57 protein-coding genes (1 of these 57 running past the window's edge) are annotated in these 57,462 nt (G+C 73.3%); 18 read left to right on the top strand and 39 right to left on the bottom strand.

Features of this window, described 5'->3' with window-relative positions:
- Both SM450_RS04045 and SM450_RS04040 read left to right on the top strand, forming a co-directional pair.
- Positions 1–154, top strand: the 3' end of a protein-coding gene (locus SM450_RS04045; protein WP_474618262.1) for an SAM-dependent methyltransferase. The gene continues 497 nt to the left of window position 1, outside the view; the window shows 154 of its 651 coding nt (coding positions 498–651); its start codon lies beyond the left edge, outside the window; its stop codon occupies positions 152–154.
- Entirely contained in the window at positions 151–1,257 is a 1,107-nt protein-coding gene (locus SM450_RS04040; protein ID WP_474618261.1) for a sulfite oxidase, read from the top strand. The genes SM450_RS04045 and SM450_RS04040 overlap by 4 nt, the downstream gene beginning before the upstream one ends.
- A gap of 36 nt (positions 1,258–1,293) precedes the next feature.
- Here the strand turns inward: SM450_RS04040 and SM450_RS04035 are convergent, their stop codons facing one another.
- From SM450_RS04035 to proS, 12 genes are all read right to left on the bottom strand, one after another.
- Positions 1,294–1,617, bottom strand: a complete 324-nt coding sequence (locus tag SM450_RS04035; RefSeq protein ID WP_007075222.1) for a DUF2469 domain-containing protein — start codon at positions 1,615–1,617, stop codon at positions 1,294–1,296.
- Entirely contained in the window at positions 1,614–2,462 is an 849-nt protein-coding gene (locus tag SM450_RS04030) for a ribonuclease HII (RefSeq protein ID WP_474618260.1), read from the bottom strand. The genes SM450_RS04035 and SM450_RS04030 overlap by 4 nt, the downstream gene beginning before the upstream one ends.
- Positions 2,456–2,923: an NUDIX hydrolase gene (locus SM450_RS04025; RefSeq protein ID WP_474618259.1), complete on the bottom strand. Its 468-nt coding sequence runs from the start codon at positions 2,921–2,923 to the stop codon at positions 2,456–2,458. The genes SM450_RS04030 and SM450_RS04025 overlap by 7 nt, the downstream gene beginning before the upstream one ends.
- Before the next feature lie 37 nt (positions 2,924–2,960).
- Positions 2,961–3,593: a signal peptidase I gene (gene lepB / locus SM450_RS04020; RefSeq protein WP_474618258.1), complete on the bottom strand. Its 633-nt coding sequence runs from the start codon at positions 3,591–3,593 to the stop codon at positions 2,961–2,963.
- A complete protein-coding gene (gene lepB / locus SM450_RS04015) occupies positions 3,590–4,471 on the bottom strand; it encodes a signal peptidase I (protein WP_474618257.1) in 882 nt (293 codons plus the stop codon). Before lepB (SM450_RS04015) ends, lepB (SM450_RS04020) begins: the two co-directional genes overlap by 4 nt.
- 169 nt (positions 4,472–4,640) lie before the next feature.
- Positions 4,641–5,000, bottom strand: coding sequence for a 50S ribosomal protein L19 (gene rplS, locus SM450_RS04010; RefSeq protein WP_091064199.1), 360 nt, complete (start codon positions 4,998–5,000; stop codon positions 4,641–4,643).
- Positions 5,001–5,143: 143 nt separating this feature from the next.
- Positions 5,144–5,932 (bottom strand): tRNA (guanosine(37)-N1)-methyltransferase TrmD, encoded by a 789-nt coding sequence (trmD, locus tag SM450_RS04005; RefSeq protein ID WP_474618256.1) that lies wholly within the window; start codon positions 5,930–5,932, stop codon positions 5,144–5,146.
- A gap of 13 nt (positions 5,933–5,945) precedes the next feature.
- On the bottom strand, positions 5,946–6,485 hold the full coding sequence (rimM, locus tag SM450_RS04000; protein WP_474618255.1) for a ribosome maturation factor RimM: 540 nt from the start codon (positions 6,483–6,485) through the stop codon (positions 5,946–5,948).
- Complete coding sequence (locus SM450_RS03995; RefSeq protein ID WP_176308690.1) at positions 6,485–6,745, bottom strand: RNA-binding protein; 261 nt, start codon at positions 6,743–6,745, stop codon at positions 6,485–6,487. Before SM450_RS03995 ends, rimM begins: the two co-directional genes overlap by 1 nt.
- Positions 6,720–7,196, bottom strand: coding sequence for a 30S ribosomal protein S16 (rpsP, locus tag SM450_RS03990; protein ID WP_474618254.1), 477 nt, complete (start codon positions 7,194–7,196; stop codon positions 6,720–6,722). The genes SM450_RS03995 and rpsP overlap by 26 nt, the downstream gene beginning before the upstream one ends.
- A 242-nt stretch (positions 7,197–7,438) precedes the next feature.
- The gene (locus SM450_RS03985; RefSeq protein WP_474618253.1) at positions 7,439–8,083 is read right to left on the bottom strand and encodes a ribonuclease FAU-1 family protein; all 645 of its coding nucleotides are present in this window, start codon (positions 8,081–8,083) and stop codon (positions 7,439–7,441) included.
- Between the two features lie 75 nt (positions 8,084–8,158).
- Positions 8,159–9,565 carry a proline--tRNA ligase gene (proS, locus tag SM450_RS03980; RefSeq protein WP_474618252.1) on the bottom strand — a complete coding sequence of 469 codons (1,407 nt, stop codon included), beginning with the start codon at positions 9,563–9,565 and terminating at the stop codon, positions 8,159–8,161.
- A gap of 92 nt (positions 9,566–9,657) precedes the next feature.
- On the opposite strand from proS, the gene SM450_RS03975 reads away from it, so the two are divergent.
- Positions 9,658–10,233 (top strand): TetR/AcrR family transcriptional regulator, encoded by a 576-nt coding sequence (locus tag SM450_RS03975; RefSeq protein ID WP_474618251.1) that lies wholly within the window; start codon positions 9,658–9,660, stop codon positions 10,231–10,233.
- A 6-nt stretch (positions 10,234–10,239) separates the two neighbouring features.
- On the opposite strand, the gene SM450_RS03970 is transcribed toward SM450_RS03975, so the two are convergent.
- From SM450_RS03970 to ftsY, 10 genes are all read right to left on the bottom strand, one after another.
- Complete coding sequence (locus tag SM450_RS03970) at positions 10,240–11,319, bottom strand: amidohydrolase family protein (RefSeq protein WP_474618250.1); 1,080 nt, start codon at positions 11,317–11,319, stop codon at positions 10,240–10,242.
- An 18-nt stretch (positions 11,320–11,337) separates the two neighbouring features.
- On the bottom strand, positions 11,338–11,919 hold the full coding sequence (locus tag SM450_RS03965; protein ID WP_474618249.1) for a Uma2 family endonuclease: 582 nt from the start codon (positions 11,917–11,919) through the stop codon (positions 11,338–11,340).
- A gap of 70 nt (positions 11,920–11,989) precedes the next feature.
- Entirely contained in the window at positions 11,990–13,543 is a 1,554-nt protein-coding gene (gene ffh, locus SM450_RS03960) for a signal recognition particle protein (protein WP_474618248.1), read from the bottom strand.
- 108 nt (positions 13,544–13,651) lie between these two features.
- On the bottom strand, positions 13,652–14,308 hold the full coding sequence (locus SM450_RS03955; RefSeq protein WP_474618247.1) for a response regulator transcription factor: 657 nt from the start codon (positions 14,306–14,308) through the stop codon (positions 13,652–13,654).
- A complete protein-coding gene (locus SM450_RS03950) occupies positions 14,305–15,438 on the bottom strand; it encodes a sensor histidine kinase (RefSeq protein WP_474618246.1) in 1,134 nt (377 codons plus the stop codon). Before SM450_RS03950 ends, SM450_RS03955 begins: the two co-directional genes overlap by 4 nt.
- Positions 15,439–15,668: 230 nt before the next feature.
- The gene (locus SM450_RS03945) at positions 15,669–17,933 is read right to left on the bottom strand and encodes a [protein-PII] uridylyltransferase (protein ID WP_474618245.1); all 2,265 of its coding nucleotides are present in this window, start codon (positions 17,931–17,933) and stop codon (positions 15,669–15,671) included.
- Between the two features lie 17 nt (positions 17,934–17,950).
- On the bottom strand, positions 17,951–18,289 hold the full coding sequence (locus SM450_RS03940; protein WP_174537509.1) for a P-II family nitrogen regulator: 339 nt from the start codon (positions 18,287–18,289) through the stop codon (positions 17,951–17,953).
- A gap of 25 nt (positions 18,290–18,314) precedes the next feature.
- Positions 18,315–19,715, bottom strand: a complete 1,401-nt coding sequence (locus tag SM450_RS03935) for an ammonium transporter (RefSeq protein ID WP_474618244.1) — start codon at positions 19,713–19,715, stop codon at positions 18,315–18,317.
- Positions 19,716–19,880: 165 nt separating this feature from the next.
- Positions 19,881–20,744: a phosphotransferase gene (locus SM450_RS03930; RefSeq protein WP_474618243.1), complete on the bottom strand. Its 864-nt coding sequence runs from the start codon at positions 20,742–20,744 to the stop codon at positions 19,881–19,883.
- A gap of 8 nt (positions 20,745–20,752) precedes the next feature.
- On the bottom strand, positions 20,753–21,934 hold the full coding sequence (gene ftsY, locus SM450_RS03925; protein WP_474618242.1) for a signal recognition particle-docking protein FtsY: 1,182 nt from the start codon (positions 21,932–21,934) through the stop codon (positions 20,753–20,755).
- Positions 21,935–22,082: 148 nt separating this feature from the next.
- On the opposite strand from ftsY, the gene SM450_RS03920 reads away from it, so the two are divergent.
- From SM450_RS03920 to SM450_RS03885, 8 genes are all read left to right on the top strand, one after another.
- A complete protein-coding gene (locus SM450_RS03920; RefSeq protein ID WP_474618241.1) occupies positions 22,083–23,795 on the top strand; it encodes an alkaline phosphatase D family protein in 1,713 nt (570 codons plus the stop codon).
- A gap of 13 nt (positions 23,796–23,808) precedes the next feature.
- Positions 23,809–24,234, top strand: coding sequence for a MarR family winged helix-turn-helix transcriptional regulator (locus SM450_RS03915; protein WP_474618240.1), 426 nt, complete (start codon positions 23,809–23,811; stop codon positions 24,232–24,234).
- A gap of 112 nt (positions 24,235–24,346) precedes the next feature.
- Complete coding sequence (locus tag SM450_RS03910) at positions 24,347–25,966, top strand: MDR family MFS transporter (protein ID WP_474618239.1); 1,620 nt, start codon at positions 24,347–24,349, stop codon at positions 25,964–25,966.
- Positions 25,967–25,970: 4 nt separating this feature from the next.
- Positions 25,971–26,459: a universal stress protein gene (locus SM450_RS03905; RefSeq protein WP_474618238.1), complete on the top strand. Its 489-nt coding sequence runs from the start codon at positions 25,971–25,973 to the stop codon at positions 26,457–26,459.
- Positions 26,460–26,526: 67 nt separating this feature from the next.
- On the top strand, positions 26,527–27,057 hold the full coding sequence (locus tag SM450_RS03900; protein ID WP_474618237.1) for a DinB family protein: 531 nt from the start codon (positions 26,527–26,529) through the stop codon (positions 27,055–27,057).
- Between the two features lie 60 nt (positions 27,058–27,117).
- Complete coding sequence (locus SM450_RS03895) at positions 27,118–27,501, top strand: hypothetical protein (RefSeq protein WP_474618236.1); 384 nt, start codon at positions 27,118–27,120, stop codon at positions 27,499–27,501.
- Positions 27,498–30,047: a caspase, EACC1-associated type gene (locus tag SM450_RS03890; protein WP_474618235.1), complete on the top strand. Its 2,550-nt coding sequence runs from the start codon at positions 27,498–27,500 to the stop codon at positions 30,045–30,047. The genes SM450_RS03895 and SM450_RS03890 overlap by 4 nt, the downstream gene beginning before the upstream one ends.
- Entirely contained in the window at positions 30,047–31,438 is a 1,392-nt protein-coding gene (locus SM450_RS03885) for an extracellular solute-binding protein (protein ID WP_474618234.1), read from the top strand. The genes SM450_RS03890 and SM450_RS03885 overlap by 1 nt, the downstream gene beginning before the upstream one ends.
- Positions 31,439–31,452: 14 nt before the next feature.
- On the opposite strand, the gene SM450_RS03880 is transcribed toward SM450_RS03885, so the two are convergent.
- The 3 genes from SM450_RS03880 to SM450_RS03870 all read right to left on the bottom strand — a co-directional run bounded on the left by SM450_RS03880 (position 31,453) and on the right by SM450_RS03870 (position 36,181).
- Complete coding sequence (locus SM450_RS03880; protein WP_474618233.1) at positions 31,453–32,076, bottom strand: HAD family hydrolase; 624 nt, start codon at positions 32,074–32,076, stop codon at positions 31,453–31,455.
- A complete protein-coding gene (smc, locus tag SM450_RS03875; RefSeq protein ID WP_474618232.1) occupies positions 32,073–35,672 on the bottom strand; it encodes a chromosome segregation protein SMC in 3,600 nt (1,199 codons plus the stop codon). Before smc ends, SM450_RS03880 begins: the two co-directional genes overlap by 4 nt.
- A gap of 314 nt (positions 35,673–35,986) precedes the next feature.
- Positions 35,987–36,181, bottom strand: a complete 195-nt coding sequence (locus SM450_RS03870) for a hypothetical protein (RefSeq protein WP_107156252.1) — start codon at positions 36,179–36,181, stop codon at positions 35,987–35,989.
- Positions 36,182–36,554: 373 nt separating this feature from the next.
- Between SM450_RS03870 and SM450_RS03865 the strand changes: the two genes are divergently transcribed.
- Positions 36,555–37,742 (top strand): CAP domain-containing protein, encoded by a 1,188-nt coding sequence (locus tag SM450_RS03865; RefSeq protein WP_474618231.1) that lies wholly within the window; start codon positions 36,555–36,557, stop codon positions 37,740–37,742.
- Between the two features lie 78 nt (positions 37,743–37,820).
- Positions 37,821–38,693 (top strand): endo alpha-1,4 polygalactosaminidase, encoded by an 873-nt coding sequence (locus SM450_RS03860; RefSeq protein WP_474618230.1) that lies wholly within the window; start codon positions 37,821–37,823, stop codon positions 38,691–38,693.
- A gap of 44 nt (positions 38,694–38,737) precedes the next feature.
- On the opposite strand, the gene SM450_RS03855 is transcribed toward SM450_RS03860, so the two are convergent.
- From SM450_RS03855 to rsmD, 9 genes are all read right to left on the bottom strand, one after another.
- The gene (locus SM450_RS03855; RefSeq protein ID WP_474618229.1) at positions 38,738–40,960 is read right to left on the bottom strand and encodes an MMPL family transporter; all 2,223 of its coding nucleotides are present in this window, start codon (positions 40,958–40,960) and stop codon (positions 38,738–38,740) included.
- A 236-nt stretch (positions 40,961–41,196) separates the two neighbouring features.
- Positions 41,197–42,054, bottom strand: a complete 858-nt coding sequence (gene mutM / locus SM450_RS03850; RefSeq protein ID WP_474618228.1) for a bifunctional DNA-formamidopyrimidine glycosylase/DNA-(apurinic or apyrimidinic site) lyase — start codon at positions 42,052–42,054, stop codon at positions 41,197–41,199.
- Positions 42,047–42,841, bottom strand: coding sequence for a ribonuclease III (gene rnc, locus SM450_RS03845; RefSeq protein WP_474618227.1), 795 nt, complete (start codon positions 42,839–42,841; stop codon positions 42,047–42,049). The genes mutM and rnc overlap by 8 nt, the downstream gene beginning before the upstream one ends.
- The gene (locus tag SM450_RS03840) at positions 42,838–43,875 is read right to left on the bottom strand and encodes a phosphate acyltransferase PlsX (RefSeq protein ID WP_474618367.1); all 1,038 of its coding nucleotides are present in this window, start codon (positions 43,873–43,875) and stop codon (positions 42,838–42,840) included. Before SM450_RS03840 ends, rnc begins: the two co-directional genes overlap by 4 nt.
- Positions 43,876–43,929: 54 nt before the next feature.
- The gene (rpmF, locus tag SM450_RS03835; protein WP_089156974.1) at positions 43,930–44,103 is read right to left on the bottom strand and encodes a 50S ribosomal protein L32; all 174 of its coding nucleotides are present in this window, start codon (positions 44,101–44,103) and stop codon (positions 43,930–43,932) included.
- 5 nt (positions 44,104–44,108) lie between these two features.
- A complete protein-coding gene (locus SM450_RS03830; protein WP_474618226.1) occupies positions 44,109–44,672 on the bottom strand; it encodes a YceD family protein in 564 nt (187 codons plus the stop codon).
- 127 nt (positions 44,673–44,799) lie between these two features.
- The gene (locus SM450_RS03825) at positions 44,800–45,297 is read right to left on the bottom strand and encodes an ATP synthase subunit B family protein (RefSeq protein ID WP_281584485.1); all 498 of its coding nucleotides are present in this window, start codon (positions 45,295–45,297) and stop codon (positions 44,800–44,802) included.
- Positions 45,298–45,442: 145 nt separating this feature from the next.
- Positions 45,443–45,919 carry a pantetheine-phosphate adenylyltransferase gene (gene coaD / locus SM450_RS03820; RefSeq protein WP_474618225.1) on the bottom strand — a complete coding sequence of 159 codons (477 nt, stop codon included), beginning with the start codon at positions 45,917–45,919 and terminating at the stop codon, positions 45,443–45,445.
- A complete protein-coding gene (rsmD, locus tag SM450_RS03815; RefSeq protein ID WP_474618224.1) occupies positions 45,916–46,479 on the bottom strand; it encodes a 16S rRNA (guanine(966)-N(2))-methyltransferase RsmD in 564 nt (187 codons plus the stop codon). The genes coaD and rsmD overlap by 4 nt, the downstream gene beginning before the upstream one ends.
- A 248-nt stretch (positions 46,480–46,727) precedes the next feature.
- On the opposite strand from rsmD, the gene SM450_RS03810 reads away from it, so the two are divergent.
- Positions 46,728–47,675, top strand: coding sequence for a cell wall anchor protein (locus tag SM450_RS03810; protein ID WP_474618223.1), 948 nt, complete (start codon positions 46,728–46,730; stop codon positions 47,673–47,675).
- A gap of 181 nt (positions 47,676–47,856) precedes the next feature.
- On the opposite strand, the gene recG is transcribed toward SM450_RS03810, so the two are convergent.
- Both recG and SM450_RS03800 read right to left on the bottom strand, forming a co-directional pair.
- Positions 47,857–50,058 carry an ATP-dependent DNA helicase RecG gene (gene recG / locus SM450_RS03805; protein WP_474618222.1) on the bottom strand — a complete coding sequence of 734 codons (2,202 nt, stop codon included), beginning with the start codon at positions 50,056–50,058 and terminating at the stop codon, positions 47,857–47,859.
- The gene (locus SM450_RS03800) at positions 50,055–51,656 is read right to left on the bottom strand and encodes a DAK2 domain-containing protein (RefSeq protein ID WP_474618221.1); all 1,602 of its coding nucleotides are present in this window, start codon (positions 51,654–51,656) and stop codon (positions 50,055–50,057) included. The genes recG and SM450_RS03800 overlap by 4 nt, the downstream gene beginning before the upstream one ends.
- Before the next feature lie 154 nt (positions 51,657–51,810).
- Here SM450_RS03800 and rpmB point away from each other — a divergent pair, with 154 nt between their 5' ends.
- Positions 51,811–52,002 (top strand): 50S ribosomal protein L28, encoded by a 192-nt coding sequence (gene rpmB, locus SM450_RS03795; protein WP_106316350.1) that lies wholly within the window; start codon positions 51,811–51,813, stop codon positions 52,000–52,002.
- A 216-nt stretch (positions 52,003–52,218) separates the two neighbouring features.
- Positions 52,219–53,475, top strand: a complete 1,257-nt coding sequence (locus SM450_RS03790; RefSeq protein ID WP_474618220.1) for an ATP-grasp domain-containing protein — start codon at positions 52,219–52,221, stop codon at positions 53,473–53,475.
- Between the two features lie 31 nt (positions 53,476–53,506).
- Here the strand turns inward: SM450_RS03790 and SM450_RS03785 are convergent, their stop codons facing one another.
- Entirely contained in the window at positions 53,507–53,974 is a 468-nt protein-coding gene (locus SM450_RS03785; protein ID WP_474618219.1) for a GNAT family N-acetyltransferase, read from the bottom strand.
- Between the two features lie 111 nt (positions 53,975–54,085).
- Entirely contained in the window at positions 54,086–55,033 is a 948-nt protein-coding gene (locus SM450_RS03780) for a thiamine-phosphate kinase (RefSeq protein WP_474618218.1), read from the bottom strand.
- 167 nt (positions 55,034–55,200) lie between these two features.
- On the opposite strand from SM450_RS03780, the gene SM450_RS03775 reads away from it, so the two are divergent.
- Together SM450_RS03775 and SM450_RS03770 are read left to right on the top strand one after the other, a co-directional pair.
- Positions 55,201–55,434 (top strand): Lrp/AsnC ligand binding domain-containing protein, encoded by a 234-nt coding sequence (locus tag SM450_RS03775; RefSeq protein ID WP_013284547.1) that lies wholly within the window; start codon positions 55,201–55,203, stop codon positions 55,432–55,434.
- A complete protein-coding gene (locus SM450_RS03770) occupies positions 55,435–56,070 on the top strand; it encodes a DUF3515 family protein (protein ID WP_474618217.1) in 636 nt (211 codons plus the stop codon).
- 15 nt (positions 56,071–56,085) lie between these two features.
- Here the strand turns inward: SM450_RS03770 and SM450_RS03765 are convergent, their stop codons facing one another.
- The gene (locus tag SM450_RS03765; protein WP_474618216.1) at positions 56,086–57,189 is read right to left on the bottom strand and encodes a D-alanine--D-alanine ligase family protein; all 1,104 of its coding nucleotides are present in this window, start codon (positions 57,187–57,189) and stop codon (positions 56,086–56,088) included.
- Between the last annotated feature and the right edge of the window lie 273 nt (positions 57,190–57,462).

The following is a 57,462-nucleotide window of genomic DNA, read 5'->3' as shown; positions in this document are numbered from 1 at the left end:
GTTCGCCGAGGAGGGCTTCGTTCCGGTGGCGGTGAGCAGCCCGGCCGACGACGTGGGCGTCGGCGCGCACCGCTTCACCGGCACGCCCCGCCCGCTGGCGACCGGCGCGCGGATGTTCGAGTTCGTGGGCTACGACGAGTTGGAGCGGCGATGACCACCGTGGACGACGTCAGCCGGCCCTCCCGGGTCGCCGGGCCGGACGAGGCGATCAGTGCCGAGGAGCTTCAGCTCGCCGCGCGCAACCACGGCATCCCGCTTGAGGCGTTGCGCTACGACGTGACTCCGGCGGGGCTGCACTACCTGCTCATCCACTACGACATCCCGGACGTCGACGACAGCGCGCACATGCTTACCGTGTCCGGGGCGGTGGAGCGCCCGCTCCGGCTGGACCTGGCGGCGCTGCGGGCCCGTCCCCGGGTCACCCACCAGGTCACGCTTGAGTGCGCCGGCAACGGCCGGGCGTTGCTGCACCCGCGGCCGGTCAGCCAGCCGTGGCTGGTGGAGGCCGTGGGCAACGCCGAGTGGACGGGCACCCCGCTGGCCCCCCTGCTGCGGGCGGCCGGCCTGGCCGACGACGCGGTGGATGTGGTCTTCACCGGCGCCGACCACGGGGTGGAGCGCGGCGTCGAGCAGGACTACCAGCGGGCGCTGCCGGTGGCCGACGCGCTGCGCGAGGAGGTGCTGCTGGCGTACGAGATGAACGGCGCTCCGCTGCTGCCGCAGCACGGCGCCCCGCTGCGGTTGATCGTGCCGGGCTGGTACGGCATGGCGCACGTCAAGTGGCTGCGCGACATCCAGGTGACGACCGCGCCGTTCGACGGTTACCAGAACGCGGTGGCCTACCGGCTGCGGGCCGACGCCGACGACCCGGGCGTGCCGGTGACCCGGATCGAGCCTCGCGCGCTTGTGCGTCCGCCCGGCTTCCCCGATTTCATGTCCCGCACCCGGGTGGTGCGGGCGGGCCGGTGCACGGTGGACGGTCGGGCCTGGTCGGGGCACGGGCCGGTGACGTCCGTGGAGGTGACGTTCGACGGCGGCGACACGTGGACGCCGGCGAGCCTGGACGAGCCCACCGGGGGTGGGTGGGCGTGGCGCCGGTGGTCGGTGGAGTGGGCGGCTACGCCGGGACGCTACGTGCTGGGCGCCCGGGCGACGGACGCCTCGGGGCGGACGCAGCCGGTGGAGCAGCCGTGGAACCGGGGTGGGTTCGCGAACAACCTGGTGCAGCGCGTCGCGGTGGTGGTGCCGGCGGAGTGATCCGCTCCGGCGGCGGGCCGCCGGTAGCCGCCGTGCTCAGCCGCCGAAGCCGGAATCTGCGGGAAGCGAGATGTCGGGCTTTTCGAGCTCTTCCACATTGACGTCTTTGAACGTCATTACTCGGACGTTCTTGACGAACCGGGCGGGACGGTACATGTCCCACACCCAGGCGTCATGCATCTCGACCTCGAAGTAGACCTCACCGTCGGAGTTGCGGACGTGCAGGTCCACCTGATTGGCCAGGTAGAAACGGCGCTCGGTCTCCACGACGTAGGAGAACTGGCGGACAATGTCGCGGTACTCCCGGTAGAGCTGCAGCTCCATCTCGGTCTCGTACTTCTCGAGATCTTCCGCGCTCATCGCACTCCGCCTTCCATGACCACATCTTCCCCCACCGACACCGGAGGTCGCGGCTGCTCGCCCAACGCCACGCCGACGGTACCCCCTGGCGCGCCGGAGTGCTCCATCGGCTCGTCCCGACGCCCGGCGGGCGGCCCGGGCGGCGCCGCGCCGGGCTCCGGCGAGGCCGGCCGGCGGGCGCGGGGAGGCCGCCCGTCCCGCCCGGAGACGGTGGCCACGTTCACGTACGAGAAGCGGTGCTCCCGGCACGGGCCCAGTTCCCGCAGCGCGGCGCTGTGCTCGGCGGTGATGTAGCCCTTGTGCTCGGCGAAGCCGTAGCCGGGGAACCGTCCGTCCAGGTCCACCATGATCCGGTCCCGGGTGACCTTGGCGAGCACGCTCGCCGCCGCGACGCAGGCGGCCACCCGGTCGCCCTTCCAGACCGCCAGCCCCGGCACGTCGAGCCCGTCGACGCCGAAGCCGTCGGTCAACACGTAGTCCGGGCGGGTGGCCAACGAGGCGAGCGCCCGGCGCATCGCGGCGAGGTTGCACACGTGCAGCCCACGGGCGTCGACCTCCTCGGCCGGGATGATCACCACGGCGTACGCCAGGGCCCGCGCCACCACCTCGTGGTAGACCCGTTCCCGGGCCGCCGGGGTGAGCAGCTTCGAGTCGGCCAGCTCGTCGATCTCGCCGCGCCGCCCCTCGGGCAGCACCGCGGCGGCGGCCACGAGCGGCCCCGCGCACGCCCCCCGGCCCGCCTCGTCGGCGCCCGCCACGTGCCGAAAGCCCCGTCGTTGCAGGGCCCGCTCCAGCGCGTAGAGCCCGCCGTCGCGGCGTACCACAGTGCGCGGCGGGGTCAGCACCCGCGGCTCCCGGCCAGCACGCGACCGAGCCGGTCGGGCAGATCGGTCGGGTAGTAACGCTCGGCGGTGGCGGCCAACTCGGCCACCGCCCACCAGCGGTGCCCGTGCACGCTGGCCCGCTCGATCTCGTCGAAGCCCGCGGTGTCGACCTCCCACCCGGGCACCCGGACGAGGTAGAACTCCTGCTCCTGGCGGTACCAGACGCCGTCGAACGGGAAGTCGATCGTCTCGGACCAGACCGGCGCGCCCAGTTCGGTCGGGCTCAGCCGCAGGCCGGTCTCTTCGGCCAGCTCACGCGCCGCGCCTTCGGCCGGGGTCTCCCCCGGGTCGAGCCCGCCGCCGGGGGTGAACCAGTAACGGTGCCCCGGCCGGCCCGGGTCGCTGCCGTCGAACAGCAGCACCCGGTCGGACCCGTCGACAAGCAGCACCCGGGCCGCGCGACGTGGGGTGTAGACGGTCACCGCACCAGCCTGCCAGATGTCGGGGAGGGCCGTCGCCTCAGGGATTGGGGATCCCGTCGAACGGCTTGGGCACGGTGAGCCAGGTGGCCCGGTCGACAGGCCAGAAGATGGTGAAGGCCCGACCGACGACCTCGCCCTCCGGGATGGTCGCCTCGGTGATGTCCTCGCCGGACTGCTGCCAGTGCTCCAGCGAGTCACCGGAGGCCTCCCGGTGGTCGCCCATCACCCACAGTCGACCCTTCGGCACCGTGATGTCGAAGTCCTGGTCGGCCGGCTTGTTGCCGGGGTAGACGAACGGCTCGTCGATCGGCTTGCCGTTGATGATGAGCCGTTCCTGCCCGCCGTCGCGGTCGCAGCAGACCACGTGGTCGCCGCCGACACCGATCACCCGCTTGATGAAGTCCTCACCGTCGGGGTTTCCGCTCCACTCGGTGGGCGCCTTGAAGACGATCACCTCGCCGCGGTGCGGCGAACGGAAGTCGTAGACCAGCTTGTTGACAAGCACCCGATCGTCGATCTTGAGGGTGTTCTCCATGGACGGCGACGGGATGAAGAAGGTCTGCAGCACGAAGGCACGAACCAGCACTGCGACCAGGATCGCCACACCGAGGAGGATGGGCAGCTCCTTCCAGAAGGAGCTGCGCGGCTTTTCGGTCTGCTCGTCAATCACGGGAGGAGCCTACGTCCCCGGGTACGGCGCAGTCGCCCCGAACCCGCGAGAACGGTGAGCATGGCCGTGACCGGAAGGATCAGCACGACTCCACCCACCGGGTCGGGGTCGGCCGGGGCCGGACGGGCCGCCGCGGCGTCCGGGCGGGGCAGGCCCGCGAAGGTCTCCGGTACGGGAAGACTGGTCCACCGCTGCGACGGCCACACGATCATGAAGGCGCGGCCGATGACGTTGTCGATCGGCACCGGACCCTGACACCTGGCGTCCTGCGACACCAGCCGGTGGTCGCCCATCACGAAGATCTGCCCCGGTGGCACCACCACCTCGGTGAACTGCCGGGAGCGGCACTCCTTCGGGTTGGGCGGAAGGTCGACCGGGGAGTCCTCGGTGACGTACGCCTGCTCCTCCAGCGGCACGCCGTTCACGACGACCCGGCCGTCGTCGCAACACCAGACCTTGTCGCCGGGCACCCCGATGACGCGCTTGATGAAGTCCTTCTCACCGGGGCGGCTGACGCCGATCAGGTCACCGAGGGTGCGGCCGATCTTGCCGGTGAGGTTCGTCGGCGGGGCGGGCGCCTCCTGGGCGACCCAGCGGTCGGTGCCCCGGAACACCACGACCTCACCGCGGATCGGGTCGCGCATGTCGTAGACGACCTTGTTGACAAGCACCCGGTCGCCGATGAGCAGCGTGTTCTCCATCGACCCGGAGGGAATGAAGAATGCCTGGAGCAGGAACGTGCGGATCAGCACCGCCAGGCAGAACGCCACGATCAGCAGCAGCGGCAATTCCTGCCAGAGCGGCATCTGCCGTCGGGAACGCCGGGCCCGCCGGCGCCAGGGATCGACGGTGCCGTCCTCGTCAAGCATCTGCACCATGCCACTCTCCGGTCCGCGGAAACGACACTACCGCCCGGGAGTCTCCTCGCGGAGACCCCACGGGCGGCAGTGGACCGTTTCGCGCCGTCCGGCTGCGCCCGTACCGACCAGGGTAATGCGCTCCGGTCGATACGACATCCGCGCAGCTCGGGCGGCGTGGCGAACGAGGTCAGTTCGCCGGCTGCTTCTCCCGCAGCTCCTTGATCTTGGCCTTCTTGCCACGCAGCTCGCGCAGGTAGTAGAGCTTGGCGCGCCGCACGTCACCACGGGTCACGATCTCGATGCGGTCGATGCCGGGGCTGTTCAGCGGGTAGGTCCGCTCCACGCCGACGCCGAAGCTGATCTTGCGGACCGAGAAGGTCTCGCGCAGGCCGTCACCCTGGCGACGGATCACGACGCCCTGGAAGATCTGGACCCGGGACCGGCTGCCCTCGACGACCCGCGCGTGCACCTTGACGGTGTCACCGGCGCGGAAGTCGGGCAGATCGGCACGCTTCGACTGGGCGTCAAGGGCGTCCAGGATGTTCATCGCGGTGTCCTCGGGAGGCTCACGGCGCATCGTCAATCGATGCGCGAACGGGTGATTCTGACCCCCGGGTGGCGGCCGGCGACGCCGGCCCCGGTCGAGGGTCCTCGCAGCCGCCCACGGCGTGGACGGATGCGGCAACCCCTCTACTTTGCCACACGCTCCGGCGGCACCGGAAACCCACCCCGGTCCAGGGCCGCCCGATCCCGCCGGTCCAGGCTCTCCGGCGGCAGCGCGCCGATCATGTCGGGGCGGCGGGCCGCCGTGCGACCCAGCGCCTCGTCGCGCCGCCAACGCGCGATCCGGGCGTGGTCGCCGGAGCGGAGCACCTCGGGCACGTCGAGCCCGCGCCAGGTCGCCGGCTTGGTGTAGAGCGGAGCCTCCAGCAGCCCGTGCGCGTGCGACTCCTCGTCAAGCGAGCCGGCATTGCCGAGCACCCCGGGCAGCAGCCGGGTGACCGCCTCCAGGATGACAAGCACTGCCACCTCGCCGCCGAAGAGCACGTAGTCGCCGAGGGAGACCTCGGTCACCGGCATCCGGGTCGCCGCATGGTCGAGCACCCGCTGGTCGATGCCCTCGTACCGGCCGCAGGCGAAGAGCAGGTGCGACTCGGCGGCCAGCTCGTGCGCCATGGCCTGGGTGAACGGGACACCGGCCGGCGACGGCACGAGCAGCCGGGGCAGCGTGTGCCCGTCCGGGCTCAGCTCGTCGGGGGCCAGCGCGTCGAGCGCCTCACCCCAAGGCTCCGGCCGCATGACCATGCCCGGGCCACCCCCGTAGGGCGTGTCGTCGACCGTGCGGTGCACGTCGTGGGTCCAGGTCCGCAGATCGTGTACGGCCAGCCGCAGCGCGCCGTTCGCGCGGGCCCTGCCGATCAGCGACAGGTCCAGCGGGGCGAAGTAGTCCGGGAAGATCGACACGATGTCGACGCGCATGCGGTGGCTCCAGCTACAGGTCGAGCAGACCGCCCGGCGGGTCGACGACGACCCGACCGCCGGCGAGATCCACCTCGGGCACGATCGCCTTGACGAACGGGATGAGCGCGGTGCGCCCCTCGGGACGCCGCACCACAAGCAGGTCGGAGGCGGGTGCGTGGTCGATGCGGTCCACCTCGCCGAGCCGCTCACCGTCCGGGGTGACGACGGCGAGCCCGACCAGTTGGTGGTCGTGGAACTCCTCCGGGTCCTCCGGTGCGGCGACGTCGGCGCTGTCCACGCCGACAAGCGTGTTGCGCAGCGCCTCGGCGACGTCACGGCCCAGCACGCCGGAGAACACGACGAGCAGCCGGCCCTGGTGCCAACGCGCCGACTCCACGGTCAGCTCCGGCGGCACCCGCCAGGCGCCGGGCTCGGCCGGAACCGCCCCCGGCTCGGTGACAAGCACCGAACCGGGGGCGAAGCGTGCTTCGGGCTCATCGGTCCGCACCTCCACGGTGACCTCACCGCGGATGCCGTGCGGCTTGCCGATCCGACCGACGACGAGAAGCATCAGTACGAGTCGACGATGTCGACGCGTACCCCACGCCCACCGATGGAGCCGATCACCTGGCGCAGCGCCTTGGCGGTCCGGCCGGACCGCCCGATCACCGTACCGAGATCCTCCGGGTGCACGCGGACCTCGAGCCGCTTGCCCCGACGGGAATCGACCATCCGCACCCGGACGTCGTCCGGGTGGTCGACGATTCCCTTGACCAGGTGCTCCAGGGCGGGACGCAGTGGCATGTCAGGCCTGCTCACCGGACTCGGCACCGGTCTGCTCGGCGGCCTTCGGCTCCTCGGTCTTCGGGGCCTCGGCCTCCGCCTTCGGGGCCTCCGCCTTCGGGGCCTTCTTGGCCGGCCTGGCCGGGGTCTCCGCCACGCCGGCGGCGGCCTTCGCCTCGGCCTCGTACGCCGCCTTGCGGTCGACCCGCTCCGCGGCGACCTTCAGCGGCGGCGGCGCCGGCAGGCCCTTGAACTTCTGCCAGTCACCGGTCAGCTCCAGCAGGCGCTGCACGGCCTCGCTCGGCTGAGCGCCGACGGACAGCCAGTACTGGACCCGCTCCGACCTGACCTCGATCACCGAAGGGTCTTCCTTCGGCTGGTACACACCGACGAACTCGATCGCGCGACCGTCACGCTTGGTGCGCGAGTCGGCGACGACGATGCGGTACTGCGGGTTGCGGATCTTGCCCATCCGCAGGAGCCGGATCTTTACGGCCACAGTTGTTTCGCTCCTGTTGCGATCTCACCGGCCCGTACGGGCGGTGTGGCGGGTGAGCGCCGACCGGCACAGTGGGGTTTGGGCCGGAGACTGCTCGGTGAACTGGCGACGCGCCCGGGTTAGAGGGCGCCGGACGCGCGCCGGATACCAGCGGTCCATTCTGCCAGATCCGCGCCGGAACGCTCACACCGGACCCGGCGCGTACGCCTCGGACGAGCCGGACGGTGACGAAGGACACGTGTTCAGCGCACCGGCGGTCGGTCCCAACCGGGCGGCATTTCATCCGGAATGTCCCAGTCTGGGGGCGTGAAGTCGCGCCACGTCCCGTCGAACGGGAACCCACCCGCCTCGGCCAGCCGGATCACCCGCTCCCCCTCGGCGCGGACCGCCTTCTCGTCGGCCACCCAGTAGTGCTCCGGAAAGGCGAGCCGCTCCGCGAACTCATCCTCGTCCTTCCACTCCCAGGTCAGGTCCGGGTGCACCACCACGTCGAGATCCTGGTCCACGATGTCGACGCCGGCCACCGCGCCGTCGTCCCAACGGACGCCGGGCTCCTCCAGGTTGACGTACCAGTTCTTGAACCGGCCCCGCTCGTCGGTGAACCACCACACCGAGTGGGCGGCGCCCGTGGGCAGGAACTTGAGCACCGGCGGCCCGTTCCACGTGTCGCGCCTCAGCGCGTACGACGAGGTGATCCACTCGGTGAACGGCACCGCGCGCATGTTCAGCCCGGCGGCGGTCACCTCGTACGCCACCGGCGCGTGCCGTGCCACCCAGAGCAGCAGCCCGCGCTCGTCGTCGGAAACCACACGGGCCGCACGGACCCACCCGATCCGCCCGTGTCGCACGTTGCGGTGCAGGACCAGCCGGCCGGGTTCGAAGCGCACGCTCACCATCCCTCACTTGTTAAGAGGGGGCCCCGCCTCTACCGAATGCGTTAAGCGGGGGCCCCTCCTTACACCTCAGTAGGCGCGGGCGAGGATGGCTACGAGGTCGGGCTCGTCCTCGGTGTCGGGGACGGAGCCGTCGGCGCGCAGCAGGCAGCGAACCGTCACGCCCTGCGCGTTCGCCTCGGCCTCGCCGGGCACGCCGACCGCCGACCACGGCACCATCGCCCAGCCGGTGGTGGTCGCCTCGATCCCCTCGGCAAGCGTCGACACCTCGACGGTGCGGGACCTGCGGAACTCCAGCGCCTGGTCGTGCAGCGCCCGCTGGTCGGCGTCGAGTGCGGCAAGCACCGCGCCGACCACGTCGGCCACCGGCGTGGGGGCCTTCGAACCGTCCGTCCGCCGGACCACCACCGCGTTGCCGGCGGCCAGGTCGCGGGGGCCGACCTCGACGCGTACCGGGTAGCCGCGCAGCTCGGCGTCGACGGCGCGGCGGCCGAACGCGGTGTCGGTCCGGTCGTCGAGCGCGACCCGGACACCCGCGTCGCGCAGCGCGTCGCGCAGCTTCGCCGCCGCCTCACTGACGCCCTCGCCGTCCTTCACGATCATCACGTACGCCTGGACCGGCGCCAGCTTCGGCGGCACCCGCAGCCCGTTGTCGTCGCCGTGGCACATGATCAGCCCGCCGAGCATCCGGGTCGAGGTGCCCCAGGAGGTGGTCCACGCGTGCTCCCGGCCGCCCTCGGCCGAGGAGTAGCTGATGTCGAACGCCTTGGCGAAGTTCTGGCCCAGCTCATGGCTGGTGCCCATCTGGAGCGCCTTGCCGTCGCCCATCATGCCCTCGCACGTGTACGTGGCGGTGGCGCCGGCGAACCGCTCCCGGGCGGTCTTCAGGCCGACCACCACCGGGATGCCGAGCACGCTGACCATCAGGTCCTCGTACGCCTCGTGCAGGATCCGCCGCGCGTAGGCGCGGGCGTCGTCCCGGGTGGCGTGCGCGGTGTGCCCCTCCTGCCAGAGGAACTCGCTGGTACGCAGGAAGATCCGCGGGCGCAGCTCCCAGCGGACCACGTTCGCCCACTGGTTGAGCAGCAGCGGCAGGTCCCGGTAGGAGTCGATCCACTTGGCCATGAACTCGCCGATCACCGTCTCGCTCGTGGGGCGGACCACCACCGGCTCGGCGAGCTGCTTGCCACCACCGTGGGTGACCACGGCGAGCTCCGGCGAGAAGCCCTCGACGTGCTCGGCCTCGCGCTTGAGGTAGCTCTCCGGGATGAACAGCGGGAAGTACGCGTTCTCCGCGCCGGCCGCCTTGATCCGGGCGTCCATCTCGGCCTGCATCCGCTCCCAGATGGCGTAGCCGGCCGGTCGGATGACCATGGTGCCCCGAACCGGGCCGTTGTCGGCCAGCTTCGCCTTGGCGATCAGGTCCTGGTACCAGCGGGGAAAGTCCTCCGCACGGGGAGTTAGCACGCGTGCCATGACCGCACATCTTATGCGCCGCGCGCGCCGCCGCTGCGCCGGGGAGCCGGCCCGCGCCGTGTCGCGCCCATCGGCCGTAGACTTCGACGGCGATGGGTGAGGCACGGGACGCGATCGTCGAGGCCGCCCGGGCACTGGCCGTGGCCCGTGGCTGGGACGGCGTCCGGATGGGCGCGGTGGCCGAGGCGGCCGGGGTGAGCCGGCAGACGGTCTACAACGCGTTCGGCACCAAGGCGGGCCTGGCCGAGGCGCTCGCCCGGCACGAGGTGGACCGGTTCGTCGGCGAGGTCCGGGCCGCGCTTGACGAGCACGGCGCCGACGTGCGGGCGGCGGCGTACGCGGCGATCGGCCGCACGCTCGCCTCCGCCGCCGACAATCCGCTGATCAAGGCGATCCTGACCAGCGCGCGGGGCGGTTCGGACGAGCTGTTGCCCTATCTGACCACCCGGTCCGAGCTGGTGCTCGCCGAGTCGACCACGGCGTTGCTGGAGTGGGCGGGTCGGCACCTGCCCGACGCCGACCCGGCGGCCCTGGCGTTCGCGGCGGACAGCATCGTCCGCCTGGTGGTGAGCCACATCGTGCTGCCGTCAGCCCCGGTGGACGACACCGCCGCCCACCTCGCCGACCTGGCCGTGCACCTCTTCCTCGCTGCCACCGCGGCACGCTGAGGCCGGTCAGCGGATCACTTGGCCGCGCAGGATGATGTGGGTGGGTGCGGTGACCACGCGCAGGTCGCGGCGTGGGTCCTCGGGATAGACCACCAGGTCGGCGAGGCCGCCCTCGACCAGGCCGGGGAAGCCGAGCCACTCCCGGGCCCGCCAGGAGGCGGCGGCCAGCACGTCCTCGGCGGGCATCCCGGCCCGCTCGTGCAGCAGCAGCATCTCCTGGGCCGCGAGCCCGTGGTCGATGCCGCCGCCCGCGTCGGTGCCGACGTAGATCGGCACGCCCGCCTCGTGGGCGGCGCGGACCACGTCGGGGAAGCGGTCGCGCAGGGCGATCATGTGATCGGCGTACCCGGGGAACTTCTCCCGGGCCTGGTCCGCGATGTGGCCGAAGGTCCGGATGTTGATCATGGTGGGGACCAGCGCGGTGCCCTGCCGGGCCATCAGGTCGATCAGGTCGAGGCTCAGGCCGGTGCCGTGCTCCACCGAGTCCACCCCGGCCCGGACCATCGTCGCCACCGCCGACTCGGAGAACGTGTGCACCGCGGCGCGTACCCCGGCGGCGTGCGCGGCGGCGACCGCCGCGGTCATGGTGTCGGCGTCCCAGGCCGGCGCGAGGTCGCCCACCCCCCGGTCGATCCAGTCGCCGACCAGCTTGACCCAGCCGTTGCCGGCGGCGGCCTGCGCCGCCACGGTCGCGGCCACCTCGGCCGCGCCGACCTCGACACCGATGTCGCGCAGGTAGCGCTTGGGCGGCGCGACGTGCCGGCCGGCGCGTGCGAGTCGCGGCAGTCCCGGCTCGTCCTCCAACTCGGGGTACGGGTACGGCGAGCCGGCGTCCCGGATGGCCAGCACGCCGGCGTCCCGGTCGATCCGGGCCAGCTCCCGGGCCTGGTCGAGCGAGGTGATCGGGGCGCCGCCACGGGCGATGCCGATGTGGCAGTGCGCGTCGGTCAGACCGGGCAGCACGAAGCCGCCGTCGGCCACCGTCTCGGCGCCCGGCACCGGTTCGAAGGTGACCCGGTCGCCGACCAGCCAGGCGTCCCGGACCTCGTCGTCGGGAAGGAACACACCGCGCACATGCAGAGCCATGTGCACAGTCCTACCCGATCACTCGTCCGCGCCGGCCAGCAGGTCGTTGCGGCGCGCGGTCAGGGCCGGCAGGTCGACGGAGACCTTCCACGGCCGCTCGGTGACGAACAGGTCCTCGGTGTGGGTCACCTGCTCGTACTCGCGGGCGACGCCGCCGAGCGTGTATTCGGTGAGCGCGATCCGCTCCTGCTGCGGGTCCACCACCCAGTAGGAGGCGACCCCGGCGCGGGCGTAGACCTTCGCCTTGTCGTAGAGGTCGCGGAAGTGCGACGTCGGGGAGACGACCTCCACCGCGAGCAGCGTGTCCTCGATCGGGACCGGTGAGCGGCCGGCGTGCTTGCGCCGGATCACCACCACGTCCGGCCGCGGCTCGTTGCGGCGGTCGACCCGCATGGACAGGTCGATGGTCACCAGAAACTCCGGCGGGCAGTTGGTGCGCAGCGCGAGCAGCAGTTCGACGCAGATTTCCTGGTGCAGGGCGGTGGGGGACGGCACGATCAACCTTCCGTTGATCAGTTCGTACGGAAGGTCCTTCGGCAGGTCACCGAGGTCGTCGACCGTCCACTCGTGCCGCTCCGGCAGGATCGGGGCCGCGGTCATTGACATCTCCTTCCAGGGGGACGACATCACTCTACGAAAGTTTGACGTCGCCCACCGTCACCGACACGCGTCAGCGCGGGCCCTTGTCGCCGCCCTTGCCGAGCTTGTTGAAGTCGATCTTCGGCAGCTTGAAGCCCGGGGGCAGGCCCTGGCCGCCGGCCAGGTCGCCCGGGTCCAGGCCCGGCGGGAGCTGCGGCATGCCGCCGGGGAAGCCGCCCGCCGCGCCGGCCCCGGTACGCGGCCGGTTGCCGCCCTTCGTGCCCTTGCGCTTGTTCTTCGGCGACTTGGTCGCCTTGCGCCGGCCGCCGCCGGGCAGGCCCATCATGCCGCCCATCTGCTTCATCATCTTCTGCGCGTCGGCGAAACGGTTGAGCAGTTGGTTGACGTCCATCACGGTGACGCCGGAACCGTTGGCGATGCGGGCCCGCCGCGACCCGTTGATGATTTTGGGGTTGGTGCGCTCGGTCGGGGTCATCGACCTGATAATCGCGGTGACCCGGTCGAAGTGCTTGTCGTCAAGCTCGGCGATCTGGTCCTTCATCTGCCCCATGCCGGGCATCATGGCCAGCACGTTGGCGATCGGGCCCATCCGCCGGACCGCGATGAGCTGATCGAGGAAGTCCTCAAGCGTGAAGGTCTCCCCGCCCATCAGCTTGGCGGTCATCTTCTCCTTCTGATCGGAGTCGAAGGCCGCCTCGGCCTGCTCGATCAGCGTGAGGACGTCGCCCATGCCGAGGATCCGGCTGGCCATCCGGTCGGGGTGGAAGACGTCGAAGTCCTCAAGCTTCTCGCCTGTGGACGCGAACAGGATCGGCTGGCCGGTGACCTCCCGGACCGACAGCGCGGCGCCACCGCGGGCGTCACCGTCGAGCTTGGAGAGGACCACGCCGGTGATGCCGACACCGTCGCGGAACGCCTCGGCGGTGCGGACCGCGTCCTGACCGACCATCGCGTCGATGACGAAGATGACCTCGTCGGGCTGGACCGCGTCGCGGATGTTCGCGGCCTGCTGCATCATCTCGGCGTCGATGCCGAGCCGGCCGGCGGTGTCCACGATGACGATGTCGCGGGCGGCCCGGCGGGCGTGCTCAATCGAGTCGCGGGCGACCTGCACCGGGTCGCCGACGCCGTTGCCGGGCGCCGGGGCGTACACCTCGACGCCGGCCCGGCCACCGAGCACCTGGAGCTGCCCGACGGCGTTGGGACGCTGGAGGTCGGCGGCGACGAGCAGCGGCTGGTGCCCCTGGCCCTTGAGGAAGCGGGCCAGCTTGCCGGCGAGGGTCGTCTTGCCGGAACCCTGGAGGCCGGCCAGCATGATCACCGTCGGCGGGTTCTTGGCGAACTGGAGCCGCCGGCCCTCGCCACCGAGGACGTTGATCAGCTCCTCGTTGACGATCTTGACGATCTGCTGGGCCGGGTTGAGCGCCTGGGAGACCTCGGACCCGCGGGCCCGCTCCTTCACCGCCGTGATGAAGCCCTTGACCACCGGCAGGGCGACGTCGGCCTCCAGCAGCGCCATCCGGATCTCGCGCGCGGTGGCGTCGATGTCGGCGTCGGTGAGCCGGCCCTTGCCACGGAGCTTGGTGAAGATCCCGGACAGGCGGTCACTCAAGGTGTCAAACACGCGAACATCCCGTTTGTCGTCATCGGCGGGCACAGCGGCCGGGCCGGCTGTCCAGCCCACCGTTAGGGTAGCCCGCCGCCTCCCGCTCCGCTCCGACCCGGCCGGCTGTCAGGAGACGACCAGGCCCGACTGGTACGCGAAGACCACGAGCTGCGCCCGGTCCCGCGCGCCAAGCTTGACCATGGCCCGACTGACGTGGGTACGCGCGGTCGCCGGACTGACCACCAGCCGGCCGGCGATCTCGGCGTTGCTCAGCCCCTCCCCGACCAGCCCCACCACCTCACGTTCCCGGTCGGTGAGCGCGCCGAGCCGGGGATGCGGGCGCGGCACCCGGGCCGGCCGGGTGGCGAACTCCCGGACCACCCGGCGCGTCACCGACGGGGACAGCAGCGCCTCCCCCTCGGCGACCACACGGATCGCCCGCAGCAACTCGACCGGGCGGGTGTCCTTGGTGAGGAAACCGCTCGCCCCGTGCCGGAGCGCGTCGAAGACGTACTCGTCCAGCTCGAACGTGGTCAGCACCACCACCCGGGTGCCGGCCAGCGCCGGGTCGCCGACGATGCGGCGGGTGGCCTCGATGCCGTCGACGCCGGGCATCCGCACGTCCATCAGCACCACGTCCGGGCGTTCCCGGCGGGCCACCGCCACGGCGGCCAGCCCGTCGGCGGCCTCCCCGACGACGGTCAGGTCGTCCTCGCTGTCCACCAGGGCCCGCAGCCCGATCCGGACCAGGTCCTGGTCGTCGGCGAGCAGCACGCGGATCATGCGACCTCCTGCGTGGGCAACGTGGCGTACACCCGGAAACCGGCGGGCGCGGCCGGCCCGGCGCTGAACGTACCGCCGAGCGCGGTGACCCGCTCGCGCATGCCGGCCAGGCCGAAGCCGCCGGTCCGGCCCGGCCCGGTCGCCGGCCCCCGGCCGGTGTCGGTGACCTCGACGGTCAGCTCGCCCGGCGCGTATCCGACGCGAACCGTCGCGGTGGCCGGCCCGGCGTGCCGCAGCACGTTCGTCAGCGCCTCCTGCGCCACCCGGTACGCGGCCAGGTCCACCGCCACCGGCAACGGACGCGGCTCCCCGGCCGTCTCGACGGTGACCGGCACCCCGGCGCCGGCCAGCCGCTCGCGCAACTGCGGGAGCTGGCCCAGCCCCGGCGCCGGCGCGCGCTCGTCGGCCGGCTCCTCGCGGCGGACCACGGTCAGCGTGACCCGCAGCTCGTCCAACGCCTCCTTGCTGGTCCGGCTGATCGCGGTGAGCGCCACCTCGGCCTGCTCGGGCCTGCGGGCCAGCAGGTGCAGCGCGATCTCGGCCTGGAGGTGGATCGCGGCGAGCCCGTGACCCACCACGTCGTGCACCTCCCGGGCCACCCGCAGCCGCTCCGCGTCGGCCAGCCGCCGGGCCTCGTCGGTCCGGCTCCGGGCGGCGGCCTCCCGGCTCAGCCGCACGGTGACGCCGACCGCGAGCGGCACCACCAACCAGGCGGCCACCGGCATGAGACCGACCAGGCCGGGCGGGCGCACGCCGACGAAGACGTACGCCAGCAGCGCCGCAAGCACGGCCGCGCCGGCCACCGCCGCGACCCGGACCGGCAGGTGCGCGGCCACCGTGTAGACCGCGACGAGGAACGACAGCAGGATCGGACCGTACGGTTGGCCGAGCATCAGGTACGCGGTGGCCGCGGCGGCGACCACGGCCAGCGTGGGCAGCGGCCACCGCCGGCGCACCGTCACCGCGAGCGCCGCCACCACGACCGGCGGGTAGGCGACCGGCGCGGCGTGCACGCCCTGGTTCAGGCCGGCCGGCGCGGTGCCGACCAGACCGATCGCCAGCAGGGCCAGGCCGAGCAGCACGTCGAGGAGCCACCGCTGCCGGTCGCCGCGCCCGCGATCCACGTCCACGCCCCCGTCCCGGCCGCCCAGCCGATGTCCGGCCGATGCCCGGCCGCGGCAGCGCCCACGCCGACCGCCGCGTCCACACTCGCAGGTTCATGCCCCGAGGGTCCCGCGGTCGGCCCTCCGGCGCGTCGGCCCGACGGCGGCTACCGGCGTACGTCAGCGGGCGTACCGCGCGCCCCGGTTGTTAAGCGGGGGCCCCGCCTCTACCGGAAGCGTTAAGCGGGGGCCCCGCCTTACACGGCGGCGAGGACGGCGGCCTCGACGCGGGCGCGTTGCTCGTCGGGGGGCCAGCCGCCGATCAGGTAGAACGCGTCGACCACGTCGCCGCCCAGGGTGGAGATCCGGGCGGCGCGCACCTGGGCGCCGGCCTCGTCGAGCGCGCACGCGACCCGGTACAGCAGGCCGGCCGCGTCGGCGGCGCGCAGTTCCAGCAGCACGGCGTCGGTGGCCGCCTCCCGGTGCCACACGACGCGGGGCGCGGCGCCCCGGCCCCGGGCCGCGAGCGCCCGACCGCGCAGCCGTTGGATGACCGAGACGTCGCCGGCCACCGCGCGGCGCAGGTCGGCGCTGAGCGCGATCGGGTCCGGGGCCAGCCCGTAACGCGGCTGCACCAGGCACTCGACCAGGGCCCGCCCGTCGACCGTGGCGGCGTCCGCGGAGATCACCTCGAGCCGGTGCAGCGCCAGGCAACCGGCCACCGTGGCGAGCAACCCACGCCTGTCGGCGGCGGCCACCGACACCCGGTCCTCCCCCAGGTGTACGACCGGCAGCGGCCCGGCGACAAGCGCCGGGTCGGGGGCCGGCGGGGCGGGCACCACGCCTGTGTCGAGCGTGGTGCGCACCCGGGAGACCAGCTCGGCGACAAGCCGGCCCTTCCAGCCCGACCAGGCGGCCGGGCCGGTGGCGGCGGCGTCCGCCCGGACCAGGGCGTGCAGCAGTTCCAGGGTGGTGGTGTCGCCGACCCGCTCGGCGACACCGGCGACCGTCTTCGGGTCGGACAGGTCCCGCCGGGTGGCCACGTCGGGCAGCAGCAGGTGCAATCGGACCAGCGCGCCGATCATCGCCACCTCGGCCGGCGGCAGCCCGATCCGGGCGGCCACCGCCTCGGCCAGCGGCGCTCCGACGGTCGAATGGTCCCCGGGGAGTCCCTTGCCGATGTCGTGCAGGAACGCGCCGAGCAGCAGCAGGTCCGGTCGCTCCACGTCCCGGGTGTGCCGGCTCGCCTCGTACGCGGTCTGCACCAGGTGCCGGTCCAGGGTGAACCGGTGCACCGGGTTGTGCTGGGGCAGGCTGCGCAGCCGGGTCCACTCGGGCAGCCAGCCGTCGATCAGCCCGTACCTGTCGCAGGTCTCCCACGCCGGCACCAGGCCGGGGCCGGCGCCGAGCAGGGTGGTGAGCGCGGCCCGGGCGGCCGGTGGCCAGGGTGCGGGCAACGGTGGGCAGTAGGCGGCCAGCCACTCGCAGGTGGCGCGCGCGATGGGCAGCCGGGTGGTGGCCGCCGCGGCGGCGACCCGCAGCGACAGGCTCGGGTCGGGGCGGGCCCCGATCGCGGTCCGGGCGAGCACCAGCTCGCCGTCCTGCTCGACGACGTCGCGGGCGACCGGGCGACGCAGCGGCCGGCCGGGGGCGGCGCGGTGCCGGCCGGAGCGGATCCGGTCGGCGGCCCGCCAGGCGTCGTCGAGGGCGTGGCGGACCGTGCGCGCGTCGCCGGCCACCAGTCGCAGCAGCGCGTCCCCCTCGTCGAGCATGAGTTGCTTGGCCACGCCGTCGCGTTCCTGGGCGACCAGGCGGTCGACCCGTCGCCCGACCTGCTGGTGCAGGGCGTCGCGGGTGTCAAGCAGCCGCCGGTGCGCGGCGTACACGGCCGGGCGGAGCGCGTCGGTGACGCCGGCGGTGGCGATGGCGCGCAGGATGCCGACGTCACGCAGCCCGCCGGCGGCCTCCTTGAGGTCGCCCTCCAGCAGGAAGGCCAGCTCGCCGTGGGCCTCCCAGCGGGCCGCGGTGATCTCGCGGAGCCCGGGTAGCTGCCGGATCGCGGTGCGCCGCCAGTGATCGGTGGCGGTGCGGGCGAGTTGATCGGTCAGGGCCGGGTCGCCCGCCACGTGCCGCGCGTCGAGCAGGCCCAGCGCGACCTTCACGTCGTCCTGGGCGACCGACAGCGCCTCGGCGACGGTCCGCACCGAGTGGTCGAGCCGCAGCCCGGCGTCCCAGATCGGATACCAGAGCGAGGCGGCCAGCTCGTCGATGCCGGGCACCCCGGCGTGCAGCAGCACCAGGTCGAGGTCGCCGTAGGGGGCGCACTCGCGTCGGCCCAGGCCGCCCACCGCGACGAGCGCGACGCCGGCCCGGCCCGGGAAGATCCGACGCAGCCAGGCGTCGAGCGCGTCGGCCCGGGCGGACCGGGCCGCCTGGCCGACGCCTCCGGGGACGCCGACGACCTCGTTGACCGCGGACACGCCGCCCCCACCGGGGCCGGTAGCCGTGGTCAACGAGGTCACGTCGGCGGGTTCCGTGCTCAGAGGGCGTCGAGCCCGCGCTCGCCGGTACGTACCCGGACGACCTCCTCGACGCCTGTCACCCAGACCTTGCCGTCGCCGATCTTGCCGGTTCGGGCGGCGCCGACGATGGCGTCGACGATCTTGTCCACGTCGATCTCGTCGGTGAGCACCTCGACCCGGATCTTGGGCAGGAACTCCACCGTGTACTCCGCACCCCGATAGACCTCGGTGTGCCCCTTCTGCCGGCCGTAGCCCTGAACCTCGCTGACGGTCAGCCCGGCCACGCCGAGCGCGTGCAGGGCCTCCTTCACCGCGTCCAACTGGTACGGCTTGATGACCGCGGTCACCAGCTTCATGTCCAACCCCTCCATCCCAGGAACGTTAACCGGCGACCTTTTCGCTTACCGGCGCGGACTCGTCGGCGGGCTCCGAGGTCGGCCTGGTGCCGCCGATCCCGGCCATGGCGAACGCGCCACCGGCGCTGCTACCCGTGGTGGGCGACAGGTCGTACGCGCTCTCCGCGTGCTCGGCGACATCGATGCCGTCGACCTCGGCCTCGGCCGGCACCCGGAAGCCGATCGTCTTCTGGATCGCGAAGGCGAGCAGCCAGGCGACGCCGCCCGACCAGACGGTGACGATGAGACCAGCAAGCGCCTGCCGGCCGAGCTGGGTCACGCCGCCGCCGTAGAACAGGCCGTCGGAGGCGCCGATCACGTCGCCGATCGCGCTGTTGACGGAGTTGGTGGCGAACAGGCCGAGCCACAGCGACCCGATCCAGCCGCCGACGAAGTGCACGCCGACCACGTCGAGGGAGTCGTCGTAGCCGAGCTTGTACTTCAGGCTGATGGCGAGCGCACAGACCGCACCGGCGACCCCGCCGAGCAGGACCGCCGCCCAGGGCGCGATGAAGCCACAGGCCGGCGTGATGGCGACCAGACCGGCCACCGCGCCGGAGGAGGCGCCGACCATGGTCGGGCGGCCGTCCTTGATCCGCTCGATCAGCAGCCAGCCGAGCACCGCCGCGGCGGTGGCGAGCTGGGTGTTGAGGAACGCGAGACCGGCCACCGAGTCGACGGTCAGCTCGGAGCCGGCGTTGAAACCGAACCAGCCGAACCAGAGCAGACCGGCGCCGAGCGCGACAAGCGGGATGTTGTGCGGCTTCATGCCCTCACGGGGCCAGCCGACCCGCTTGCCGAGCACCAACGCCACGCCGAGCGCCGCCGCACCGGCGTTGATGTGCACCGCGGTGCCGCCGGCGAAGTCGAGCGCGTGCAGCTTGGCGCCGATGACGCCGCCGCCCCACACCCAGTGCGCGACCGGGAAGTAGACCAGGGTGGCCCAGCCGAACGCGAACAGCAGCCAGCCGGAGAACTTCGCCCGGTCGGAGATGGCGCCACTGATCAGCGCGACAGTGATCACCGCGAAGACCATCTGGAACGCCATGAACACGTAGAGCGGGATGCCGATGCCGCTGGGGTTCTCCGCCGTCGCGCCCCAGAGGTCGGTCTCGGCGAGGAAGGTCTTGGTGCCGAGGTAGGCGCCCGGGTCACCCCAGAGCCCGTTGACGTCGCTGCCGAACGCGACGCTGAAACCGTAGAACCACCACAGAACAGAGATGAGCCCGATGGCCGAGAAGCTCATCATCATCATGTTGAGCACGCCCTTGGACCGGTTCAGACCGCCGTAGAACAGCGCCAGGCCGGGGGTCATGAGCAGCACGAGAGCGGTCGAAACCAGCAGCCATACGGTGTTGCCGCCGTCGATCGTCGGTGCTTCAGGCACGCTGGCCTCCTAAAAGTGAAGTTCCCTCCTTCGCGGCTTCCGGGGCAGCGTCGCCCGTCCGCCGGTTGCGCGGAAGCTTGGTCGGCCGCTGTTTCCGGCACCGACACCGCTCGATTTCCGACACGTGACGGGTTGTTTCCGGCGTGTGAAGAACCTCGATCTTGCTCAGCGCAGCGCGTACTCCAGATGGTGGCGCTCGTAGTCGAGCAGACGCAGGTCCCGGATCGGCCGGCGGAGGTGGCCCTTGTGCACGATCCGGACGAACGCCGGCTCACCGGCGGCGGCCATCCGCCGGATGCCCTCGACATGGTCGACGATGCGCTTGCGGATGGTGCGGATGAGCCGGTGCCGGTCCCGCGGGATCAACCCGTACGCGTCGGCGAAGAGGCGCAGCCGGCGCGGCCGGTCGGGATGTTTCCAGCCGAGCGTGATCGAGTCCCGGTCGGAGAAGATCGGCACCCAGGTCCATGCCGCGTACGCCACGTCGTAGATGCGGGCGCCGGGCGAGGCGAGGTCGAAGTCGATCAGCCCGAGCGTGCCGTCGGGACGCCAGATCACGTTGTGCGGCGCGGCGTCGTGGTGGCAGATGACCTCGGTGTCCGGCGGGGGCGGCCCGAACGAGCGCCATACCGCGCCGGGCGGCGGCGTGAAACCGTACTGGGCGTCGTGGAACATCCGCAGCATGGTGGCCACGGTGACCAGAGCCTCGTCGGTCACCCAGTGCGGGGCCAGCGGGTATTCCCCGCACTCCCCTTCCAGGTAGGACAGGACCTCCCGGTTGCGCTCGTCCATGCCGAGCGCGCGCGGGGCGCCGGTGAAGCCGACGTATTCCAGGTGGCGCAGCAGCGCGTGCACCGAGGGCGTCCAGGGGCCGGCGTTGCGCCGGACCGTGTCGCCCACCCGGACCACGGTGCTCACGTTCCCGCCGTGCAGCGGGATCTCCTGCGAAGTCACGTACGGTCTCCCGAGGCGTGGCGCCGGGTGGTTGGGGTCGCGCCACCCCGCGTAGGCGCGATCGTCGTTCGTCACGGGAGAGGCTACGCGTCCCGGCCGAGCGGCTCGGTCCCGAGCAGCGCGTCGACGAACTGCGCCGGGTCGAACGGGGCCAGGTCGTCCTTGCCCTCGCCGAGGCCGACAAGCTTCACCGGGATGCCGAGCTTGCGCTGCACGGCGATCACGATGCCGCCCTTGGCCGTCCCGTCGAGCTTGGTGAGCACCACGCCCGTGACGTTCACCGCCTCGGTGAACACCCGCGCCTGCTCCAGGCCGTTCTGGCCGGTGGTGGCGTCGAGCACCAGCAGCGTCTCGTCGATCGGGCCGTGCTTCTCCACCACCCGCTTGACCTTGCCCAGCTCGTCCATCAGGCCGACCTTGTTCTGCAGCCGGCCGGCGGTGTCGATGAGCACGGTGTCGACGCGGACGTCGATGCCGCGCTTGACCGCGTCGAACGCGACGCTTGCCGGGTCGGCGGCCTCCGGCCCGCGGACCGTCTCCGCGCCCACCCGGCCGCCCCACGTCTCCAACTGGTCGGCGGCGGCGGCCCGGAACGTGTCGGCCGCGCCGAGCAGCACGCTGCGGCCGTCCGCGACAAGCACCCGGGCGATCTTGCCGCAGGTGGTGGTCTTGCCGGCGCCGTTGACCCCGACCACGAGCACCACCGCCGGGACGCCCTCCTTGGGGGCGGTCCGCAGCGACCGGTCCAGGCTCGGGTCGAGCGCGTTGACCAGCTCGGTGGCGAGCAGCGTCCGCAGTTCGACGCCGGTGCGGGTGCCGAGCACCCGGGTCCGCTCCCGCAGCCGGTCCACGATCTCCCGGGTGGAGTCGATGCCGACGTCGGCGGTGATCAGGCTGTCCTCGATCTCCTCCCAGGTGTCCTCGTCGAGCCGGTCCCGGCTGAGCAGGCCGAGCAGGCCCTTGCCGAAGGCGTTCTGGGAACGGGACAGCCGGGAGCGCAGCCGGACCAGGCGGCCGGCGGTGGGCTCGGGCACCTCCAGCGGGGGCGCCTCGACCGGCGGCGCCTCGACGACCACGCCGGCGCCGACCTCCGCCTCGGGCGCCTCCACCGGCGGGCCGGCCAGATCCTCCTCGGTGCGGGTGTCGACCTCCGTGCGCGGCAGCGGCGGCTCCGGGCGCCGGCGCAGCCGGGGCACCACGAGGCTCAGGCCGCCGATGATGAGCACGCCGAGCAGGGCGAGAGCGACGAGGAGGTATTCCTTCATGCCCGAAATCCTGTCAGATGCCGGCGACGGCGTCCCACTCACCGCCTCGGCACGCGAACAACCTGCGGGTACGCTCGCTGCTGGACGGCGCGCCGCAACCGCCGGCCGGGTAGGAAGACACCGAAACGATCTTGTCGGAGGTAGCGTCGTGCCCGGTTCCCGCCTGCTCATCGGCCCGCTGCTGCGTCGGGTCGTCGACACGCGGGCGACGATCTGGGTGGAGACGAGCGCGCCCGCGGTGGTCACCGTCCGCACGGCCGACGGCGCGGGCGGCAGCGCGCCCACCTTCTCCGCGTACGACCACCACTACGCGCTCGTGGTGGTGACCGGGCTCACCCCGGGCGCCGCCACCCGCTACGAGGTGCTTGTCGACGACGAGGTGGCCTGGCCGCTGCCGAACAGCGACTTCCCGCCCAGCGTGATCCGCACCCGGGCGGCCGACGACGGCGACCAGCCGGTGAACCTGGTCTTCGGCTCCTGCCGGGAGACCACCCAGCACTCCACCGCGCGCAAGCTGCCGCCGGACGCGCTCGACGCGTACGCCAGGCGGGTGATGGCCGCGCCCGAGGAGGTCGCGCTGCCCGACCTGCTGGTGCTGCTCGGCGACCAGGTCTACGCCGACGAGACCTCGCCGACGGTGCGCAAGCTGCTCAAGCGGCGCCGGCGGCGGCCGAAGGACGCCCCGGCGACCCAGGTGGTGAGCTTCGACGAGTACACGAAGCTCTACCTGGAGTCCTGGCGCGACCCGGAGATCCGCTGGCTGTTCTCCACCGTGCCGAGCGTGATGATCTTCGACGACCACGAGGTCATCGACGACTGGAACACCTCGGCGTCCTGGCGGGACGACATGCGCGAGCAGCCGTGGTGGGCCGAGCGGATCCGCAGCGGCCTCGCCTCCTACTGGGTCTACCAGCACCTGGGCAACCTGAGCCCGGACGAGATCGCCGCCGACCCGCTGTACGCGAAGGTGACGGCCGCCGAGGACGCCACGGGCGTGCTGCACGAGTTCGGCGAGCGGGTGGACACCGAGGCCGACCTGGCGCACGACACCGAGCGCTGGCGGGCCGTGCAGTACCAGTGGAGCTACGCGCTGGACCTGGGGCGGACCCGCCTGGTCATGCTCGACAACCGGTCCAGCCGGGTGCTGCTGCCGGGCCAGCGGGCGATGCTGCCGCCGGGCGAGTGGTCCTGGTTCCTGGACCAGGCGCACGGCGCCTACGACCACCTGGTGGTGGGCACGTCGCTGCCGTGGCTGATGCCGCCGGGCATCCACCACGTGGAGGCGTGGAACGAGCGCCTGGCCGACTCCGACCGGCCCTGGGTGGCCGGCCTGGCCGAGCGGTTGCGCCGCGCTCTGGACCTGGAGCACTGGGCGGCGTTCCGGCGCTCCTTCGACGCGCTCGGCGATGTGTTCGCCCGGCTGGGCAGCGGCGGCGCGGCGCGCACCGGCGCCCGGGTGGGCGCCGGCCCGGCGTATCCACGCCCGGCCTCGATAAGCGTGCTCTCCGGCGACGTGCACCACTCCTACGTGGCCCGGGCCCGGTTCGCCGACCGGGGCGTCCGCACGCCTGTGCACCAGCTCACCTGCTCGCCGATCCACAACCAGGTGCCGGCCGCGATGCGTCCGCTGATGACGCTCGGCTGGAGCCCGGGTCCGGCCGGCGCGACGCGGGCGCTGGCCCGGTCGGCCGGGGTGCGCCGGCCGCTGGTGCGGTGGCGGAAGCTGGCCGGGCCCTACTTCGGCAACGCGGTGGCCACGCTCACCCACCGGGGCCGGTCGGCCGCCGTGGTGATCGAGGGCACCACGAGCGGGGGCGAGTTGCGGCCGGTGGCGCGCCAGCAGCTCACCGACGGGGAATGACTATCCTCTGACCGTGGACGAGCCGCTGCGCGCCGTGGAAGACGAACTGACCGCGCTGTTGCGTCGCGGCCGGGCGCTGTCCTGGGAGATCGCCCGCGAGGTCCACCCGAACCTGGAGCCGAACGCCTACGGGCTGCTGCTGTGGCTGCGCCGCTCCGGGCAGATCCGGCTCACCGACCTGGCTGTGAAGCTGGGCATCGGCAAGGGCACGTTGAGCCGGCAGATCGGCGGCCTGGAGGCACTGGGCCTGGTCCGGCGCGATCCGGATCCGAGCGACAGGCGGGCCGCCCAGCTCAGCCTCACCGAGGAGGGCACCCGGCGGTTCGACGGGGCGCGGGCGGCCCGCCTCGGGCAGATCCGGCGTTCGCTTGAGAACTGGCCGAAAGAGGACGTGGCGGACTTCGCCCGGCTGATGCACCGGTTCAACCAGACGTTCTGACCTGCTCCTCAGGGAATAGGACGCGCACCACTCGCAGTTGTTGCTTTAGGCAACCAACCCATACGGTTGCCCGAGGCAACGCTCCACCTTTCCCCTTCGGAGGCACTCCACGATGACGCAGGCGACCGCGCCCACCCGGGCGACCGCCGTCGACATGTCCCACCGGCAGATCCTGGAGGCGCTCTCCGGCCTGCTGCTGGGCATGTTCGTCGCGATCCTCTCCTCCACGGTCGTCTCGAACGCGCTGCCGCGGATCATCACCGACCTGCACGGCACCCAGTCCGCGTACACCTGGGTCGTCACCTCGACGCTGCTGGCGACCACCGCGACCACCCCGATCTGGGGCAAGCTCTCGGACCTGACAAGCAAGAAGATCCTGGTCCAGCTCGCCCTGGTGGTCTTCGTGCTGGGCTCGGTGCTGGCCGGGCAGGCCCAGACGACGGGCGAGCTGATCGCCTGCCGCGTGGTGCAGGGCGTCGGCGCGGGCGGCCTCACCGCCCTGGCCCAGGTGATCATGGCAACGATGATCGTCCCGCGCGAGCGCGGCCGGTACAGCGGCTACCTCGGCGCGGTGATGGCGGTCGGCACCATCGGCGGCCCGCTGATCGGCGGCGTGATCGTGGACACCGACTGGCTCGGCTGGCGCTGGTGCTTCTACGTCGGCGTGCCGTTCGCCGTGCTGGCCCTGGTCGTGCTCCAGCGGACGCTGCACCTGCCCGTGGTCAAGCGCAAGGTGACGATCGACTGGTGGGGCGCCACCCTCATCACGGCCGCCGTCTCGGTGCTGCTCATCTGGATCACCCTGGCCGGCGACAAGTACGACTGGATCTCCTGGACCAGCGCGGCCATGGTGGCCGGCGCGATCCTGCTCGGGGCGCTCGCCGTCCGGGTCGAGCAGCGTGCCGCCGAGCCGATGATTCCGCCGCGGCTGTTCCGCAACCGCACCATCACCCTCGCCGTGGTCGCGAGCGTCGCGGTCGGCGTCGGCATGTTCGGCGCCTCGGTCTTCCTCGGGCAGTACTTCCAGATCAGCCGCGGGGAGAGCCCCACCATGGCCGGCCTGATGACACTGCCGATGATCGGCGGCCTGCTCGTCGCCTCCACCGTGGTCGGCCGGATCATCACCAACACCGGCCGCTGGAAGCGCTGGCTGGTGACCGGCTCGACGCTGCTCACCGCCGGCTTCGCGCTGATGGGCAGCATGCGCCAGGACACGCCGTACTGGCGGCTCGCGATCTTCATGGCGCTCATCGGCCTCGGCCTCGGCATGACCATGCAGAACCTGGTGCTGGCCGTGCAGAACACCGTCGGCACGCACGAGCTCGGCGCGGCCAGCTCGGTGGTGGCCTTCTTCCGCAGCCTCGGCGGCGCGGTGGGCGTGAGCGCGCTCGGCGCGCTGCTCGGCCACCGGGTGACCGGCTACCTGGCCGACGGACTGAGCCGGCTTGGCGTACCGGCGTCCAGCTCGGGTGGCGGCGGCGCGCTGCCGGACGTGCACGCGCTGCCGGCGCCGATCCGCGCCGTGGTGGAGTCCGCGTACGGGCACGGCGCCGGCGACATCTTCCTCGCCGCCGCACCGTTCGGGCTGCTCGCCCTGATCGCGGTGGTGCTGATCCGGGAGGTGCCGCTGCGCCGCACCAACAGCGACCCGGTCGCGGGCGAGGTCGAGCGGGAGTCGACAGAGGCCGCCGGCAACGACGCGGTGGTGATCCGGACCGGAGGGCGGGACTGAGACGATGGACGCACCGGAGCGTGAGCGGTACGGCCCGCAGGCCCGGCCGATGCCGTTCGAGCGGGGCACCGACGGGCCCCGGGTGGTGCTCGTCGGCGTGGACGGCACCCGCACCTCGCTGCGGGCCGCCGCCTACGCCGCCGGGCTGGCCCGCCGGCAGGGCGCCGGACTGGTGGTGGTGTTCGTCAGCTCGCCACCCCCGTACAGCGGGATCATGTCCGGCGTGGTGGCCGGCGCGGTGCAGCAGACCCACGACGAGCTGGCCGACGAGCTGCGGGCCGAGTGCCGGCGCGGGGCCGAGGAGCTGGACCTGCCGGTGACGTTCCTGTGCCGGCGCGGCGACGCGTACGCCGAGCTGTGCCGGGCCGCCGACGAGCACCGGGCCGACCTGGTGGTGGTCGGCTCCTCCGAGCAGGCCGGTCACAAGCTGGTCGGCTCGGTCGCCACCCGCCTGGTCCGCACCGGCCGCTGGCCGGTCGTCGTCGTCCCCTGAGGTGTAAGGAGGGGCCCCCGCTTAACGCATAGCGTTGTACCGGGGCCCCCGCTTAACATCCGGCATCATGACCTGGAGAGCACCCGAAGTCGACCGTCGCCACGAGCCCTACGTCGCCGACGAGCGCGCCATGCTGCAAGGCTGGCTCGACCTGCACCGCGACACGCTGCGGCACAAGTGTGCCGGGCTGACCGCCGAACAACTGCGCACCCGCAGCGTCGAGCCCTCCGGGCTGACCCTGCTCGGGCTGGTGCGGCACATGGCCGACGTGGAGCGCTGGTGGTTCCGCCACCACGCGGCCGGCCTGGACCTGCCCGACATGTACGACTACAGCAAGGATCCGGACGCCGATCTCAACGACATCGCCGACGCCGACCCGGCCGAGGCGTTCGCCACCCTGCACGCCGAGATCGAGGCGGCCGACCTGGCGGTGGCCGACCTGCCGCTTGAGCACACGTTCCAGCACACCCGGCGCGACGGCGGCACCCGCGAGATCAGCCTCCGCTGGGTCTACCTGCACATGATCGAGGAGTACGCCCGGCACAACGGCCACGCCGACCTGATCCGGGAACGCCTCGACGGCGTCACCGGCTCCTGACCGGCCACTATGTACGGAATGTCACCGGCCGGTTGGCGCAGAGCTGATATTGTGCGGTGAATGGACACAATGGTGGGTCGCCTGATCACCTCCGACGACGACGAGGAAGCGATCGAGAAGGCCACCCACCGTCTGCTGCGCGAGCTGGACCATCTCGACGGCGTCCTAGCGGTCGAGCCGGCGGCGGCGACCGGGGTCACGCCGCAGGGTGCCCGGGCCGGCGAACTCGCCGAGCTGGGCACGCTCGTCGTCTCGCTGGCCGCGCACGCCGACCTGGTCGCCGGCGTGCTCCGCGTCGTCGGCGACTGGCAACGACGGCGCGGGCGTGGCCTGGTCACGGTGCGCATCGGTGACAACGAGCTGATCCTCGCCGACGCCAGCCCCGAGATGCAGTGGCGGCTCACCGAGGCGTTCATCGACCGGGTGTTCCCACCGGAACGATGAGACGGGCGCTGATCATCGCGAACGAGACCTACACGGATCCTCAGTTCGCTTCCCTCCCCGGCGCCGTGGCGGACGCGGACTCCCTCCGCGAGGTGCTGGAGAACCCGGCGATCGGCGCCTTTGACGACGTACGCGTGTTGCGCAACCGCACCGTCCACGACATCGGCCGGGCCGTCGCCGTCTTCTTCCACAACACCGAGCCCGACGACCTGCTGCTTCTGCACATCTCGGCGCACGGGCTGAAGGACGCACGCGGTGACCTGTTCTTCGCCGCGCGCGACTCGGAGCACGACAGCCACCTGATCCGGGCGACCGCGTTGTCGGCCGCCGACATCCGGCACGAGATGGCGGACAGCCGGGCGAAGCAGATCGTCGTGCTGCTCGACTGCTGCTACAGCGGCGCCTTCGCCCAGGACGCGCGGGCCCGGGGCGCGCGCGACACCGACCTGACCGTGCCGTTCCAGGGGCGCGGACACGTGGTGATCACTGCCTGCGCCGGCACCGAGCTCAGCTTCGAGCGGGACGGGCAGGGCGTGTTCACCCGTGCCGTGGTCGAGGGGCTGCGCACCGGTCGGGCCGACCGCAACGGCGACGGGGTCATCGACACCGACGAACTGCACCAGTACGTCACCGACCGGGTCGGTGAGGCGCGCACCCGGCAGCGGCCCACGCTCTCGGCCTACCGGAAGGAGGGGGTGATCCGGGTGGCGTGGGCGGGTCGGGTGCCACCGCCTCCACCGCCGCGCCGGCGCCTCGGATGCCTGGCCGCCGTGGTGCCGGGCCGTCGCGGCTCGCTGCCACGCCGGGCCGTCGTGCCGGTCCTCGCGGTCTGGGCGCTCCTCTGCGGCGCCGCCGGACACGCGGGCCCGGTCGGGGCCGCCGAAGCCGGCTGCTTCCAGCCGCCGGTGGTGCGGGTGGCCACCTCGACCACGAGCCTCGGTCCCTACCGTGAGGTGGCGGACGCGTTCGAGCAGTGGTCCGCGCGGCAGCACCGGGGCTGCCCGCTGGCCCGGCTCTACCTCTATCCCGCGGCGGCCGACGACGTGCGGGCCGGCATCGGCGCCCGCTGGACCCCGCCCGGCCAGCCGGGTCGCGCATACCTCCAGGACGTCGGGCCGCACCCGGACCTGTGGCTGCCCGAGTCGGCGATCGACGTGGCCCGGCTGGGCGCGGTCGGTGCGGGCGTGATCGAGGAGACCGACGAGATCGCCGCGTCGCCGGTGGTGCTCGGCGTACCGCAGGCTCAGGTCGCCGCCGGCGGCGACGTCGACGACGATCGCCGGATGGGCAGGACCTGGCTGGAGCTGTTCGGCGATTTCGCCGGCGGCAGCGGCGTGGTACGCGGGGATCCGGCCGTGTCGGCACCCGCCCGCCTGGCCACCCACGCGCTCTACGGCGGCGGCCGGAAGCTGGCGACCCCATCGGCGGCCCGGCAGGACGTCGAGCGGTTGGTGGACCGGGCGCTGGACTCCGGCTCGTACCCGATCGGTGACGACCTCGCCGTACTCTGCCGACAGCGGATGCGCGCGGCGGCCACCCCGGTCGCCACCGCGGGGGTCGGCGCACCCGCCGTGATCCTCACCGAGCAGGCGCTCGTGCGTTACAACCAGGGCCGGCCGTTGGGCGCCGGCTGCCCGGCGCAGCAGACGCCGCCGGCGCCCGAACGGTTGCAGGCGTTCTATCCGTCCGACTCACACGTGCTCTTCCGCACGGTCACCCGGCTCCACTGGCCGGACGCGGTGCAGAGCCCCGCCGTCCGGGCCGGGGCGTCGAACTTCGCCCGCTGGCTGGCCGACGAGGAGGCAGGCCAGCAGGCGCTGCTCCGGGTCGGCCTGCGACCGCCGGGCGTGTCCGCCACCACGCCGTTGGACCGCACCCACGGCGCGGCGTTCGACTGGCCGTTCGGCAAGGTTCGGGACCTGAGCGAGCTCAACGCCGGCGAGCAGGACCGGGTGCGGGAAATCTACCGGCGCGCGCACCGGCCGGGGCGGGTGCTTGTCGCGCTTGACGCGTCCGGCTCGATGCGCGAGCCGAGCGAGGACCGACGCCGCAGCCGGTTCCGGGTGGCGGTGGACGGGGTCGAACGGTCGCTGAAGCGGCTTGGCGAGCGGGACGAGTTCGGCCTCCTCACCTTCTCCACGGTGGCCGCCAACGCCCGGCAGATCGTGCCGATCGGTCCGAAGGACGCCGCGCGCGCCGGCAGCCTGGGTGCCGAAGTCGCGCGGATCCGGCCCTCCGGCGACACCCCGCTGCACCAGGCGATCCAGCAGGGCGCCGTCCAACTACGGGACGGCGGCGGCGAGGCGTTGCGCGCGCTCGTGGTGGTCACCGACGGCAGGGACACCAGCGGACGGCGATCACCCACCGTGGCGGAACTGTCCGGCGTGCGGCTCTACGTCCTCGCGGTGGGGGACGCGAGCTGCGCCCGCTCGCCACTCGACCGCCTGGCGCGGAGCACCGGCGGCGACTGCTACGACACCCGGACGGACCGCCTCGACGGGACGCTTGACGGGTTGTTCACCGCGCTCTGGAAGGGAGCGGACTGATGCCACGGACGCCGAACGCCGGCTCGATGTCACGGACCGACAGGCGACGCTTGTGGTGGGCGTTCGGGCTGGGTTTGATGAGCGGCGCGCTTGTGGTCGCGCTGACCTCCGTCCTGGTCTGGAAAGTCGCCGGGCCCAAGAGTCCAGAGCCGGGTGACCTGCTGATCCTCACCGGCCGAGACGACAGCAAGGGCCAGCAGCGGCAGTTTCTCATCGACCTCTGGAACACGGCGAACCCCGCCAACCAGGCCAAGATGATCTCCCTGTCCGAGACGGCGGACGCCCAGTACGCCGAGATGATCGACCGCGGCGGGAAGACGGGGAAGGATGACGGCAAGGAGATCGACATCTTCAATCTCGACGTCACCTGGACCGCGGCGTTCGCCGAGAAGGATCTGCTGCGCCCGATCGACGAGTCCAGGCTGGCCGACCACCCGGACAAGGTGTTCCTGAAGCAGCCGCTCCGCACCTGCCGTTACCGTGACCGGCTGTGGGCGCTGCCGTTCAACACCGACGCCGGGCTGCTCTACTACCGCAAGGACCTCGGGCTGGTGCCCCCGTTCGACTGGCCGAAGATCGAGGCCGAGTCGGCCCGGCTGCTTCCGAAGACGCCCGGCCTCACCGCCGGCTACGCCGGCCAGCTCGGCGACTACGAGGGGTTGACCGTCAACGCGTTGGAGGCCCTCTGGGCGCACGGCGGCGACCTGCGCGTCGACGACCAGGGGAACGCCTCGATCGACCCCGAGCGGTTGGCCGCCGCGCTGAAACCGCTGACCCCGTCCAGGGCCGCGCCGTCCGTGGCGTTCGGCGAGGAGCGCAGGCAGCAGACCGAGGAACAGAGCCGGCAGACGTTCGCGGACGGACAGGTCGCGTTCATGCGCAACTGGCCGGTCGCGTACCGCAAGTTGACGGGTGACGACGCCTCGTCGGCACCGTCGTCGGCCGCCTCGAAGGAGGCGACGGAGATGAAGGAGGCGGCGAAGAAGGTCGGCGTCGCGGCCCTGCCCGGGCCCAGCGTGCTGGGTGGCCAGAACCTTGCGGTCGCCCGGCAGAGCAAACAGCCCCGGGCCGCCCAGTTGCTGATCCAGTTTCTCACCGGGCAGCAGAGCCAGCGGACGCTCTTCGAGCAGGGCGGCTTCGCCGCGACCCGGGCCGTCGTCTACGAGGACGTGGACATCCAGAACGAGTACCCGTACCTTCCGCTGTTGCTGGAAGCGATCAAGACCGCCCGGCTCCGGCCGGTCTCGCCGCACTACGTCAACTTCAGCGTGGTGCTGCGCAGCTACGTCGGAACGGTGCTCGACGGGAACGGCGCCCTCCCGGCCGACCTGGCCCAACGACTCACCGACGCCCTGCACGGCCGGACGCCGCCCAGCCCCGCCCCGGACTGAGGCGGCGCCACCGCTCAGTACGCCAGCGCGGCCCGCAGATAACGCAGGTCGGCCGGCCCGCTCCACCGGTGCGCGGAGAGGCCGGCGACCCGGGCCCCGGCGACCGCCCGGTCCTGGTCGTCGACGAAGAGCACCCGGGCCGGCGGCGTGTCCAGCGCCGCGCAGGCGGCCTGGAAGTATTCCTTCGCCGGCTTGTGCACCCCGACGACGGAGGAGTTGACCACCACGTCCAGCTCGTCGGTCAGGCCCAGCGCGGCCAGGTCGGCGTCGAGCAGGTCGGTGGCGTTGGTGCCCAGCCCGACCCGGATGCCGGCCGCCCGCGCCTCGCGGACGAACGCGAGCACGTCCGGGTCGACCTCGCCGCGGTAACGCTGCCACGCCTCGACCGCCGCACGGGCCCGCGCCGGGTCGCCGCCGACCGACGGGGTCAGCGCGTCGGCCACGCTCGCCATCCACGCGGCGTGGCTCATCCGGCCGACGAGCACCGGTTGGAGCAACCCCCAGGACATCGCGATCTCACCGAGGACGCCCTCGGTCAACCCGTACTCCCGCTCGACGCCGGCGGCCACCGCCGGGTCCCAGCGGCGCAGCACGCCGTCGAAGTCCACCAGGAGCGCCGTGGCGCGTTCCCGACTCACTCGTCTGTCTCCTGCCCGTCGTCCCCGGCCCGGTTGAGCCGCTGGCTGATCACCTGCGTCACGCCGCTGCGCATGGTCACGCCGTAGAGCGCGTCGGCGATCTCCATGGTCCGCTTCTGGTGCGTGATCACGATCAGCTGGCTCTTCTCCCGCAACTGTGCCAGCAAGGTGATCAGGCGGCCCAGGTTCACGTCGTCGAGCGCCGCCTCCACCTCGTCCATGATGTAGAACGGGCTGGGCCGGGCCCGGAAGATCGCCACCAGCATGGCCACCGCGGTAAGCGACCGCTCGCCGCCGGAGAGCAGCGACAGCCGCTTGATCTTCTTGCCCGGTGGCCGGGCCTCGACCTCGACGCCTGTGGTGAGCAGGTCCTCCGGGTCGGTGAGCACGAGCCGGCCCTCGCCACCGGGGAAGAGCACGGTGAAGACCTGCTCGAACTCCCGCGCCGTGTCCTCGAACGCGCTGGCGAAGACCTCCAGGATCCGCTCGTCCACGTCCTTGACCACGGTGAGCAGGTCCCGCCGGGTGGCCTTGAGGTCCTCCAACTGCTCGGAGAGGAACTTGAAGCGTTCCTCAAGCGCGGCGAACTCCTCAAGCGCGAGCGGGTTCACCTTGCCGAGCAGGGCCAGTTCCCGCTCCGCCTTGGCGGCCCGCTTCTCCTGCACCGGCCGTTCGTAGCGGACCGGCTCGGGCACCGGCCGGCCGTCGGACTCGGCGAGCGCCGCGTCCGCGTCGGTGGGCGGGACGAGTTGGTCCGGGCCGTACTCGGCGACAAGCGTGGCCACGTCCAGGCCGAAGTCCTCGGCGGCCTTGGCCTCCAACTGCTCGATCCGCAGTCGCTGCTCGGCGCGGGCCACCTCGTCCCGGTGGACCTGGCTGGTGAGCCGCTCCAGCTCGGCGGCGAGCCGTTTGGCCGCGCCGCGTACCTCGGAGAGCTCGGCCTCGCGGGCGGCGCGCTCGCGGGCCACGGCGTCGCGGTGCTCCTCGGCCCGGGCGATCGAGACGGTGAGCCGGGTGAGCGCCTCCCGGGCGCCGCCGACCACGGCGCGGGCGATCTCGGCGCCGCGGGTGCGGGCCGCGCGCCGGGCCGCCGCGCGTTCCCGCGCGGCCCGCTCCGCGGTCGCCTGCCGGGTCAGCGAGTCGGCGCGGCCGGCGATCGACGCCACCCGTTCCTCGGCGGTACGCACCGCGAGCCGGACCTCCATCTCGTTCTGCCGGGCCGGCGGCACCATGGCGGCGAGCTGGTCCCGTTCCTCGGTGGACGGTTCGGCGTCGATCGGGGTGACCTCGGCCAGCCGCAGCCGCTCCGCCAACTCGGCGAGCGCCTCCAGGTCGCGGGCCCGGGCCGCCTCGGCGCGGGACCGGGACTCGCCGAGCCGGTCGGTCTCCGCCCTGGCCGACCGGGCCGCCGCGCCCAGTTCGGCGAGGCGGCGGGCGGCGGCGTTGCGGTGGCTCTCGGCCTCCCGTTTGGCGGCGGCGGCGTGCTGCACCGCCTCCTTGGCGGCGGTCACCTCGGCCCGCGCCTCGGCCAGTTGCCCGCGCAGCTCGGCGGCGCTGTGCTCGGCGGCGGCCCGGTTGGTCCGGGCCTCCTCGACGGCGGCCTGCACCTCGATGAAGCTGGGCGCCCTGGTCGACCCGCCGGCCGCCGCGTACGCCCCGACGACGTCACCGTCCGGGGTGACGGCGCGCAGTTCCGGGTTCGCGGCGACCAGCTCGGCCGCGCCGTCGAGGTCGTCGACGAGCGCCACGTCGCGCAGCGCCCGGTGCACGGCGGGACGGATGCCGTCGGCGCACTCCACCAGGTCCGGCGCCCACCGGGCGCCCTCCGGCAGCTTCGGTCGCAGCGCGTCGGCGGAACCGTCCATGCCCGGCCCGGCGGGGCTGCCGACAAGCAGCCCGGCCCGCCCGGCGTCGGTGATCTTGAGCAGTCGCATCGCCTCGACGGCCTCGTCCACACCTGTGACCGCCACCGCGTCGGCGAGCCCGCCCAACGCGGCGGCGAGTGCCGCCTCGTCGCCGGGGGCGACGGTGAGCAGACCGGCGAGGCTGCCGAGCAGGCCGGGCACCTGGTCGGCGCGGGACAGCAGCGCTCCCGCGCCGTCCTTGCGTCGCAGGCCGAGCGCGAGCGCCTCCTCGCGGGCCTTCCAGGTGGCGGCGTCCTTCTCGGCGGCGCGTTCGGCGTCGGTGAGGCTGCGTACCGCCGCCTGGGCCTGCTCGTGCACGGCCACCGCCTCGGCGTGCCGGGTGTCCAGGTCGGCGTTGTCCCGGTCGGCCTCGGTGGACTGCTCGGCGACCGCGTCCAGGTCGGCCTGCGCCTTCTCGGCGCGGCCGAGCGCGTCGGTGTGCGCGGCGGCGAGCCGTTCGATCTCCTCGCCGGCGCTCGTGGTACGCGCCCGGGCGGAGTTGACCTGGCCGGTCAGCCGGGCCAGCCCCTCGCGCCGGTCGGCGATGGCCTTGGCGGCGGCCACCAGCTCCCGTTCCGCGGCGGCGAGCTGCCGCTCCAGCTCCTGCCGGTGCTCGACCGCCTCGGCGAGCCGGATCTGGTCCTCGGTGAGCGCGGCGCGCAGTTCCTCCTCCTGCTCGCGGACCCGCCGCGACTCCGCCTCCAACTGCTCGGGGTCGCGGCCGGGGCGCTCGTCGTCGCCGGTGGCGCTGAGGTGGCGCAGCCGCTCCCGGGCGAGCTGCTCGATGGAGCGGAACCGCTCCTGGAGCGCGGAGAGGCGGTACCAGGTGTCCTGCGCCGCCGCGAGCAGCGGCGCGTCCTCGGCCAGGGCCGCCTCCAGTTCGCCGAGGCGACCCTGCACCTCGCCGTGCTCGCCCTCTATCTGCTCGCGCCGGTCGCGCAGCGCGGTCTCGTCGGCGATCTCCTTGTCCAACGTGGTCCGCAGCGTGTGCAGGTCGTCGGCGAGCAGCCGGAGCCGGGCGTCGCGCAGGTTGGCCTGGATGGCGGCGGCGCGGCGGGCCACCTCGGCCTGCCGGCCCAGCGGCTTGAGCTGGCGGCGCAGCTCGGCGGTGAGGTCGGTGAGACGGTTGAGGTTGACCTGCATCGCGTCGAGCTTCCGCAGCGCCTTCTCCTTGCGCTTGCGGTGCTTCAGGACGCCCGCCGCCTCCTCGATGAACGACCGCCGGTCCTCCGGCTTGGCGTGCAGCATGCCGTCGAGCCGGCCCTGCCCGACGATGATGTGCATCTCCCGGCCGATGCCCGAGTCGGAGAGCAGCTCCTGGATGTCGAGCAGGCGGCAGGAGTCACCGTTGATCTCGTACTCGCTCTCGCCGGAGCGGAACATCCGGCGGGTGATGGAGACCTCGGTGTACTCGATCGGCAGCGCGCCGTCGGTGTTGTCGATGGTGAGGGTGACCTCGGCCCGGCCCAGCGGCGCCCGCCCGGCGGTGCCGGCGAAGATGACGTCCTCCATCTTGCCGCCGCGCAGCGCCTTGGCGCCCTGCTCGCCGAGCACCCAGGCGATGGCGTCGACGACGTTTGACTTGCCGGAGCCGTTCGGGCCCACCACGCAGGTGATCCCGGGCTCCAGCTTCAGCGTCGTGGCGGAGGCGAAGGACTTGAAGCCCTTGACCGTCAGGCTCTTGAGATGCACCTTCTCGATCCTCGTCCGGTGGCCGCCGTACCGTCGCCGGAGACGCGGACCTGGTGAACCCGCAGACTAACCCGCCACCGGGACCCGGCCGGCACGCGACCCACCCGGGGTGCGCGGTGGCGCCTTTCCGCGCCCGCCGTCATCGCCTGCCGAAAACCGCAAGATCACCATTCCGGAAGCAATTCCCGAAGCCGCCGACAAGAACGATAATCGCGGTCGGCGGCCAAAACGGGTACGCACATGGCTGCGCGCCGGCACTGGAGTGTCGGCGCGCTTTTCGGTGTGGTGCGATTCAGTTTTCCAGCGACCGGAACTCAGGTCAGCGCGGGCTCGGCGAGTCGGAGGAGGTCGTCAGCCTCCGCCGCTGCCGCCGCGAGCCGATCGTTCTCGGCGCGCAGACGCGTGATCTCGAACTCCAGTGCCTGAACCCTGGCACGCAGTCGGGTGACCTCGTCGAGCAGACGCCGGTCGGACGCTGCACCTACGTGGCCGTAGAGGGCCTTCGCCATGCTGAACTCCTCGATATGCGCTGCCGGAAAGGCCGGCCAACGCGCGCCCATGATGTTCGCGGCTGCCATTCCCGGGGTATCAGGACGTGGCTGGGCGCGACTGGCGACACCTACATATTGAGCCGAACCCCCCTCCTTCGTCAAGTTGACGGAGGCCGTAGATCATCTCCACGTCGGCCGGGTCACTTGCCGGGGGGCTGCCACAAGGCGCGGACACGCTCTGTCCGGACGCCTTTACTGTACGCCCGGGAATGTCGGCGCACCTCACCCTTCCGTCGGCTTCGCCTTAACTCTTTCTTAGCCACGTTGCCGCAGCTTCGACCGCGCCCGTAGCGTCACCCCGGCCCGCAACCGACCCGTGGAGGCGACAGGCGTGTACCGCTGGACCGACCCGATCGACCCGGACGACGCCTCCCGGCGCCCCGAGCCGCCGACCGACGAGGGTCGGGCGTGGCTCACCGGCCGGCCCGAGCCGCAGTCGTCGTACCTCTTCGGGGACGAGCCGGCGCAGGCGTGGCCGGACCACGACCGGACCGCCGCGTGGCCGGGACACGGCCACCCGCAGCCGGGGTACGACGCCGCATGGCCGGGGTACGACGCCGCACAGCCGGAGTACGGCCACGCCCGACCCGGATACGACGCCGGGCAACCGGCGTACGGCCACCCGGCGCCGTTCGAGCCGGTCGGCGCCGGGCAGCCGGGCCGGGACCGCTGGAACGGCGAGGAGCAGCCGACCGGCGGCTGGGACCGGCCCGACGCGGGCTGGCAGCCGGCGACCGACATCCCGACCGACGACAGCCGGCACCGCCCGAAGCGGCGGCTGTCCCGTCCGCTCGTGATCGGTGGAGCCGCCGCCGTGGCGACCCTCGCGGTCAGCCTGGGAGTGGGTGCCGTGCTGCTGCCCGGTGGCGACGGTCCGGCCGAGCGCACCGCCGCCGACGCGCCGCTCGCCGTCGCCCCGGACGGACCGGAGCAGCCCGGGAGCGCGCCCCCCGCCGACGCGCTCGTCCCCGAGTCGGCAAGCCCGTCGGCCGTACCGACCACCGTCAAGCCGACGCCGAGCCCGACGAGGAAGGTCGTGCCGAAGGCGAGCCGGACCACCGCCCCGTCGCGGCAGCGGGAGCGCGACAGCGCGCCGAGCAGCACCGCCGCCCGGACCACGTCCTCCTCGGGCGGCCTGAGCGCCGAGCTTCAGCAGGTCGTCGACCTGGTGAACCAGGAGCGGGCCAAGGCCGGCTGCAAGGCGCTGAGCGTCAACACCAAGCTGACGCTCGCCGCCCAGCGGCACAGCCAGGACCAGGCCGACCACAAGAAGATGACGCACGACGGCAGCGACGGCAGCGACGTCGGCCAGCGGCTCGACCGGGTCGGCTACGCCTGGCGGGCGTACGGCGAGAACGTCGCCTGGAACCAGCAGAGCCCCGCCTCGGTGATGGACGCCTGGATGAACTCCGAGGGGCACCGGGCGAACATCCTGAACTGCACGTTCACCCAGATCGGGGTGGGCGTGGCGCGCAGCAACGGGCCGTACTGGACGCAGGACTTCGGCACCCCCCGCTGACCGGCGCGTCGTGACCGGGCCGGCGCTCGTTGACCGGTCGGGGGCGGCGTCGGGCCGCCCGCGTCCGGGGAGCTGTCGATGCGGATCCGGCCGGCGTACGCCGTGCCGCGCTCCCGGCCGGTCCGCGTCCGCCGACGCGGGCCGCGCCGGGGCGTGGCGCTGGCGCTGACCGCGCTGCTCGTCGCCCCGGTTCCGGCCTGCCGGCAGCAGGTCACCGTGCCACCCGGCGCGCCCACCTCCTGGCCGGCCGCCCTGTCCACCCGCTGGAAGTGGCAGTGGCAGCTCACCGGCCCGGTGGACGTCGCGGTCGACGCGGACGTCTTCCTGCTCGACCCGGTCCGGACCACCTCCACCGAGACCGCCTCGCTCCGCGCCCGTGGCCGCCGGCTGGTCTGCCTCGTCCGGGCCGGCACGTCCGCGACCGGCGACCCGGACGCCGCCCGATTCCCGGCCGCGGTGCGCGGCGCGGCGGTGCCGGGCCGGCCCGGGAGCCGGTTGCTCGACGTTCGGCGCTGGGACTCGCTGGCACCGGTGCTTAGCGACCGGTTCCGGCTCTGCCGGGGCAAGGGCTTCGGCGCGGTGGCGCTGTCCGACGTGGACGGCTACCGGCACCGCTCCGGCTTCCCGCTGGGCTTCGACGAGCAACTGCTGTTCAACCGCCGGCTGGCCGGGCTGGCCCGGCAGTTCGACCTCTCCCCCGGCCTGGTCGACGACGTGGCGCAGGTCGCCGCGCTGGCGCCCGACTTCGACTTCGCGGTCAACCAGGAGTGCGTACGCCGCCGCGAGTGCGCGAAGCTGCTGCCGTTCGCCGACGACCACAAGCCGGTCTTCCACGTGGAATACACGGGCGAGCCGGCCACGTTCTGCGTCACCACGGTCGGCTACGGCTTCGCCTCGATCCGCAAGGACCGACGGCTGGACGCCTGGCGGGAACCCTGCCCGCTGCCATGAGGCCGGGTGGGGGGCCGGACCGCCGACGGCCCGGCCCCCCACGGTCAGGGGACGGCGACCAGCTCCGGCGCCGGGGCGGGGGGCGGCTCGGGCGGCGGGGTGGTCGAGCGGCGCCGCAGGAAGCGCGGCGCCCACCAGTTCGCGTCGCCGAGCAGCGTCATCACCGAGGGCAGCACCACGGCCCGGATGATCGTGGCGTCCAGCAGGATCGCCGCCGCCAGGCCGATGCCGAGCTGCTTGAAGTCGATCATGCTGAGCGTGGCGAAGATCGAGAAGACCCCGACCATCACGATGGCCGCGCTCGTGACCACGCCGGCCGAGGACGTGATGCCGTACGCCACCGCGTCCCGGTTGGGCACGCCCCGGTCGACCGCCTCGCGAATCCGGCTGACCACGAAGACGTGGTAGTCCATGGAGAGCCCGAACAGCACCACGAACAGGAACAGCGGCAGCCAGGTGACGATCGCGTCCATCGAGGTGAACCCGAGCAGCCCCTCCGCCCAGTGGCTCTGGAACACCAACACCAACAGCCCGTACGCGGCGCCGGCGGAGAGCAGGTTCAGCAGGATCGAGGTGAGCGCCACCACCACCGACCGGAACGTCCACGCCATCACCAGGAACGTCAACGCCAGCACGAACGCCGCGACCACCGGCAACTTCGCCCAGATGTGGTCGGCGTAGTCCTCGCTGGCGGCCACCCCGCCGCCGACCGCGTACTCCACGCCCGGGATGCCTCCCAGCGCGGCCGGGACCAGGTCCCCGCGCAGTTCGTGCAGGGACCGGGACGCCTCGTCCGAGCGGCTGGCGTACGGGGTGGCCACCTCCAGCACCGACACCCGCCGGTCGTCCGACACCCTGATCTCCGGGCCGTCCCCCTCGGCCGGCGCGAAGAGCGGGTCGGTGGCGGCCCGGCCGGCCAGGCCGGTGAGCGCGGCCCGCACCCGGTCGGCCTGGTCGGCGGGCGCCCGCACGGCCACCATGTGGCTGGTGCCGTTGCTCGGGAAGGCCGCGGCGAGCCGGTCGTACGCCTGCATGGCCGGCGTGGTGCGCGGCACGTCCTCGGTGCCGGGGAACTTGAGCTTCATGCCGAGCGCGGGCGCCGCCAGAGCGAGCAGCAGCCCGACCGAGACCACGAGGGTGGCCACCGGGGCGCGCAGCGCGGGCCGGAGCACGGCCGGCCAGAACCGTGGCCGGGCGGGCTGCCCGTGCCGACCGCCGCGCGCGGCGGTGAGCCGCCAGAGCAGCGGCACCCGGGGCCGGTCGACCCAGCGGCCCAGCTTGGCCAGCAGCGCCGGCAGCACGGTCAGCGAGCCGATCACCGCCACCGCGACCACCAGGATCGAGCCGACGGCGAGCGACGAGAAGATCGCGTCCTGGGCGAGCAGCAGGCCGCCCATCGAGATGATCACGGCGGTGCCGGAGACCACCACGGCGTGCCCGGAGGTCTCCGCCGCGATCTCCACCGCGTCCAGGCCGGATCGGCCCTTGGCCCGTTCCTCGCGCTCGCGCCGCACGTAGAACAGCGAGTAGTCCACGCCCACCGCCATGCCGATCAGCAGGATGACGCTTGCCGTGGTGTCGGTGGCCGGCACCAGGTGCGAGGCGAGCGTGGAGAGGCCCATCGCGGCGGCCACCGAGGAGAGCGCGAGGAGCACCGGCACGCCGGCGGCGATAAGCGCCCCGAACGCGATGATCAGGATCGCCAGCGTCACCGGCAGGCTGAGCAACTCGGCCCGCTTGAAGTCGTTGCCGAGGGTCTCGTCGAGCGCCTTGTCGATCGACGGGCCGCCGACCTCCTCCACCCGCAGCTCGGGGTGGGCCTGCTGCACCGTCGCGGTGGTGTCCCGCAGCGGCTGCACCCGGTCCGCGGCGGTCTCCGGGTCGCCGGACATGGTGATCGGCAGCAACAGCGCGGTGCCGTCCCGCGACGACACCGGCGTACCGACCGAGGCCACGCCCTCGACCTGCCGCAACCGGTCCGCCGCGTCCTGCGCGACGGCCTTCGCGGCGGCCGGGTCGAGCGTCCCCGACCGGGCGGTGATCAGCACGTTCTCGGTGGCCGGGTGGTGGAAGCCGCCACTGTCGACGATCAGCTCGGCCCGCCCGAACTCACCGATCGCCTGATCCGCGTTGCTTGCCTCCCTCAGCCCGGCGGCGCTGCCGCCGACGAAGCACACCGCGACGAACACCACCCACAGCGCGATGGCCCGCCAGGGATGCTCCGCACTCCACCGCGCCAGCCGCACGGTCACCGGTCGCCTGCCCATATCCGGGGTCCCCCTTCAGACGTCGGCCCCGTGCCGACGTCTGCTGACGCTAGGGATCCGGCGGGGCCCGGACATCGGGGAAGCTCCCGGCTCCTCCCCGATTCGCCGGGACCGGGTCGGGCGGCCGGCACCGACGCACCGATCCAGCGCGAAAAGGGCAATTCAGGGTACGTTCCGGCGCGCCGCCGGGGACCGGCCGGCGCAGCACACCGGCGCAACCCCGAGCCGGCTCGGGGTCATCCCCGGAGGGCGCCCCGGGGCCGCGGCTGGCATCGCGGGCAACTGTAGGAGGAGCGGTTCATGAACGCCTCGCGGCGGATCGGGGCGCCGCAGCGCGGGCAGGGCTCCCCCTCCCGGCCGTACGCGTTGAGCGACCGGTCGAAGTAGCCGCTCTCGCCGTTGACGTTCACGTACAGCTCGTCGAAACTGGTCCCGCCCTGCTTGATCGCCTCGCCGAGCACGTCCCGCACGTGGCCGAGCAGCCGCAGCGCCGCCGGGCGGGTGAGCGCGTCGGCCGGCCGCACGCCGTGCAGCTTCGCCCGCCACAGCGCCTCGTCGGCGTAGATGTTGCCCACCCCGGAGATCAGCGTCTGGTCGAGCAGCGCGCGCTTGATCTCGGTGCGCTTGCGGCGCAGCGCGGCCACGAACGCCTCGTCGGAGAACTCCGGGTCCATCGGGTCCCGGGCGATGTGCGCGATCTCGGCCGGCAGGTCCGCCCCGCCCGCGGAGACCGACAGCCCGCCGAACGTGCGCTGGTCCACGAAGCGCAGCTCCGGCCCGTCGTCAGCGAACCGGAACCGGACCCGCAGATGCAGCTCGTCGGCCGCGCCGACCGGTTGGAGCAGCAACTGCCCGGACATGCCGAGGTGGCCGATCACCGCGTCCCCGCTGTCAAGCGGCAGCCACAGGTATTTGCCCCGGCGGCGCACGTCGGTGATCGTCCGGCCGGCCAGCACGTCGGCGAAGTGCGCGCCGCCCGGCGCGTGCCGGCGTACCGCCCGGGGGTGGCGCACCTCGACGGCGGTGATCCGCCTGTCGACGACCCACTGGGCCAGTCCCTGCCGGACGGTCTCCACCTCGGGCAGCTCAGGCACGGCCGGCGCCCGCCTCGGCGTCCTCCGGGGTGGTCGCGTCCGGAGTGGTCGCGGCCTCGGCCCGCGCGGCGGCCTCCGCCTGCTCGGTAAGCATTCGCCACGCCGACTCGGCGGCCCGCTGCTCGGCCTCCTTCTTGCTGCGCCCCTCCGCGCCGCCGTAGCGGTTGCCGGCCACCACGACCCAGGCGGTGAACGTCTTGAGGTGGTCCGGCCCGGTGCCCTCGATCCGGTATTCCGGCACGCCCAACCCCAGCGCGGCGGTCAACTCCTGGAGGCTGGTCTTCCAGTCCAGCGCCGCGCCCCGGCCGGCCGACTCCACCATCAGCGGGTCGAAGAGCCGGTGGATCACGATGGCGGCGGTGTCCAGGCCGTACTGGAGGTAGATGGCGCCGAGCAGCGCCTCCAGCGTGTCGGCGAGGATGCTCGCCTTGTCCCGGCCGCCGGTGGCCTCCTCGCCCTTGCCCAGCAGCAGGTACGCGCCAAGCCCGTCCGGGCCCAGGCCGCGCGCCACGTCGGCGAGCGCACGCATGTTGACCACGCTGGCCCGCAGCTTCGCCAACTGCCCCTCGGGCAGGTCCGGGTGGTTGTGGAAGAGCGCGGTGGTGATCACCACGCCGAGGACCGAGTCGCCCAGGAACTCCAGCCGCTCGTTCGTGGGCAGGCCCCCGTTCTCGTACGCGTACGAGCGGTGGGTGAGCGCGCGCTCCAGCAGCTCCGGGTCGAGCGACACCCCGAAGGCCGTCTCCAGGTGTCCGACGGGAGCACGCCGCCGCTTCTCGTTGGTCATGGTGCTACCTCGGTGTCGTTGCGGTCAGGTGCGGGATCGTGCGGGATGTCGGCGAGCAGCGCGCGGACCGTGCCGGCGGCGTCGCGACGCCAGAGGTGGGCGGCGAGCGCGATGCCCGAGGCGACGTCCTCCGGGCCGGCCGCGCCGTGGCACACCACCACGGTGCCGGCCACCCCGAGCAGGGCCCCCGCACGGGGCGCGCCGCCGTTCGCCGGCGGCCCGCCGGCCATCGCGTACGCGCCCTCGATCGCCTTCAGCAGGACGTTGCCGGTGAACCCGTCGGTCACCACCACGTCGGCGCGGGCGCCCAGGGAGATGTCGTACCCCTCGACCAGGCCGACGTAGCGGGCGCCGCAGGGCAGCGGCACGGCGGCCAGCGCCGGGTCGGCGGCCCGGCGGAGCCGGTCGCCCTTGCCCGCCTCGTGGCCGACGGAGAGCAGCCCCACCCGGGGCGCGGTGACGGCGTGCGCCACTGCCGCGTAGGCGGCGCCGAGGACGGCGTGCCGGACCAACGTGGCGGGGCCGGGTTCGAGCGTGCCACCGACGTCCAGGAGCACCACCGGACCCGCGACGGCGGGCAGCGTGGCGACGAGGGCGGGTCGGCGTATCCCGGTCCAGCGACCGAGGCCGAGCGCGGCGGCGGTGACGGTGGCGCCGGTCGAGCCGGCGGAGACCATGGCGTCGGCGAGCCCGTCGTGGACCGCCTGCACGGCCGTGCGTACCGTGCTCTCGCCGCGTGCGGCGGTCGGGTCGTCGGCCATGCCGACGGCGGCCCGCACCGGGCGGACCGTGACCCGGGCGCGTTGCGCCGAGTCGAGCGCGCTGATCAGCCCGTCGGCGACCTCGGTCGGGCCGACGAGCAGCAGGCGCAGGTCGGGGTCGGCGCGCACCGCCCGCAGAGCGCCGTCAACCACGACGGCGGGAGCATCGTCCCCGCCGAGGAGGTCGACGGCGATCCGCGCGGTGCCCGGCTCCGACGGCCCGCCGGCCGGGGAACGGCCGGCGGCGGAGGGAGCCGGGGCACCGGGCGTCAGCCGTGGTGCGCGCGCCACCCGAGAAGCGGTCGGGGGCGTCACTCGGTGTCCAGGTCAGACCTCGAGGACCTGGCGGCCATTGTACGTGCCGCAGACGGAGCAGGCCGCGTGCGGCAGCTTCGGCGACTTGCACTGCGGGCAGGCAACGGTCGCCACCACCGAGGCCTTCCAGTTCGCCCGGCGGGCGCGGGTGTTGCTGCGCGACATCTTGCGCTTGGGGACGGCCACGGTTCCTACTCCTCTGTACGGGTCAGTTGCGACAGGCCCGCCCAACGCGGGTCGATCTGCTGGTGACTGTGGTCGGCGGGCAGATCGTCCCAGTGCACCCCACACTCGGGGCACAGTCCGGGGCAGTCCTCCCGGCAGAGCGGGTTGGTCGGCAGCGCGAGCACCACCGCGTCCCGCACCGCCGGCTCCAGGTCGATCAGATCGCCCTGCATCCGGCCCACCTCGTCCTCGTCGGTCGTCTCGTCCGTGGTGCTGTCCTCGTACGCGTACAGCTCCTGGACGTTGACGACCACCGAGTCGTCGATCTCGCGCAGGCAACGGCCGCACTCGCCCCTGACGGGACCGGTGACGGTCCCGGAGACGAGCACGCCCTCGGACACCGACTGCAACCTCAGGTCGAGGTCGAGGTCCGCGCCCTCCGGCACGGCGATCAACTCCACGCCGAGGTCCGCCGGTGCCGTCACGACCCGCCGGAGTTCACGCAACGCGCCAGGGCGACGCGGCAGGTCCCTCGTGTCGAGGACCAGCGGCGCCCTGGGGTCGAGTTGGCGAGGCGAATGTTTGGGCATAGTCAGACTCCGGCCGGTGAGAGGCCGACAAAAAAGGTTACCTGGGAGACGGGCGGACCGTCGAACCGGGGGCACACCCGCCCCGGTCCGGCGGCAGCCGGCTGTCGGCGACCGGCCCGCGCGCCGCTCAGAAGGGTAGCGGGCGGTCGGCCTCGTCCCCACCGAAGGTGCCGATCTCACGCAGCGCGTGCATCTTGTCGCGGCCACGCTCGATCGAGGCCAGCGCCCGGGTGAGGAACTGCTCGAAGTTGGCCAGAGCGGTGTCGACGTAGTCGTCGACCTCCTCGCGGAGGCGTTGCGCCTCGGCCCGCGCCTCGCCGATGATCCGGGCGCCCTCGTGCTCGGCCGAGACGGTGATCTCGTTCACCGACACCAGCCGGGCGTGTTCCGCCTCACCCTCGCTGATGATCCGGTCGGCCTCGCGCTTGCCGGCCTCCATGATCTTGTCCCGCTCCTCGAGCAACGCGGCGGCCCGGCGCAGGTCGGCGGGGAGCTCGGCACGCATCTCGTCGAGCGCGGCGATCATCTCGCCACGGTCGACCATGCAGTTGTTGCGCGACATCGGGACGGAGCGGGCCTGCTCCACCATGGCGATCAGTTCGTCGATGCGATCGAGCGGGTCCACCGGTACCTCACTCCTGTCTTCGTCGGCCGCCCTCCATGATGCGGCCTGCGCCCGGTTTCGGCGCTGCACACATCATGTCGCGCGGCGACCACTCCCGCCCCACCCGCCCCCGGACGGCGCGTCGCCGACGGGCCCCGGTCACGGTTCAGGGGCGCAGGCGGGCGACGAGCTGCTCGCGGACCACGTCCGGCACGTGGGCGGAGATGTCGCCGCCCCACTTGGCCACGTCCTTGACCAGGCTGGAGGAGAGGAACGAATAGAGCGGGTTGGTCGGCATGAAGAGCGTCTCCACCCCGGCCAGGCCGACGTTCATCTGGGCCATCTGCAACTCGTAGTCGAAGTCGCTCACCGCACGAAGGCCCTTGATCAGCACACTCGCCTGCTGGTCGCGGCAGAAGTCGACGAGCAGGCCGCGGAACGACTCCACCCGGACGTTCTCGTACGAGGCGGTCACCTCGCGGAGCATCTTGATCCGCTCCTCGACGGTGAACAACCCCTGCTTCGACTGGTTGACCAGCACCCCGACGATCACCTCGTCGAACAGCCGGCTGGCCCGGCCGACGATGTCGAGGTGACCGTTGGTGACCGGGTCGAACGAGCCCGGGCAGACCGCACGTCTCATGATCGGCGACCGTACCAAAGGGTGGTCTCGCCGTAGCGGCGACTGCGTTCCGGCGTGATGCCCTCCACCCAGCCGACCGCGCCGGTGCGGCGGGACCGCTCCACGATCACGAGCGCGTCCGGGGCGAGCCAGCCGCCGTCGACGAGCGCGGCAAGCATCGCGGTGAGCTCCGCGTCCGGAACCGCGTACGGCGGATCGGCGAAGACCACGTCGTAAGCGCCGCCGTCCGGCCCGGCCGCGAGCACCCCGGCCACCCTGCCGGTCACCAGGCGGGCGGCCGGAGCGGCCCGGAGCGCGGCGATGTTCTCCCGGATCACCCGGCCGGCCCTGGCGTCCGACTCGACGAGCAGCACGTGCGCCGCGCCCCGGGACAGCGCCTCCAGACCGACCGCGCCGGAGCCGGCGTACAGATCGGCGAAGCGCGCCCCGTCCAGGTCGAGATCGGCCTGCACGGCGCTGAACAGCGCCTCCCGGACCCGGTCCGAGGTCGGCCGGGTGCCGGCGCCGGGCGGCGCGGCGATCCGCCGCCCGCCGAGCGTGCCGGCCACGATCCGGGTCACCGTTGATCCCTGCGCATGCCCCGACGCTACGCGACGCCGGGAACGGGCGAGCCGACCACCGGGAGCAACGACGCGTGACCCCGCGTACATCAATGATCTCAGATCCATAACGGACCCTTTACGACCCGTCGATCGCGGTAACGCCCGCCGTGTCGATCTCGCTAGGGTCTGCCCCGGTTGCCGGGCGGACGCGCGATTTCGGCCGTCCGCCGCCGCCCTCTCCCATCCTCCCCTCCTCAGGAGAAGACGTGAACCGTCTCCACCTCCGGCGTGCCGCCGCCCTCACCGCCGGCGCGCTGATCGGCCTCGCGGGTGTGGCCACCGTCGCCGCCCCGGCCGCGGCCCACCACCCCGAGCCGTCCGGCAGCTACTGCGCCACCAGGGACGGCAAGGTCACCGTCACCTGGTCGGTGATCAGCAGCGAGCGCGACATCTCCGGCAGAATCACCAAGCTCGAATCCACCGTGCCGAGCGACATCACCGGCGACCTGGCCGTGGGCGCGGAGCTGAAGAAGCAGGGCGACGGGCCGCTGACCGGCACCCAGACCCACACGTTCGCCGGCGCCATCCCCGAGCTGAAGCTGACCGTGGGCGCGCACTGGGACCGGGGCCGCCAGTCCCACGACGGTGAGCGCACCGTCGTGGCCCGGCCCAGCCGCAACTGCGAGGTGGTGGAGAGCCCGTCGCCGTCGCCGTCGGCGGCCTCGCCGTCGCCGAGCGCGTCGCCGTCGCCGGAGTCGCCCGAGCCCACCCCGACGCCGTCTGCCTCCACCCCGCCGAGCCCGTCCGCCACGCCGTCGACCCCGGCCGAGCCGGCGGAGCCGATCTTCAAGCTGGACCAGGACTGCGACTCGATGACCTTCGTCGTGGAGAACCCGGCGAGGGGTGTGCCCTTCACCGCCACGCTCACCACCGAGAAGGGCGTCACCAAGAAGCTCGTCTCCGAGCCGGGCAAGACCACCTCGGTCGAGTTCGACGCCTACAAGGGTCTCAAGGTCACCGTGCGGTACGACGTGGCCGAGGACGCCGAGACCATCCCGTACACCCAGCCGGAGGACTGCTCCGGCCAGGGTGGCGGCCTGCCGGTGACCGGCCCGGCCGCGGGCGCCATCGCCGGTGGCGCCGCCCTGCTGCTGACGGCCGGCGCCGTGCTGTTCGTGGTGGCCCGCCGCCGCCGGATCAGCTTCACCGCCTGATCCACAAGCTCCGCCCGCGGGGGCGCGTCGACCACCTGGTCGGCGCGCCCCCGCCGCTCGTGATCCACTCCGTTACGCCGAAGTGGTGGGGTCGCCCGCCCCGCGATGCCGCCACTTCCCCGAGGCGGTGTGGATAAAGGCACCGGATGCCACCACCTCGCCGGACCGGGGCGGGAAGCGGTCAGCCCTTCTCCAGGTATTCGGCGCGCTCGGAGTCGACGAGCGCGGCGACCGAGGCCGCCAGCGCCGGCTGCCGGGCCAACTCCGGATCCTCCTCGACCAGGGTGATCGCCTCGGCCCGGGCGTCCCGGATCAGGTCGGTGTCGCGCAGCAACGACAGCAGCCGGAGGTGCGACCGACGGCCGGACTGGGTCGCGCCCAACACGTCGCCCTCGCGGCGCTGCTCCAGGTCGAGTTCGGCCAGCTTGAACCCGTCGGTGGTGGAGGCCACCGCGTCCAGCCGCTCACGGGCCGACGAGCCCTCGGCCGCCTCGGTGACAAGCAGACAGAGGCCGGCGGCCGAGCCACGGCCCACCCGGCCGCGCAACTGGTGCAGCTGGGACACGCCGAACCGGTCGGCGTCCAGCACGATCATCACGGTCGCGTTCGGCACGTCGACGCCCACCTCGACCACAGTGGTCGCGACAAGCACGTCCAGGTCGCCGGCCGCGTACGCGCGCATCACCGCGTCCTTCTCGTCGGCCGGCAGCCGCCCGTGCAGCACCCCGATCCGCAGCCCGTGCAGCGGCCCCTCGGCGAGCAGCGGCGCCACCTCGGTCACCGCCAGCGGCGGACGTCGACCGTTGTCGTCCTCCCGTGGCGCCTCCTCGTCGGAGACGGGACCCTCACCGATGCGGGGACAGACCACGTACGCCTGGTGGCCCTTGGTGACCTCCTCGCGCAACCGGCGCCAGGCCCGGTCCAGGAAGGCCGGCTTCTCGGCGGCCGGAACCACGTGCGAGGCGATCGGCGAGCGGCCCCGCGGCAACTGGGACAGGGTGGACGTCTCCAGGTCGCCGTAGACGGTCATCGCGACCGTACGCGGGATCGGGGTGGCGGTCATCACCAGCACGTGCGGCGGCTGGTCGGCCTTGGCGCGCAGCGCGTCCCGCTGCTCCACGCCGAACCGGTGCTGCTCGTCCACCACCACCAGACCCAGGTCGGCGAAGTCGACCCCCTCGTAGAGCAGGGCGTGCGTGCCGAGCACGATGCCCGCCCGGCCCTCCGCCACCTCGGCCAGGGCCCGCCGCCGGGCCGCCGCGCCAAGCGAGCCGGTGACCAGCTCCACCCGGGTCGCGTCGTCGGCGGCGCCCAGCTCACCGGCCCGGCCGAGCGGGCCGAGCAGGTCGAGGATGCCCCGGTGGTGCTGGGCGGCGAGCACCTCGGTCGGGGCGAGCAGCGCGGCCTGACCGCCGGCGTCGACCACCTGGAGCATGGCGCGCAACGCCACCACCGTCTTGCCGGAACCCACCTCGCCCTGCAACAGCCGGTGCATCGGGTGCGCGGTGGCCAGGTCGGCGGCGATCTCCCGCCCGACCGTCTGCTGGCCGGAGGTCAACTCGTAGGGCAGCCGCGCGTCGAACGTGTCGAGCAGGCCGCCCGCCTTCGCCGGCCGGGACCGCGCCGGCCACGCCGCCGCCCGGTGCTTGCGCTGCACCAGGGTGAGTTGCACGGCGAACGCCTCGTCCCACTTGAGCCGGCGGCGGGCCCGGTAGAGCGCCTCCTTGCTTGACGGCCGGTGGATCTCCCGCAGCGCGACGTCGATGCCGGCCAGGTTGCGGGTGGCCCGCACGGTCGCCGGCAGCGGGTCGTCCGGCGGGGTGAACGTGTCGAGCACCACCCGTACGCAGCGGGCGATCACCCAGGTCGGCACCGCCGCCGCGGCCGGGTAGACCGGGATCAGCGCGCCGGCGAACTCCTCGACCTCCTCGTTGGCCGCCGCCTCGCCGTCGCCGCCCTCACCGAGCAGGACGTACTCCGGGCCGTTGAGCTGCCGCTTGCCCCGGAACTCGGTCACCTTGCCGGCGAACAGCCCCCACCGACCCGGACGCAGCTCCCGCTCCCGCCACGCCTGGTTGCCGAAGAAGGTGCAGGTGAGCACACCGCCGGAGCCGTCGCCGACGGTGACCTCCAGCAGGTTGCCGCGCCGCTGGCGCATCGGGCGGACCGCGGTGCGCTGCACCTGCGCCAGCACGGTGACCTGCTCCCCCACGTCAAGCGAGCGGATGTCGGTGTGCTCGCCGCGCTCGTCGTAGCGGCGCGGGAAGTGGTAGATCAGGTCACCGGCGGTGTGCAGGTCGAGGTGGGCGGCGAGCGCCTTGGCGGTCTTCTCCCCCACCAGCTTCTTCAACGGCGTGTCCACGGTGGCCGGTTCGCTCGTCATTCGACCCCCAGCAGGAGCGGATAGTGCGGCTGGCCGCCCTCGTACGCCTGCACCTCCACGAACGGCCAGGAGCGCTCGACATGGGCGCGGACGCGGTCGGCCAGCCCGGCCGGGGCGTCCGCCCCGCAGAGCAGCGTGACCAGCTCGCCGCCGCCACCGAGCATCCGGTCGACCACGGCCGTGCAGGTGTCGGTCAGATCCTGCCCGATCAGGTGCACCTCGCCCTCCACCAGGGCCAGCACGTCACCCGGCCGGCACGGGCCGGCGACGGTGAGCGCCTCCCGGCCGGCGTGGCAGACCTCGGCGTAACGGCAGGCTCCGGCGGCCTCGGCCATCGCGATCACGTCGTCCTCGAAGCGCCGCTCCGGGTCGCGCACGGCGAGCGCCGCGAGGGCCTGCACCGGGGAGCGGGTGGGCACCACGCTCACCTTCACGCCGAGGCCGTGCGCCTCCCGCGCCGCCGCACTCGCCACCGACTGGGTGTTCGGATCGTTCGGCAGCACCACCACCCGGGCCGCGCCGGTGGCCCGGATCGCGTCGAGCAGCTCACCGATGGACGGGTTGGCCGGCAGCACCACGGCGCCCTCGGCGGCGAACAACTCGGCGATGCCCGCGCCGGTCGCCACCACCACGGCGGCCCGGCCGTCGGCCCGGGCCACCGCCGGCCCGGTCTGGTCGGCGAACCGGGTCACCGTGATCCGGTGCGGCCGGCCGGCGACCACGCCCGCCTCGACCGCGGCGCCGACGTCGTTGACGTGCACGTGCACGTTCCAGGTGCCGGAGCCGTCACCGACTACCGCAAGCGAGTCACCGAGCGCGGACAGCTCGGCGCGCAGCCGCGCCACCGCCTCGTCCGGGGCGTCGAGCAGGTATTGCACCTCGTAGGCGTACGCCTCGGAGCCGGTCTCCCGGGCGGCGGTCCCGGGCCGGCGGCGCGGGGGCGGCGCGGGCGCCGGCTGCTCGGGGCTCTCCCCGGTGATCGTCTCGACAAGCGCGTCGAGCAGCAGGCACAGCCCCCGCCCACCGGCGTCGACCACACCGGCGCGGGCCAGCTCGGGCAGTTGCTCCGGGGTGCGGGCCAGTGCGCGGGTCGCCGCCTCGGCCGCGGCCCGGGCCACCGCGCGCAGGTCGTCGCTGTCCACCCGCCGGGCCGCGCCGGCCGCCTCGGCGACCACGCTGAGCAGGGTGCCCTCGACCGGTCGGGCGACCGCCGCGTAGGCGGCGGCGGTGGCGGCGGCAAGCGCGTCGGCGAGCTGCCGGCCCCGGACCGCGGGCACGGCGCCGAGCGCGTCGGCGAGCCCGCGCAGGATCTGCGAGACGATCACCCCGGAGTTGCCCCGCGCGCCGAGCAGCGCGCCCTGCGCCATCAACCGCAGCGCGTGCCCGTGCGGGGTGTGCCCGTCGTCGGGGAGCGTCCCCAGGTCCATGGCGAGGGCCTGCTGGGCCGAGGTGAGCGTGAGCACCAGGTTGGTGCCGGTGTCGCCGTCCGGCACCGGGTAGACGTTGAGGTCGTCGATCTCGCCCTGGTGCCGCTGGAGGGCGGCCAGCCCGCTCGTGCACCAGCGGCGCACCGCGGCGGCGTCGAGGGTGTCCAGCACGTCGGGAAGCCTACTGGCGCACACCGACACGCGCCCGGTCCGGCGCGCTCGGGGGCGGGTTGGCCGGGGCCACCCGGCATCGGGTAACCTGGCCAGGTTGTCCGTGCAGCGCCTGCCGGCGACCTCATGAACGTATCAATCCCAGGAGTATCCCGTGGCTAGCGTGTGCGACGTCTGTGGCAAGGGGCCGGGCTTCGGCCACAACGTGCCCTGGTCCAAGAAGAAGACCAACCGCCGCTGGAACCCGAACATCCAGTCGGTGCGCACCCCGGCCGGTGGCGGCACCACCAAGAAGCTTCAGGTCTGCACCTCGTGCATCAAGGCCGGCAAGGTCGTCCGCGCCTGACCCGGCCGCGGGTCGCGATGACGACCCGCCCGTGACACCGCCAGAAGCCGCCCGGCGTCCTCCGGGCGGCTTCTGGCTGTCGTCCCGCGCCGTACGGCCTCCACCGACCCGCGATAACGGCTGACCGACCGTACGGCGACCTGCTGGTCCGGGCCGGTTAGGGTGCTGCTGCGCCGGCCGTCCGGGTCCGGCGCGAGCCGTGGGGAGGGACGACCGGTGGACCTCGATCTGGGTCGCGAGCAACTGGTGGTGGTCGGCGCGTCGCTCGGTTCGCTGCGGTGGTTCGACGAGGAACTGCCGGCCGGCAGCGTGGTGCTGGTCGAGGAACCGGACGTGATCCGCCGCCGCGACCTGGCCCGGTTCGCCGACGACCTGCCCCTGGTCGGCCGACTGGTGGCGGCGGAATACCAGACCGGCCTGGACGTCGACGCCCTGCGGGCCCGGGAGCCCGGCCTGGCCGGCGCCCGGCTGGTCCTGCCCGGCCTGGAGTACGCGGTGGGCGCCACCGCCCGGCTGGCCGACCGGCTCGGCCTGCCAGGCGCCGGGGTGACCGCCGCGGACGTCTTCTCCGACAAGCACCGGATGCGGCTGCTGGCCGACGAGATCGGCCTGGCCAACCCCGCCTACGAGCTTGTCGACGACCCGGCGCGGGCGGTCCGGTTCGCCCACGCGCACGGCGGCCGGTGCGTGCTCAAGCCCACCCGCCGCTCGGGCAGCCTCGGCGTGCAACTGATCACCGACCCGGGCGAGTTGGCGGATCGGTGGGCGGCCAGCGCCAGCCCGCCGGCGCCCACCGAGGCCACCGACCGTGGCCTGCCCACCGGCGTGCTTGTCGAGGAGTTGCTTGTCGGCTCCGAGCACAGCGTCGAGCTGCTGGTCGCCGACGGCGACGTGCTCTTCGCGAACGTGACCGACAAGCGGATCGCCGGCGGCCGGCACCCGGTGGAGACCGGGCACACCGTGCCGTCCGCGCTACCCCCGTCCCAGCACGACGCGCTGCGGGCGGCGGGAACCCGCCTCGCCACGGCGGCCGGCTTCCGCAGCGGCATGCTGCACAGCGAGTGGATCCTGGTCGGCGGCGTGCCCACGCTCGTGGAGTGCGCCGCCCGGATGCCCGGCGACATGATCACCGCGCTCATCTCGATCGCCTACGAGCGGGACGTCATCGAGGCGTACCTGCGGGTGCTGCGCGGCGAGCGGCCGGCGCTGCCGGCGCGCCCGACCGGCGCGGCGGCGATCGAGTTCCTCGTCGCCCCACCCGGCCGGGTGACCGCGGTGGACGGCCGGCGCGACGCGCTACGGGTGCCGGGCGTGCTCGACGTGCGGGTCGACACGAAAGTCGGGCAGACGGTCCCCGAGATGCGCTCCTCGGCGCACCGCAGCGGGCACCTGATGGCCTGGGGCGCGACGCCGGACGAGGCGGCGGTCGCCGCCCGCCGGGCCGTCGGGGAGATCCGCATCACCGTCGGCTGACGCCTGTCGGCGGGACGTCATCGGCGGGACGTCAGAGGGTACGGCCGAACGACAGGCAGCCCGGCTCGTCCTGATAGAAGCCGAAGTTCGGGATCCGCTCGTAGCCGGACGAGGTGTACATCGCGATCGCCTCCGGCTGCCTGTCGCCGCACTCCAGCACGATCCGCTTGCGGCCGGAGTCGCGGGCGGACCGCTCGACCGCCGCGAGCACCGACCGGGCCACGCCCCGGCCCCGGGCGGCGGGCGCGGTGTACATCCGCTTCAGCTCGGCCGTCTCCCCGTCCTCGCCGTGGCTGCGCCAGCCGCCGCAGCCCACCGGCCGCCCGTCCAGGTAGGCGACGAGGAAGGCGCCGGCCGGCCGGACGAACTCCGCCGCGTCGACGGGCGTCTCGTCGCCGCTGCCGCCGTACCGCTCGCCCAGGTCGGCAAGCGCCGCCCGGATCAACGCCTGCGACTCGGGCGCGTCGAAGGGCCGCTCCCGGATCTCGATCTCACTCACCAGGCCAGGCTACGACCGGTCCCGGCACCCGTCCGGCCCCGGCCGCCGAGGTCGGACGCAGATCACTGCGGCTCACGCCGAGCTGGTCATTCCGCTTTGCGGCCGAACCGGTCATTCCGCGCGCCGGAAGTGGTCCCAGCCGCGCGGGCCGTCGTACCCGGCGCCGTCGACGGTGACGCCGACGCCTGCGGTCACCCGCCCGACCGGGCGCCAGCCCGCCGGCAACGCCGCGCCCGCCGGGAACGTCGCCGCCAGAGCGTGGTCGTCGCCGCCGCCCAGGATCCAGGAGTACGGGTCGGCGCCGAGCGCCTGCGCCGCGTCGCGCATCTGCCGGGGCACCTCGAACGCGTCCCGGCTCAGGTCGATCGCGACCCCGCTGGCCGCCGCCACGTGCCCGAGATCGGCGAGCAGCCCGTCCGACACGTCGATCATGGCGGTGGCGCCGGCGTCGGCGGCGGCCGGCCCGGCGGCGTAGGGCACCTCCGGGCGGCGGAACGCCTCGACCAGCAGCCGCGGCGTGCGGAAGCCCCGGGACAGCACGGTGTAGCCGGCCGCGGCCCAGCCGGTACGCCCGGCGAGCGCCACCACGTCACCCGGTCGCGCCCCGGAGCGGACCACCGGTGGGCGGCCGGCCAGGTCGCCGAGGGCGGTCACCGCGATGGTGAGTGTCGGGCTGGCCGACATGTCCCCACCGACCACGCTCGCGCCGACGAGCCCCGCCTCCGCGCCCAGCCCGTCGGCCAGTTCCTCGGCCCAGGCCGGGTCCAGCTCGGCCGGCATGCAGAGCGCCACCAGCAGCGCCGTCGGGGTGGCCCCCATGGCGGCGACGTCGGCGAGGTTGGCCGCCGCCGCCCGATGCCCCACGTCCCGCGCGCCCGACCAGTCCCGCCGGAAGTGCCGGCCCTCGACAAGCACGTCGGTGGAGGCGACCACCCGCCGGTCCGGCGCCGCCACAAGCGCGGCGTCGTCGCCGGGGCCGAGCAGGCAGCTCTCCCCGTACGGCAACCGGGCGGTCACCCGGTCGATCAGCCCGAACTCCCCGACACCCGCGACAGTCATGCCGTCCCCTCGTCCCGCTCCGTCGTCCCGCACGACCCACCCCTGTCCCCGCACCGACGTGTGCTCGCTCACCGCGCTCACCAGGCGACCGATAGGGATCACGCCCGCTCGGTACGGTAGTTTCACCCTTCGGGCCGCCCCAGGCGGCGACGGACGGAGGTCGAGTCGTGGTACAGGCGTACATCCTCATCCAGACCGAGGTCGGTCGGGCGCGCGACGTGGCCGGTCTGATCGCGGACCTTGCCGGCGTGGTGCGGGTCGACGCCGTCACCGGGCCCTACGACGTGGTCGTGCTCACCGAGGCGAACACGGTCGACGAGCTGGGCAAACTCATCGTCAGCAAGGTGCAGATGGTGCCCGGCATCACCCGCACCCTCACGTGTTCGGTGGTGCGGCTGTAAGTGGAAGAGACGGAAACCACCCCGCGCCGGGACCACGGCAACCGGCGCGCCGCGCTGTGGGCGACCCTGGTGGCGGTGCCGGTGACCGTGGCGGTGGCCGGCTTCACGTTCGCCAAGCTCGCCCCGGAGTCCCCGGATGCCGCGTCGAGCGCGTCGGCCAGCCCCCGGGCACAGTCCAGCGCGCCTGTCGAGCTGCCCGCCCCGGCGCTTGCCGAACGCCCGGCCCTCCTCTGCCGTGCCCTGGTGTCGCAGTTGCCCGACACCGTGCGTGAGCTGCGGCAGCGCCCGGTGACCGCGGGTCCGGAGCAGAACGCGGCGTACGGCGACCCGGCGCTCACCGTGGCCTGCGGTGGCAACGCGCCGGTCCGGCCCTGCCCGTCGCCCACGGCCGGCGGCGACCTGCCCGCCGGTTGTTTCCCGGACACCGACGAGGTGTGGCGAGTCAACACGGTCTGCTGGCACCCGGTGCAGGAGGCCGACGCCACGGTGCTTACCGCCGTCGATCGGGAGACCCCGATCCAGGTGCGGGTGCCGAAGACCTACGAGCAGCCGTTGCAGTGGGTGGCCCCGATCTCCGACGCGATCGTCAGCGCGGTGCCCTCGGCGAAGCAGGCCCCCTCGGGCTGCTCCGGCTGACGCCCGTGCCGGCCGTCAGCGGCCGGCACGGCGGTGCAGGGCGGTGCGGATCAGGCGGTTGACAAGCTTCGGATATTCGAGCCCGCTGGCCGCCCACATCCGCGGGAACATCGAGGTCGAGGTGAAGCCCGGCATCGTGTTGATCTCGTTGAGAAAGACGTCAAGCTCCGGGGTGACGAAGAAGTCGACCCGGGCGAGGCCGGAGCAGTCGAGCGCGGTGAAGGCCCGGGCGGCGTAGTCGCGCACCTGCCGGGCCACCGCCTCGGGCAGGTCCGCCGGCACGTCGTACTCGCAGACCTGATCGGCGAAGATGTACTTGGCCTCGAAGTCGTACCAGTCCCGGTCACCGATCATCCGCACCTCGGCGAGCACCGAGGCCTCGGGCACGCCGCCGGCCTCGCCCTCCAGCACGCCGCACTCGATCTCGCGGCCCACCACGGCGCCCTCGACGAGCACCTTGCTGTCGATCTCCCGGGCGGTGGCGAGCGCCGCGTCGAGGTGCGCCCAGTCGTCGACCTTGGTGATTCCGAACGAGGAGCCGGCCCGGGACGGTTTGACGAAGACCGGCAGCCCGAGGCGCTCCTTGTCCTCCTCGCTCAGCGACATCCCGGCGCGCAGCACCGCGTACGGGCCGACCGGGATGCCCTCGGCCGCGCAGAGCTTCTTGGTGAACTCCTTGTCCATGGCCGCTGCCGAGGCGAACACGTTCGCCCCGACGTAGGGGATGTCCGCCATCTCCAACATGCCCTGGATCGTGCCGTCCTCGCCGTACGCGCCGTGCAGCACCGGGAAGACCACGTCCACATCGGCGAGCGCCACCGGGCCCTGGGTCGGGTCGAGCACCACCAGGCCACCGGCGGCCGGGTCGGCGCGCAGCACCAGTTCGGCGCCGGATCCGGCGGTGATCTCGGGCAGCCTGCGGTCGGCGATGGCGAGCCGGGCCGGGTCGCCGTCGGCGAGCACCCACTGGCCCTGCCGGGTGATGCCGACCGGGACGACCTCGAACTCGTCCGGGTCGAGGGCGGCCAGCACGCTGCCGGCGCTGACGCAGGAGATGCCGTGCTCGGGGCTCCGGCCGCCGAAGACGATCGCCACACGGGTCTTGCCTGGGGTGGTCATGGTCACCTCATCGTTCGCGGCTGCGGCTGGCAGTGCTCGCCGGTGGCGCTCACCCCGGTTGACCTTACTGTGCGTCGTCAGAGCCGGTGGCTGATACCCGGCGACACACGGCGTCACGTGGCAAACGGTCAAGATGACATATACAGGGAGTAACGGTGCGACTCGCGCGCAGCAGCGCGGGGGGGCCGGGGGGGGGCCCGGCCCCCCGCCCCCCCCCCGCCCCCCCCCCCCCCCCCCGCCACACCGGGGGCGGCCCCGGGGGGTGTCTAGGGG

This window comes from Micromonospora marincola (genome assembly GCF_056150385.1).
This window is presented reverse-complemented; position numbering and strand designations above follow the sequence as displayed.

Coding starts and splice junctions, on each gene's coding strand:
- SM450_RS04040 (WP_474618261.1), top strand. CDS start 151: ATGACCACCGTGGACGACGTCAGCCGGCCCTCCCGGGTCGCCGGGCCG.
- SM450_RS04035 (WP_007075222.1), bottom strand. CDS start 1,617: ATGAGCGCGGAAGATCTCGAGAAGTACGAGACCGAGATGGAGCTGCAG.
- lepB (WP_474618257.1), bottom strand. CDS start 4,471: ATGGTGCAGATGCTTGACGAGGACGGCACCGTCGATCCCTGGCGCCGG.
- rplS (WP_091064199.1), bottom strand. CDS start 5,000: ATGAACATCCTGGACGCCCTTGACGCCCAGTCGAAGCGTGCCGATCTG.
- trmD (WP_474618256.1), bottom strand. CDS start 5,932: ATGCGCGTCGACATCGTGTCGATCTTCCCGGACTACTTCGCCCCGCTG.
- rimM (WP_474618255.1), bottom strand. CDS start 6,485: ATGCTTCTCGTCGTCGGTCGGATCGGCAAGCCGCACGGCATCCGCGGT.
- proS (WP_474618252.1), bottom strand. CDS start 9,565: ATGGCACGCGTGCTAACTCCCCGTGCGGAGGACTTTCCCCGCTGGTAC.
- SM450_RS03975 (WP_474618251.1), top strand. CDS start 9,658: ATGGGTGAGGCACGGGACGCGATCGTCGAGGCCGCCCGGGCACTGGCC.
- SM450_RS03970 (WP_474618250.1), bottom strand. CDS start 11,319: ATGGCTCTGCATGTGCGCGGTGTGTTCCTTCCCGACGACGAGGTCCGG.
- SM450_RS03965 (WP_474618249.1), bottom strand. CDS start 11,919: ATGACCGCGGCCCCGATCCTGCCGGAGCGGCACGAGTGGACGGTCGAC.
- SM450_RS03955 (WP_474618247.1), bottom strand. CDS start 14,308: ATGATCCGCGTGCTGCTCGCCGACGACCAGGACCTGGTCCGGATCGGG.
- SM450_RS03940 (WP_174537509.1), bottom strand. CDS start 18,289: ATGAAGCTGGTGACCGCGGTCATCAAGCCGTACCAGTTGGACGCGGTG.
- ftsY (WP_474618242.1), bottom strand. CDS start 21,934: ATGAAGGAATACCTCCTCGTCGCTCTCGCCCTGCTCGGCGTGCTCATC.
- SM450_RS03910 (WP_474618239.1), top strand. CDS start 24,347: ATGACGCAGGCGACCGCGCCCACCCGGGCGACCGCCGTCGACATGTCC.
- SM450_RS03905 (WP_474618238.1), top strand. CDS start 25,971: ATGGACGCACCGGAGCGTGAGCGGTACGGCCCGCAGGCCCGGCCGATG.
- SM450_RS03900 (WP_474618237.1), top strand. CDS start 26,527: ATGACCTGGAGAGCACCCGAAGTCGACCGTCGCCACGAGCCCTACGTC.
- SM450_RS03895 (WP_474618236.1), top strand. CDS start 27,118: ATGGACACAATGGTGGGTCGCCTGATCACCTCCGACGACGACGAGGAA.
- SM450_RS03890 (WP_474618235.1), top strand. CDS start 27,498: ATGAGACGGGCGCTGATCATCGCGAACGAGACCTACACGGATCCTCAG.
- SM450_RS03885 (WP_474618234.1), top strand. CDS start 30,047: ATGCCACGGACGCCGAACGCCGGCTCGATGTCACGGACCGACAGGCGA.
- SM450_RS03870 (WP_107156252.1), bottom strand. CDS start 36,181: ATGGCGAAGGCCCTCTACGGCCACGTAGGTGCAGCGTCCGACCGGCGT.
- SM450_RS03860 (WP_474618230.1), top strand. CDS start 37,821: ATGCGGATCCGGCCGGCGTACGCCGTGCCGCGCTCCCGGCCGGTCCGC.
- SM450_RS03855 (WP_474618229.1), bottom strand. CDS start 40,960: ATGGGCAGGCGACCGGTGACCGTGCGGCTGGCGCGGTGGAGTGCGGAG.
- rnc (WP_474618227.1), bottom strand. CDS start 42,841: ATGACCAACGAGAAGCGGCGGCGTGCTCCCGTCGGACACCTGGAGACG.
- SM450_RS03830 (WP_474618226.1), bottom strand. CDS start 44,672: ATGCCCAAACATTCGCCTCGCCAACTCGACCCCAGGGCGCCGCTGGTC.
- coaD (WP_474618225.1), bottom strand. CDS start 45,919: ATGAGACGTGCGGTCTGCCCGGGCTCGTTCGACCCGGTCACCAACGGT.
- recG (WP_474618222.1), bottom strand. CDS start 50,058: ATGACGAGCGAACCGGCCACCGTGGACACGCCGTTGAAGAAGCTGGTG.
- SM450_RS03780 (WP_474618218.1), bottom strand. CDS start 55,033: ATGACTGTCGCGGGTGTCGGGGAGTTCGGGCTGATCGACCGGGTGACC.
- SM450_RS03765 (WP_474618216.1), bottom strand. CDS start 57,189: ATGACCACCCCAGGCAAGACCCGTGTGGCGATCGTCTTCGGCGGCCGG.